We start from the raw sequence: 56,931 nt of genomic DNA, 5'->3' as shown, positions 1-56,931 counted from the left end.
CGCCGCGTCCCACGCTGGAGGCCGTGGCCGCCCGGGCCGGTGTCTCGCGGGCCACCGTCTCGCGTGTGGTCAACGGCGGGGACGGGGTGCGGGATGTTCTCGTGGAGCGGGTCCGCAAGGCCGTGGACGAACTCGGGTACGTGCCCAACCAGGCCGCCCGCTCCCTGGTGACCCGGCGGCACGACGCGATCGCGGTCGTCGTGGCCGAGCCCGAGACCCGGGTCTTCGCCGACCCGTTCTTCGCGCTCCAGCTGCGCGGCATCAGCAAGGAGCTGACGGCCCACGACAACCAGCTCGTCCTGCTGCTCACGGAGGGCCGGGACGATCACGCCCGGGTCGGCCGGTACCTGGCCGGCGGACATGTCGACGGGGCCCTCGTCTTCTCCCTGCACCTCCACGACCCGCTGCCGGAGCTGATCCAGCGGGCCGGTGTCCCCACCGTCTTCGGCGGCCGGCCCGGCTGGAGCGGCGACCGGCAGGGCGTGGTGTACGTCGACAGCGACAACCGCGGCGGCGCCCGCGACGCCGTCCGCCACCTGGCCGGCCTCGGCCGCACCCGGATCGCGCACATCACCGGCGCACTCGACCAGACCTCGGCGGCGGACCGGCTCGACGGCTACCGGGACGTCATGGTCGACGCCGACCCGCGGCTGATCGCCGAGGCCGACTTCACCCCGGCCGGGGGCGAGCGCGCGATGCGCGAGCTCCTCGACCGCTGCCCGGACGTGGACGCGGTGTTCGCCGCCAACGACCTCACGGCCTCCGGTGCCCTGCGCGTCCTGCGCGAGTCCGGCCGCCGTGTCCCCGACGACATCGCCGTGATCGGCTTCGACGACATGCTGCCCGTCGCGGAACAGACCGACCCGCCCCTCACGACGGTCCGTCAGGACATCGAGGAGATGGGCCGCCTGATGGCCCGCCTGCTGCTGCGTGAACTCGACCGCGGCACCTCGCACGCGGCCTCGGACGGGGCCGCCGGCGACACGCCCTCCAGCGTGGTCCTGCCGACGACGCTGGTCCGGCGCGCGTCCGCGTAGCCGGTCGGTGCCGTTCAGGGGGGAGGCCGCCCCGGCCGTTGTGCGGCAGCCGAGCCGGGAGGCGGGGTGGGCTGGGCAGGGCCTCACCACGCGGGGAGGCGGGGCGGCAGCCCGGGCAGGACCGCACCACGCTGGGAGGGGGCGGTCCAGGGCGGTGGGAACCGTGCCAGGACGAGGGTTGGTTGAGGTCCGGCCGGCACCGCGCCGGGAGGCGGGGCGGTCCAGGGCGGTGGGAACCGTGCCAGGACGAGGGCCGGCCCAGGTCCGGCCGGCACCGCGCCGGGAGGCGGGGCGGTCCAGGGCGGCTGGAACCGTGCCAGGACGAGGGTCGGCCCAGGCTCAGCCGGCACCGCGCCGGCAGGCGGAGCCGCCCCGGCCGGCCGGCACCACGCCAGGGCCCGGCGGGTCGGCCCCAGCGCACGCCGGTATCACGCCAGGAGTCGGCCTCAGGCCGCCTGTGGCTCGCTGCGGATCACCGCGAAGCGCGCCCCGTACGGGTCCGCGAGCTTGGCGAGGCGGCCGGCGCCCGGCAGGTCCGTGGCGGGCAGGCGGATCGTGCCGCCCCGCTCCTGGGCCCGGGCGACGAGGGCGTCCGGGTCGGTGACCTCGAAGTACGGCAGCCAGTACGCCTCCTCCTCGACCGGGTCGTCGGCCAGCGGCACCACGCCGCCGAACATGGCGTCCTCGGGCTCTCCGGCGGGGACGAAGGTGGTGTAGGCGCCGCCGGGGAACTCGACGCCGAAGGTCTCCAGGCCGAGCACGGAGTGGTAGAAGGCGGCCGAGGCGGGGACGTCCGCCGTGTACAGCTCCACCCAGCACAGCGAGCCGTGCTCCTGGACGACGTCCAGGCCCTTGTTACGCCCCGGCTGCCACAGGCCGAACGACACCCCCGCCCGGTCGGCGAGGATCGCCATGCGGCCCAGGTCCAGCACGTCCATGGGCTGCGTCAGCACCGAGCCGCGCGCCTGCCCGGCCGCCTTCGCCGTGGCGTCCGCGTCCGGGGCCTGGAAGTACACCGTCCAGGAGGGCGGGCCCTGCTCCGGCGTGGTCTGCATGCCACCGGCGGCGGTTCTTCCGCCGAGCTGGAAGAGACCGTACCCCCCGACCTCGGGGTCGCCCGGCTGGAACCGCCAGCCGAACAGGTCCCCGTAGAAGGCGGCGGCACCGTCGATGTCGGGTGTGCCGAGATCGATCCAGTTCGGAGCGCCGGTGACATATCGGGTGGTGAGCATGGCCGCCCTCCTCGCACAGGGTCCCGTCGTCTCTCTGCCGAGTCTCGCACCGCCCACTGACAGGCGCCGCCGGAGCACCTCCGGGGCGTGGTGCGCGACGTTCCCGCGCGCCGCCGTGCGTCGGCTCGTCGAAGAGGTGATGATCGGAGTGGCCGGGGGCATGAACGCGGTGTTGATCCCGCGTTGATCGAACGTTTTTCGCCGACCGCAACGCTTCTGGCCATGCACATCGACACCATCACCTCGCCCGAACTCGCCTGGCAGCAGGAAGCGTTGTGTGCGCAGACCGGGGCGGACTTCTTCTTCCCCGAACCGGGCAGTTCGGTGCGGGAGGCGAAGCGGATCTGCGGCCTGTGCCCGATCCGCGCGGCGTGCCTCGAGTACGCACTGGACAACGACGAGCGTTTTGGCGTCTGGGGCGGCCTGTCGGAGAAGGAACGGCTGGAGCTGCGGCGCAGGTCGAGCTAGGTCCTGTCGCACGCCGAGCCCCTTGGCGGGGTGTCCTGCCAAGGGGCTCGGGTGTGTGGCTGTCTACAGGGCTACAGGGTCAGGCGCCGGCCGCCCGGGCCGCCATGCGGGCCTTGCGTGCGGCCAGCTTCTCGTCGAACTTCGACGCCTCGGAGTCCAGGCCGCCCATGAACAGGCCGAGTTCCTCCTGCGCCTTGAGGCCCTCGGGGCCCAGGCCGTCGATCTCCATGATCTTCAGGAAGCGCAGCACGGGCTGGAGCACGTCGTCGTGGTGGATGCGCATGTTGTAGACCTCGCCGATCGCCATCTGCGCGGCGGCCCGCTCGAAGCCGGGGATGCCGTGACCGGGCATCCGGAAGTTCACGACCACGTCCCGCACCGCCTGCATCGTCAGGTCGGGCGCGAGCTCGAACGCCGCCTTGAGCAGGTTGCGGTAGAAGACCATGTGCAGGTTCTCGTCGGTCGCGATGCGGGCCAGCATGCGGTCGCAGACCGGGTCACCGGACTGGTGGCCGGTGTTGCGGTGCGAGATGCGGGTCGCCAGCTCCTGGAAGGCGACGTAGGCGACCGAGTGCAGCATCGAGTGCCGGTTGTCCGACTCGAAGCCCTCGCTCATGTGGGACATGCGGAACTGCTCCAGCTTGTCCGGGTCCACGGCGCGCGAGGTGAGCAGGTAGTCCCGCATCACGATGCCGTGCCGGCCCTCCTCCGCCGTCCAGCGGTGCACCCAGGTGCCCCAGGCGCCGTCACGGCCGAAGAGCGAGGCGATCTCGTGGTGGTAGCTGGGGAGGTTGTCCTCGGTCAGAAGATTGACGATGAGCGCGATGCGGCCGATCTCGGTGACCTGGGACTGCTCCTTCTCCCACGCCTCGCCGTCCTCGAAGAGGCCGGGGAAGTTGCGCCCGTCGCTCCACGGCACGTACTCGTGCGGCATCCAGTCCTTGGCGACCTGCAGATGCCGGTTGAGCTCCTTCTCGACCACTTCCTCCAGCGCGTACAGCAACTGAGCGTCGGTCCAGGCGCCGGCGGGGCTGCCGAGATGGGGAGTGGCAATCGTCATGGACTCTCCAGGGGACATACGTACGAGCGGTGAGCGGTAACTTACGGAATCGTAGGCTACGTTTCCGTAGGTTACGATGCCGTAGGTTAAGGGCGCTGTAAAGGCCGCTGATCAGCGGGTCGCTCGTGGGCCCGGCGACGTCCCCGGACCCGCAGGTCGAGGGCCGGAAGGGTGAGGAGTCGGGACGGTCAGGCGTACAGCTCCCGCAGCCGCACCGAGAGGCATGTCACACATCCCTCGAGCTTCTCGAACTCGCTGATGTCCACGACGACCGGTTCGTACCCGAGATCCGAGAACAGCTCCGCGGTCTTCGGCGCGCTCGCCGCCATCAGAAGTTTGTCACCGCCGAGCAGGACCACGTGCGCGCCGGCCTCCTCGGGCACCGGCAGGAAACGCGCGAACAGCGACGGCGTGTCCATCTTCGGGATGTGCCCGATGACCGTGCCGTCCGGCAGCGCCGTGACCGCCGACTTCAGGTGCAGCACCTTGCTCACCGGTACGGCGACGACCCGCGCGCCCAGCGGCTCGAACGCGGCGCGCAGCTGCTGGACCCCGGCGGCGTTGGTGCGCCCGCCCCGGCCCACGTACACGGTGTCGCCGATCTTCAGGACGTCGCCGCCCTCCAGGGTGCCCGGCTCCCAGATCCAGTTCACCGAGCAGCCCAGACCGGCCACGGCCTCCTCGACCCCGGCGGTCTCCGCACGCCGGGACTCGGCGCCCGGGCGCGCGATCAGCGCCACGTTCCGGTACATCACGACCGTGTCCTCGACGAACACCGAGTCCGGGCAGTCGTCGGCCGGATCCACCTCGATGGTGTCCCAGCCGTGCGCGCGCAGGGCCGTCACGTACGCATCCCACTGCTCGACCGCGAGGTCGGCGTCGACCCTCTCCCGCTCGATGTGCGTCACCAGCCCCTCGGCAAGACGTGGGCTGGGGCGGCGGACGAGGGCCTTCTTGCTGGGCACGAGCGTGACTCCGTATCGGATGGGACGTGTCGGGACCGCACCGACGGGGCCTCCGGGATCGACCGGAACGCGTCGGGCGTCAGCCGACCATGATGCAGGGCGATCCCACGAGAGGACACCCCCGGGCCCGGCCGGCTCCCGGGCCGGGAGCCGGCATCCACCGCTGCCCCGGGACTCACCCCACCGGCCTGGCTCCCCCCGGGGCGCTTCGCTGTGCCGGTGTCGTCGCACCGTCGGCCCGCTCCGGCCCGGCGGGGCGCAGGCACTCGATCAGGTAGTCGCCGGTGTCGGGGTCGCGGGTGACTCCATGGGTCTCGCTGCCGAAGCCGGGGAAGCGGCGGTCGAAGGACTCCAGGGCGCGGAGGTAGCCCAGGAGGGGGCCGTCCGGGGCTCCGACGCTCTCGCCCGGCATGAGTACGGGGATTCCGGGCGGCGTCACCGTGACCATCGCGGCGGCCACGCGTCCGGGCGCGTCGGCCAGCCGGATCCGTTCCGTCCCGCCGCGGATCAGGCGCTGGTAGCACAGCTGGGGCGGGGCGACCGGCTCCGGGAGCTGCTGGAAGGCGGTGTCGAGGAGCTCGACCAGGCGGACCTCGCGCAGCTGGTCGTGCATCTCCTGGCAGAGTTCGCGCAGAGTCCGCCCGGAGTAGCGCCGCGGGTGCTCGGCGACCAGCGCGGGCAGCACACGGTCGAGCGGCGCGTCACCGTCGTAGAGATCCTTGAAGTCCATCAGGGCGTCCAGCAGCGTGCCCCACTTGCCCTTGGTGATGCCCATGGAGAACAGCACGAGCGTGGTGTAGCTGTCGGTCTTCTCCACGACGATGCCGCGCGTGCCCAGATACGCGGTGAGCACCCGGGCGGGGATGCCCCAGTCGGCCATGTCGCCCCTCGCGTCGATCCCGGGGCAGGTCAGGGTGACCTTGATCGGGTCGAGCATGCAGTAGCCGTCGGTCAGCCCGGGAAAGCCGTGCCAGTCCGCGCCGGGCTCCAGATGCCAGCAGGACGGCTCGGTCCGCAGCAGGTCCGCCGGCGCCTCGTCGAAGGGCAGGCGTGTGCCGCTCTCCGGATCGGTCACCTCACCGGGCTGCCACACGCCGAAGAACCAGGACGGCCGGTCCCCGGCGGCCTCGATCCGCCGTCCGAGCCGCACCATCTCCTGGCGGAACCGGACCGCCTCGGTCACCGCCTCGTCGACCAGCCACTGTCCCTGCGGACCGTCCATCATCGCCGTGGCCACGTCCAGCGAGGCGATCATCGGGTAGAGCGGTGACGTGGTGCCGTGCATCATCAGCGCCTCGTTGAACCGATCGTGTTCCACCGGCGCCCGGGGTGCGGGCCTGACGTGCACCATGGCGCTCTGCGACAGCGCCGCCAGCAGCTTGTGGGTCGACTGCGTCGCGAAGACCGTGGGCCGGTCGGGGCCGGGGAAGGTCTCCTGGTCCACCGACATGCCGTAGCGCCCCGCGTAGAGGGGGTGGAAGCGGGCGTAGGCGAACCACGCCTCGTCGAAGTGCAGCCGTGGCGTGCCGGCGGCGAAGGCCCGGGCCGCCGCCACCGCGTCGTAACACAGGCCGTCGTACGTGGAGTTCGTGAACACCGCGTACTGGGCGCGCGACGACACCGCGTCCGCCGTCAGCGGGCTCGCGGCGATCCGCGCCGCCACCGAGTCCGCCGAGATCTCCGCCGGGGGCAGCGGGCCCGCGAGGCCGTAGCCGTTGCGGGTGGGGATCAGGTACACCGGCCGGGCACCGGAGACGACCAGGCCGTGCAGGACCGACTTGTGGCAGTTGCGGTCCACCAGGGCGATCTCGTCGCGGGTCACGCTGAAGTGGCCGACCAGACGGTTGCAGGTGGAGTCGCCGTGCAGCACGAAGTACGTGTGCTCGGAGCCGAAGACCCGTGCGGCGTTGCGCTCCGCCTCGCCGATCGGCCCGGTGTGCTCGAAGAGCGAGCCGAGCTCCTCGACCGAGATCGACAGGTCGCTGCGCAGCAGCCGCTCCCCGAAGTAGTCGTGGAACGCCCGGCCCACGGGCGACTTCAGGAAGGCGACACCCCCGGAGTGTGCCGGGGTGTGCCACGAGTACTCGTGGGCGTCGTCGAAGCGGCGCAGCGCCTTGAAGAACGGCGGGAGCAGAGCGTCCTGGTAGGCGCGAGCGGCGGTGGTGATCCGCCCCGCGATGAACGCCGGCGTGTCCTCCAGCGGCCACACGTAGCCCACGACCGACTGCGACACCCACAGCGGCAGGTCACGCAGCTCCTCGCCCGCCATGACCAGGAACACCGGCAGGTTCTGGAAGCGGCGCCCGATCCGGCGCAGTACCGCCGCACCGCCCGGTTCTTTCTCGGCCCCCGGCCCGGGCGGCAGATCCCAGGCGACCATCGCGGCGGCGAGCCCCGCCTCGGTCCTGAGCACCGCCTCGGCATCGGCGACGCCCACCACCCACCGCACCTGTAAGCCGCGCGCCCGGATCGCCTCGGCGATCCTCGCCAACTGCCCGGCGGCCACGCCCCCGTCCTCGGGATGCTCCGCGACCGCGACCAGGACCGTGCTGTCGGCCATGTGGTTCCCCTCCCTCGGCGGCCCGCGCCGCCCCCACCCCCAGTCTTCGCGGGCCCGCACGCGTGATCGGCCGGCCGAGCGCCAAACCACCCCATCGGTCCACGGCGCGGACCGCGGCTTGACGTGTCAACGCCCCGGATCGACCTCCGGAGTGACGCCCGCCGCACACTGCACCGCCCGCCTCAGGTGCTCCCCGGTGAACGAACCCTCCGCCTCCAGGAGCTGCCGCGGCGTGCCCTCGAAGACGATCTCGCCGCCGCCCCTGCCGCCGTCCGGGCCGAGGTCGATCACCCAATCGGCGCGGGCGACGACGTCCAGGTTGTGCTCGACGACGATGACCGTGTTGCCCGTGTCGACCAGCCGGTCCAGCAGGGCGACGAGTCCCTCCACGTCCGCCATGTGCAGGCCGGTCGTCGGTTCGTCGAGCACGTAGACCGCGCCCGTCCGGTGCAGCCGCGTGGCCAGCTTGATGCGCTGCCGCTCACCTCCGGAGAGCGTGGAGAGGGGCTGGCCGAGCGTCAGATACGTCAGCCCGACGTCCCGCAGGGCGCGCAGCCGGCGCCGTACGCCCGTGTCGTCGAAGAAGTCGAGCGCCTGCTCGGCCGTCATCTCCAGGACGTCGGCGATGGAACGGCCCCGCAGGGTGAGCCGCAGCACCTCGTCCCGGAAGCGCCGCCCCTCGCAGTCGTGGCAGGTCGTCGTCACCGGGTCCATGAAGGCGAGGTCGGTGTAGATGATGCCCCGGCCCTCACAGGTGCCGCAGGCGCCGGTCGAGTTGAAGCTGAAGAAGCCCGCCTCGGCCCCGGTCTCGCGGGCGAAGATCTTCCGTACCGTGTCCATGATCCCCAGATACGTCGCGGGAGTGGACCGGCCCGAGATCCCGATCGACGACTGGTCGACGACCACGGCCTCGTCGTGGGCGGCGGTGAACTCCGCGACCAGGGTGCTCTTTCCCGACCCGGCGACCCCGGTCACCGCCGTGAGCACACCGGCCGGGAACCGTACGGTGACGTCCCGCAGGTTGTGCCGGTCGGCGCCCTTGACCCACAGGTCGCCGACGGGCTCGCGCACCTCGCCCTTGACCGTCGTACGGGTACGCAGACAGCGGCCGGTGAGCGTGCCGGACGCGGCCAGCTCGTCCGGCGTGCCCTCGAACACCACCGTGCCGCCCCCGGTACCGGCCCCCGGCCCCATGTCCACCACATGGTCGGCCAGCGCGATCACGTCCGGGTCGTGCTCGACGACCAGCACGGTGTTGCCCTTGTCGCGCAGCCGCAGCAGCAGATCCCCGAGGCGGCCCACATCGCGCGGGTGCAGTCCGACGCTCGGCTCGTCGAAGATGTACGTCATCCCGGACAGGCTGGAGCCGAGGTGCCGCACCGTCTTCAGCCGCTGCCCCTCCCCGCCGCTGAGCGTCGCCGTCTCCCGGTCGAGGCTGAGGTAGCCGAGCCCGATGGTCTCGATCCGCTCCAGCGCGGCCACCGCCGCCCCCGCGACCACCCCGGCCACCGGGTCGTCGATCTCCTTCAGGACGGCGATGAGGTCGGTGACCTGCATCCGTGCGCAGTCGGCGATGGACCGGCCGTCGATCCGGGTCGCGAGCGCCGACGCGTTGAGCCGGGCACCCCGGCAGGCCGGGCAGGCGCCCTCCACCAGGAACTCCCGGACCAGGTCGCGGGTCTTCTGGCTCATGGCCGACAGGTCCCGCTTCAGGTACAGCCGCTCGAAGCGGTCGGCCAGCCCCTCGTACTCGGTGGTCCAGTTGCCGCCGGTGCCGTTGACGGTGACCTTGCTGCCGGGCCGCCCGCGCATCAGGAACTCCCGCTCGGCGGCCGTGAACCGCCCCACCGGCTTGTCCGGGTCCAGGTCGGCGCTGTTCGTGTACGTCTGCCCCTGCCAGGTCCCGGCGGCGAACGGCGGGAAGCGGACCGCCCCTCCGGCGAGGGAGCGGTCCGGGTCCACGATGCGGTCCCAGTCGGGCCGGACCGTACGGCCGAGGCCGTCGCAGTCCGGGCACATGCCCGACGGGTCGTTGAACGAGTACGCCGTCGCCGGCCCGGCGCTCGGGGTGCCGTGCCTCGAGAACAGCACCCGGATCACCGAGTAGACGTCCGTCATGGTGCCGACCGTCGACCGGGAGTGGCCGCCGACCGGCCGCTGGTCGACGACGATCGCGGGGGAGAGGTCCTCGAGACCGTCCGCGTGCGGCCGCTCGTACTTGGGCAGCCGATTGCGGACGAACCACGGATACGTCTCGTTCAGCTGGCGCTGCGACTCCACCGCGATCGTGTCGAACACGACGGACGACTTCCCCGACCCCGAAACGCCGGTGAACACGGTCAGCCGGCCTTTCGGGATGCGGAGGGTGACGTCCTTGAGGTTGTTCTCGCGTGCTCCGGTCAAGGTGATGACATCGTGCGTGAAGTCGGTCATGCCGCCGACGCTAGGCGGAATACCCGACAGCCTCTGGCGTGATTTCCTTCAGTTCTCCGTCCTCCAGCCGCAGCCAGCGGGTGATGCCGATCGACTCCAGGAACGGCAGGTCGTGACTGGCCACGATCAGCGCCCCCTCGTAGGACTCCAGGGCCGTGGTCAGCTGCCGCACGCTCGCCATGTCGAGGTTGTTGGTCGGCTCGTCGAGCATGAGGAGCTGCGGCGCGGGCTCCGCCAGCATCAGCGCGGCCAGCGCCGCCCTGAAGCGCTCGCCGCCGGACAGTGTCGCCGCCTTCTGGTCGGCCCGGGCGCCCCGGAACAGGAAGCGGGCCAGCCGCGCCCGGATCCGGTTGTTGGTGGCGTCCGGCGCGAACCGGGCCACGTTCTCGGCGACGGTCAGCTCCCCGTCGAGAACGTCGAGCCGCTGTGGCAGGAACCGCAGCGGCACATGTGTCCGCATGTCGCCCGACTCCGGATCCAGCTCGCCGGTGATCGTGCGCAGCAGCGTGGTCTTGCCCGAGCCGTTGCGCCCGATCAGCGCGACCCGCTCCGGACCGCGCAGATCGAAGCCGCCCTCCACACGGGCGCCGTACCGGAGCCCGAGATCCTGGAGGGTGAGGACGGTACGCCCCGGCGGCACGGCCGTGTACGGCAGGTCGACACGGATCTCGTCGTCGTCCCGTACGGCCTCCACCGCCTCGTCGAGCCGCTCCCTGGCCTCGGCGAGCCTCTCCTCGTGCATGATGCGGTGCTTGCCCGCGGACTCCTGCGCCGCGCGCTTGCGCGCCCCCATGACGATCTTCGGCTCGCGCTTCTGTTCGAACATCTTCTGTCCGTACCGCTTGCGGCGGGCCAGCTTGACCTGGGCGTCGGCCAGTTCACGCTTCTGTTTGCGGAAGTCGGACTCGGCCACGCGCACCATGCGCTCGGCCGCTTCCTGTTCGACCGCCAGGGCCTCCTCGTAGTCGGAGAAGTTGCCCCCGTACCAGGTGATCTCGCCGGAGCGCAGATCGGCGATCTGGTCCACGAGGTCCAGGAGTTCACGGTCGTGGCTGACGACCACCATCACACCCGGCCAGGACTGGACGGCCGCGTACAGCCGCCTGCGCGCGTACAGGTCGAGGTTGTTGGTCGGCTCGTCCAGCAGCAGTACGTCGGGCCGGCGCAGCAGCAGCGCGGCCAGTCGCAGCAGGACCGACTCGCCGCCCGAGACCTCGCCGATGGTGCGGTCCAAATCGACGTGTCCGAGCCCGAGTTCGCCCAGGGTGGCCAGGGCACGCTCCTCGACGTCCCAGTCGTCGCCGACGGTCTCGAAGTGCGCCTCGGCCACGTCGCCCGCCTCGATGGCGTGCAGCGCGGCCCGCTGTGCGGCGATGCCGAGCGTCTGGTCGACGCGCAGGGTGGTGTCGAGCGTGACGTTCTGCGGGAGGTAGCCGACCTCGCCGGCCACGCGGACCGTGCCGTCGGCCGGCGCGAGCTCACCGGCGATCAGCTTCAACAGGGTCGATTTCCCTGACCCGTTGACGCCGACCAGGCCGGTCCGGCCCGGGCCGAACGCGACGTCCAGGCCCTCGAAGACGGGGGAGCCGTCGGGCCAGGTGAAGGAGAGGGACGTGACAGTGATGGAAGTAGGCATGCGGGCCTCTTTCGCGGTTGCTTGATGCGGTCAGGGGCAAACGCGTATCGAGACACCTGCGACCAGGGAGGAGGGACTCCACGGGCATGAGAAAAGCCCTGTACCGGAGGACGGCTCTATCGCCGAGGTCGCACGCAGCGCACACACCACAGGTGTGTGACGCGGTGTCTCAGGACCTCAGACGAGCAACGTCCTTCTCCAATCGGCGGCAACAGGACGTTCTCCAACGTACGAGGGGTCCTCAGGCCTGTCAACGAATTAACGAGCGGCCCGAGCACCCCGAGGAGGCCCCGTGACCGACGGCCCGCTCTCGCTGCCGGCCCGGCTCTGCCTGCTGGCCTGGGACTCCGCGTGTCCGCCGGCCGCCGACGCCGGCCGCCTGGCCGGCCTGGTGCGGGCCGGTGCCCTCACCGAACTGGCCCAGCGCGGCCTGCTCACCGACGAGGACGGCATCGCCACGCCGGCCGGCCTCGACGCGCGCGCCGGTGACGCGGTCCTCGACGGGCTGCTGGAACTGGTCCACGAATCGTGCCCGCACTCCTGGCGGACGTGGGTGACACTGCGGGCCCGGGTGACCCTCGACGCCGTGCGGGAGCAGCTCGTGGCCGGGGGGTATCTGCGGGCGGAGAAGAAGCGGGTCCTCGGCGTGTTCCCCTCCGTCGACCACGCACTGGAGCGCGTCACCGCCGTGGAGGCGCTGCGGGAGGAGACGCGGCAGATCCTCCGGGGACCGTCGCCCGTCGCCGAGACCTCCTGGCGCGACGCGGCGCTCGTCGCCCTCGCCGCGGCGGCGGACCTGCTGCCCGAGCAGGACGTCCGCGCCCACGAGCAGCGCGTTGCGGAGCTGACCGAGCGCGCCGGGGCGACGGCGCCCGGGCTGCGGAAGATCGTGCGCGAGGTGCGTACGGCGGTGGCGGCGAAGTCGACGGCGTCCGCCCTGCCCTGACCACGCCCAGGCCGGATTCCTGCCGGCCACGGCCCCCGTCCCGCTGCTCGGGTTGCCGGCATGACGCAGGAGCGACCGAGCCGCGTCCTTTCCCGGGACCCCGCCGGTCCCGCCCAACGCCTGGGACGCCGTGAGCGCCCGGCTGCCCGAGGCGTGATCGAGAGCGGCTACGCCGAGGACGCCGCGGGGCGGCCGACGCGGCGGGCGTGCCGCTGTTCGTCAACGCCCGACGAGGTCAACACCCTGCTGGCGCAGTGGCGTCAGCTCAGCACGCGTCCCGCATCAGCTCCGCCAGGCCGTGGTCCAGATCCAGCTGGAGGTGCTCGAGACCGACGGGCACGAGCTCGCTCGTGGCCTCCAGGAACCGGCGCACCTCACTGGAGCGGACATGCACGACGGCGGTGCCCTCGGGCGCGTGGAACTCCAGCACGGTGCGGTCGTACCCGTACGGCCGCACCCGCACGTCCCCGTGTCCCTCGGCCTCCTTCAGGCCCGCGGCGAGCAGCTCGCGGGAGAAGGTCCAGCAGACCTCGACGCCCTCCAGCGTGGCCGGGGCGGGGAAGGTCATGCGGACGGCGAACGGGTCACGCCGGTCGTAGTGCAGCGTCGCGGGAATGCTCGGCATACGCGGCGCGGCGGCGACGAGACGGGCCTCCACGGGCTGCTCGATGACGATGGACAACGCCTTGCTCCCTTGTGACGGCTGGACGGACTTCCGGTCGGATTGCGGCCGGGCATTGGAAGAGACGCCGGATTCAGCCAATCCGTGCACACGAAGTGCGAGTGACCTCCGTCACCGTGTTCATGCACCAGAGTGACGTGACTCTCCTCATGTGCCACGGCGGGCACTTGTGGCGCTCACCGGAACACCCCCCGCGTCCGCGAGGCCGTCTGGACGGCGACCGGACCGTGGGCTAGCTTCCCCGGCCATGAGGCGCTTGGGGAGCACGCGACGGACGGGACGAACACGGCGCAGGGCGACCGCTGCGGCGGCCTGCGCGGCGGCACTGGCCGCCCTGACCGCCGTGCCGGCACAGGCGCACGAGCCGGAGCGCCGGGTGCCGCACTGGGAGCTGAAGGACACCGGCACCCCGGAGGTGCGATTCCGCGGCCTCGCAGCCGTCAGCCGGAACACCGCCTGGGTCGCCGGGACCGGCGGCACCGTCCTGCGCACCACCGACGGCGGGGCGACCTGGCGGAACGTCTCGCCCCCGGGCACGGCGGAGTTGCAGTTCCGGGACGTCGAGGCGTTCGACGCGCGCCGGGCCGTGGTCCTGGCCATCGGTGAGGGCGAGGCGTCCCGGGTGTTCCGGACCGACGACGGCGGGGCGACCTGGACGGAGTCCTTCCGCAACACCGACCCGAAGGCCTTCTACGACTGCCTCGCGTTCTTCGACTCCCGCCACGGCCTCGCGATGAGCGACCCGGTGGACGGGAGGTTCCGCATCCTGTCGACCGGTGACGGCGGCCGTACCTGGAAGGTGCTGCCGAACGCGGGCATGCCGGCCGCGCAGGAGGGCGAGGCCGGATTCGCGGCGAGCGGCCAGTGTCTGGTCACCTCCGGGCCGAAGGACGTCTGGCTCGCCACCGGCGGGGCCGCACGCGCGCGTGTGCTGCACTCCGCCGACCGAGGGCACACCTGGACGGCCACCGACACGGCCCTCCCGGCGGGCGACGCGGCCCGCGGCGTCTTCGCACTGGCCTTCCGCGACCGCGGCCACGGCCTCGCCGTCGGCGGCGACTTCCGCCCCGACCAGCCCTCCCCGCAGGCCGCCGCGCGCACCTCCGACGGCGGCCGCACCTGGCGCCCCGCCGCAACTTCCCCACCCGCCTACCGCTCCGGCGTCGCCTGGCTCCCGCACAGCCGCACCGCCGCCCTCGCCGTCGGCCCCACCGGCACCGACCTCACCGCGGACGGCGGCCGCACCTGGCGGACGGTCGACACCGGTTCCTACGACACCGTCGACTGCACCCCGCACCGAGGGTGCTGGGCCGCCGGTGAGAAGGGCCGGGTTGCCCGCCTGGAGCACTGAGCATGCGGACTGCCCTGATCGTTGGCAGTGTGGGTACTCGTTCACTGGTCGTGAGAGGAAGTGAGCGGTGATGCCACGCGGTTCGAGCTCCAAGCGGGAGCGTCAGTACGAGCACATCAAGGACAGTGCGCGGGACCGGGGCGAGAGCACCGGCCGCGCCAAGGAGATCGCCGCGCGGACGGTGAACAAGGAACGCGCCCGCTCCGGCGAGTCGAAGACCGCCGGCCGAACATCCACCCAGGACATGTCCTCCGGCAAGCGCGGCGGGCAGCGGTCGGGCCAGGGGTCCCAGGGCCCCACCTACGACCAGCTGTACCAGGAGGCCAGGCGCCGCGGCGTCGACGGCCGCTCCACCATGAACAAGAGCCAGTTGCGGCGCGCACTGGGCAAGTGAGGCGTACGCCTCAGAGGGTCTCCCGGTAGGCCTCCAGCCCGGGTGCCGTCTTCGTCGCGACGAACTCGGTGACGCGGTACGCGCACACGCCCGCGGTGACGAACGGGTCCCCGGCGGTGATCTCCTCGATCCGCGCACGGTCCCCCGCGACGGCGATGATCACCCCGCCGTCGCGGGGGTTCTTGCGTCCGGACGCGAGGAAGACGCCCCGCTCGTACTGCTCGTCGAGCCACGCCACATGCGCCTCCAGCACGGTGTCGACGGCGTCCAGCGGGGCGGTGTAGGTCAGCTCCAGCACGAACATGATCACGAGCCTACCCCCGGGCACCCGTGCGGCCGGCGGGAAGCCCGTAGGCTCAGGCCACCATGACGACCGTACGCATCCCCGAACACTGGCCCGCGACCGAGGAACAGGCCCGCGCCGTCCAGGACGAACTGCGCGAGCGCGTGATCCTCGACGAACCCGGACCGCCGCCCGGCACGGGCCGTGTGACGGGGGTCGACGTGGCCTACGACGACGAACGCGATGTCGTCGTCGCGGCGGCGGTCGTCCTGGACGCGTCGAGTCTCGAGGTCGTCGCGGAGGCCACGGCGGTGGGCCGCGTCTCCTTCCCCTATGTGCCCGGACTGCTCGCCTTCCGCGAGATCCCCACGGTCCTGGCCGCCCTCGACGCCCTGCCGCTCCCGCCCGGCCTGGTGGTCTGCGACGGCTACGGCCTCGCCCACCCCCGCCGCTTCGGCCTCGCCAGCCATCTCGGCGTCCTGACCGGCCTCCCCACGATCGGCGTCGCCAAGAACCCCTTCGCCTTCGCCTACGACGACCCGGACACCCCGCGAGGCAGCAGCTCCGCGCTGCTTGCCGGCTCCGAGGAAGTCGGCCGCGCCCTGCGCACCCGGGAGGCCGTCAAACCGGTCTTCGTCTCGGTAGGCCACCGCGTGACCCTCGCCGCCGCCTGCGCCCACACCCTCGCCCTGACCCCCGAGTACCGCCTCCCGGAAACCACCCGCAGAGCGGACGCCCTCTGCCGCAAGGCGCTGCGGGAGACCTACCCGGCCTGACCGGCCACCGCCGACCGAGGAGACCGGCCGGTGTGATCTGAGTACCGGCTCTGAGTACCTGTACGGATGCCCGGCCCCGGCCCCCGTCGGCAGGCTGGGGCGCATGACAACGCACCGCGCTCCCAAGCCTGTTGCCGGACCGACCCAGACGGTCGAGCGTGCCGTCACGATCGGGCTCGTCCTGGCCGTGCTGGCGGGGCTCGCCTGGATCGCCGGGATGATCTACACCATCGCCGAGTGGCCGATGTAGGACGGAGCCTCTCGGAGTCCCCTCAGCGAGTCGACGCGACGCGGAAGCGGATCCCCGCCGCGCGCAGCCGGTCGATCAGCGCGTCGCCCATCGCGACCGCCGTGGTGAGCTGACCCGCCCGCTTCGGCAGGTCGTCGAAGGCCAGGCACAGCGCCGACTCGGCGAGCATCTTCGCCGTCTCGTCGTACCCCGGATCGCCGCCCGAGACCTCCGTGTACACCCGCCTGCCGCCGCCCTCGCCCACGAAGCGCAGGGAGAACCAGCTCTTCGCCCGCTTCTCGGGGCTCGGCCCGTCCCCGGGCTTGAGCCGGTCCGACAACCAGCGCCGCGCGGGCGGCACCTGGGCCGCCGCGACCAGCGCGCCGACGGCCGCGACCCCGCCCACCGCGACGGGCAGGTGCCGGACGGCCGCGTACTGCCGGTAGCGGAAGTCGGGGCCGTACCGCTCGAGGGCCGCCGCCGACCGCCGCACGATCTGAGGGTCGATGGTCGGCATCGGCAGCGCCCAGGCGCCGACCTCCTTGGCGAACCGTGGCGTACCCGTCGGCGCGGAGACCCGCCGTCCCACCAGCCGCGGCTCGTGCCGCCGCCGGTCCCGCACGGCCGCCGCCATCTCCCGCTGCCGCGCGAACTGGTTCAGGGCCGAGTTGAACGTGCCGCCCGAGAAGGCCGCGTCGGCGGTCACGAAGCCGTCCACGGTCAGCGGCACGTCCTCGGGCAACTGCTGCACGGTGAAGTACACGCCCAGATCGTGCGGGATCGAGTCGAAGCCGGCGGCGTGCACCAGCCGGGCCCCGGTCTCACGCGCGCGTGCGTCGTGCCGGACGTACATCAGGTCCACGAACTCCGGCTCGCCCGCGAGGTCGAGGTAGTCGGTCCCGGCGTCCGCGCAGGCGGCCACGAGCTCCTCGCCGTACTTCACGTACGGGCCGACCGTCGTGGCCACCACGCGCGCCTGCTCGGCGAGGGACCGCAGCGAGGCCGGGTCGGAGACGTCCGCCCGCAGCACCCCCACCTCCGCGTCGTCCGGCAGCCGCTCGCGCAGCCGCTCCAGCTTCTCCGCGCTGCGTCCCGCGATCGCCCAGCGCAGCCCCTCCGGCGCGTGCGCGGCCAGATACTCGGCGGTGAGCACTCCGGCGAAACTGGTGGCTCCGAAGAGCACGATGTCGTACGGACGGTCCGTCCTGTTCAGCCTGCTCATGACACCCCTCGGTCGTGCAGCCCGTGCCGCTGTCGGTGGCCGAGGCTAGCGTGAGGAGTGCGGAGCCCGACGACGAGCCCGGAGGAACGACGATGGCCGTGCCCAGGAATGCCCTGAAGAAGTGGGAGAAAGTGCGCGAGTTCGCGCTGGGGCTGCCGGGTGCCGTCGAGGAGTTCCCCTGGGGCGAGTCCGTCGCGAAGGTCAACAAGAAGGTGTTCGTCTTCCTCGGCGTCCAGGACGGCAGCTACCCCCTGGGTGTGACGGTGAAGCTCAAGGACGAGACGGCTCACGCCCACGCCCTGGCCGGCCCCGGCGCCGAGCCCGCCGGTTACGGCCTGGGCAAGTCCGGCTGGGTGAGCATCCCCCTGGAGCGGCAGGGCGCCCCGGCCGCGGAGATGCTCTGCGACTGGGTGGAGGAGAGCTATCGGGTGATCGCGCCGAAACGGCTGATAGCGGAACTGGACGGGGACTGACTCCGTCAGGCAGATTACTAAGCGCTTGCTCTCTTCCGGTCTTGTGCCGATCGGAACGCGTTCTTAGCATCACTGGTGTTACATCGGTTGTGTCACAGCACTGGGGGCTGGATGACCACGGCAAGGACGCCAGGACACGGCCCGCTCACCGGCGTACGCGTCGTCGAGCTGGCCGGCATCGGGCCCGGCCCGTTCGCCGCCATGCTCCTGGCCGACCTCGGGGCCGACGTCGTGCGCGTGGACCGCCCCGGCGGCCCCGGACTCGCGATCGACCCGGCGTACGACGTCACCAACCGCAACAAGCGCTCGGTGGTCGTCGACCTGAAGTCCCCGGACGGCCCCGGCCGTGTGCTCGACCTCGCCGCACGCGCCGACATCCTGGTCGAGGGCTATCGCCCCGGTGTCGCCGAGCGCCTGGGCGTCGGCCCCGAGGCCTGCCATGCCCGCAACCCGCGCCTCGTCTACGGGCGGATGACCGGCTGGGGCCAGGACGGTCCGCTCGCCGGGCGCGCCGGGCACGACATCGCGTACATCGCCCCCACCGGCACGCTCGGCATGATCGGCCGGCCGGACGAGCCGCCGGCCGTCCCGGCCAACCTGCTCGGCGACTACGCGGGCGGCTCCCTGTACCTCGTCGTCGGCGTCCTGGCCGCCCTGAACCACGCGCGGGCGACCGGCACCGGCCAGGTCGTCGACGCCGCCATCGTCGACGGCACCGCCCACCTCGCCACGATGATCCACGGCATGCTCGCCGCCGGCGGCTGGCAGGACCGCCGCGGCGCCAACCTCCTGGACGGCGGCTGCCCGTACTACGGGACGTACGAGACGGCCGACGGCCTGCACATGGCCGTCGGCGCGCTGGAGCCGCAGTTCTACGAGGAGTTCCTGACCCTCCTCGGCATCGAGGACCAGGCCGCGGCCCGCAAGGACGTCAGCCGGTGGGGCGAATTGCGCGAACAGATCGCGGTCCGATTCAAGACCCGCACGAGGGACGAGTGGACGGCCGTCTTCGAGGGCTCCGACGCGTGCGTGGCGCCCGTCCTGTCGCTGCGCGAGGCCCCGCACCACCCGCATCTCGCCGCCCGCGGCACCTTCACCGACCACGGCGGCATCACCCAGCCCGCCCCGGCCCCCCGTTTCTCCGCGACCCCGACCTCCGTCCGCACCGGCCCGGCGCGGCCGGGCGCCGACACGGCGGACGTCGCCCGGGACTGGGACGTCCCCGGGCTCCTCCCCGCGTTCCGCAACCCTCAGTGAAAGGCCCCCTCGTGAGCACCGAAGCGTATGTGTACGACGCGATCCGCACCCCGCGCGGGCGCGGCAAGGCCAACGGCTCCCTGCACGGCACCAAGCCCATCGACCTGGTCGTGGGACTGATCCACGAGATCCGCGCCCGCTTCCCGGACCTCGACCCGGCCGCCGTCGACGACATCGTGCTCGGCGTCGTCGGCCCGGTCGGCGACCAGGGCTCCGACATCGCCCGGATCGCCGCCATCGCGGCGGGCCTGCCCGACACGGTGGCCGGTGTGCAGGAGAACCGCTTCTGTGCCTCGGGCCTGGAGGCCGTCAACCTGGCCGCCGCCAAGGTGCGTTCGGGCTGGGAGGACCTCGTCCTCGCGGGCGGCGTCGAGTCGATGTCCCGGGTGCCGATGGCCTCCGACGGCGGCGCCTGGTTCAACGACCCGATGACCAACCTCGAGGTCAACTTCGTGCCGCAGGGCATCGGCGCCGACCTCATCGCCACCATCGAGGGCTTCTCCCGGCGCGACGTCGACGAGTACGCGGCCCTCTCCCAGGAGCGGGCCGCCACCGCGATGAAGGACGGCCGCTTCGAGCGGTCCGTCGTCCCGGTCAAGGATCGCAGCGGCCTCGTCGTCCTCGACCACGACGAGTTCCCGCGCCCCGGCACCACCGCCGACTCCCTGGCCAAGCTCAAGCCGTCCTTCGCGGACATCGGCGAACTCGGCGGCTTCGACGCGGTCGCGCTCCAGCAGTACCACTGGGTGGAGAAGATCGACCACGTCCACCACGCGGGCAACTCCTCCGGCATCGTGGACGGCGCCTCACTCGTCGCGATCGGCTCCAAGGAGGTCGGCGAGCGCTACGGCCTCACGCCGCGTGCGCGGATCGTCTCCGCCGCCGTGTCCGGCTCCGAGCCCACGATCATGCTCACCGGCCCCGCCCCCGCCACCCGCAAGGCCCTCGCCAAGGCCGGACTGACCATCGACGACATCGACCTCGTCGAGATCAACGAGGCGTTCGCGGCGGTCGTGCTGCGCTTCGTGAAGGACATGGGCCTGTCCCTGGACAAGGTCAACGTCAACGGCGGCGCGATCGCCCTCGGCCACCCCCTCGGCGCGACCGGCGCGATGATCCTCGGCACGCTCGTCGACGAACTGGAGCGCCAGGACAAGCGCTACGGCCTCGCCACGCTGTGCGTGGGCGGCGGCATGGGCGTCGCCACGATCGTCGAGCGCATCTGACCACCTCCCAACGGATCACTACGGAGCACATCCCCATGAGCACTGAGTCCACCACCATCCGCTGGGAACAGGACCGCACCGGCCTCGTCACCCTCGTGATCGACGACCCGAACCAGTCCGCGAACACCATGAACCAGGCGTTCCGCGACTCGCTCGCCGCCGTCACCGACCGCCTGGAGGCCGAGAAGGACTCCATCCGGGGCGTCATCATCACCTCCGCCAAGAAGACCTTCTTCGCCGGCGGCGACCTGCGCGACCTGATCCGTGTCACGCCCGAGACGGCCCAGGAGCTGTTCGACGGCGGCATGGCGATCAAGCGGAACCTGCGCCGCATCGAGACCCTCGGCAAGCCGGTCGTCGCCGCGCTCAACGGCGCGGCCCTCGGCGGTGGTTACGAGATCGCCCTGGCCTGCCACCACCGCGTCGCGCTCGACGCGCCCGGCTCGAAGATCGGCTGCCCCGAGGTCACCCTCGGCCTGCTCCCCGGAGGCGGCGGCGTCGTCCGCACCGTCCGGCTGCTCGGCATCGCCGACGCCCTGCTGAAAGTCCTCCTCCAGGGCACCCAGTACAGCCCGCGCCGCGCCCAGGAGAACGGCCTCGTCGACGACATCGCCGAGACCCAGGAGGAACTGCTCGCCAAGGCCCGCGCCTTCATCGACGCCAACCCGGAGTCGCAGCAGCCTTGGGACAAGCCGGGCTACCGCATCCCGGGCGGCACGCCCGCCAACCCCAAGTTCGCCGCGAACCTGCCCGCCTTCCCGGCGAATCTGCGCAAGCAGACGGGCGGCGCCCCCTACCCGGCGCCGCGCAACATCCTCGCCGCGGCCGTCGAGGGCTCCCAGGTCGACTTCGAGACCGCCCAGGTCATCGAGGCCCGCTACTTCGTGGACCTCGCGGCCGGGCAGACCTCGAAGAACATGATCCAGGCCTTCTTCTTCGACCTCCAGGCCGTCAACTCCGGCGCCAACCGGCCCAAGGGCATCGAGCCCACGAAGGTCCGCAAGGTCGCCGTCCTCGGCGCCGGCATGATGGGCGCGGGCATCGCCTACTCCTGCGCCCGCGCCGGCATCGACGTCGTCCTGAAGGACGTCTCCCTGGAGTCGGCCCTCAAGGGCAAGGGCTACTCCGAGAAGCTGTGCGCCAAGGCCGTCTCCAGGGGCCGTACGACCCAGCAGAAGGCGGACGCGCTGCTCGCCCGCATCACGCCCACCGCGGAGGCGCAGGACCTGGCCGGCTGCGACGCCGTGATCGAGGCCGTCTTCGAGGACACGTCCCTCAAGCACAAGGTGTTCCAGGAGATCCAGAACGTCGTGGCGCCCGACGCGCTGCTGTGCTCCAACACCTCCACCCTCCCCATCACCGCACTCGCCGAGGGCGTCGAGCGCCAGAGCGACTTCATCGGGCTGCACTTCTTCTCGCCCGTCGACAAGATGCCGCTCGTCGAGATCATCAAGGGCGAGCGCACGGGCGAGGAGGCCCTGGCCCGCGCCTTCGACCTGGTCCGGCAGATCAACAAGACCCCGATCGTCGTCAACGACTCGCGCGGCTTCTTCACCTCCCGCGTCATCGGGCACTTCATCAACGAGGGCGTCGCCATGGTCGGCGAGGGCATCGAGCCCGCGTCGGTCGAGCAGGCCGCCGCCCAGGCCGGCTACCCGGCCAAGGTGCTGTCCCTGATGGACGAGCTGACGCTGACCCTGCCCCGCAAGATCCGGGGCGAGACGAAGCGCGCCGTGGAGGAGGCGGGCGGCACCTGGACGGCCCACCCGGCCGAGGCCGTGATCGACCGCATGGTCGACGAGTTCGGCCGTACGGGCCGCAGCGGCGGCGCCGGCTTCTACGACTACGGCGACGACGGCAAGCGCGCCGGGCTGTGGCCGGGACTGCGCGAGCACTACACCAAGCCCGGGTACCAGATCCCGTTCGAGGACATGAAGGAGCGCATGCTCTTCTCCGAGGCGCTGGACACCGTCCGGCTGCTGGAGGAGGGCGTGCTGACCTCGGTCGCCGACGCCAACATCGGCTCGATCTTCGGCATCGGCTTCCCGGGCTGGACCGGCGGCGTGCTCCAGTACATCAACGGCTACGACGGCGGCGCCGGGGGAGGCGTAGGCCTGCCCGGATTCGTGGCACGCGCGCGTGAACTCGCCGAGCGCTACGGCGACCGGTTCGCACCGCCCGCGCTGCTGGTGGACAAGGCGGAGAAGGGGGAGCGGTTCAGCGACTCAGCCCGCGGCTGACTCTTCCGGAGGCTCCGTGAGCCACTCGCCCAGCTCTTCCTTCAGCGACCGCTGAAAGGCCGTGAGGAGCGCCTGCACCACCAGAGGGTGCATGTGCGCCGACAGGGACCGCACGTCCCGGGCGTCACGCTCCGCCACCTCGCCCCGGAAGAGCTGGGAGAGTTCACGGGCCGCGGCGCGCGTGTGTTCGATGAGCACCGTGCGCGCCGCGAAGATCGCCTCCTGGGAGAGCGGCACGTCCAGCAGCCCTACGCCCAGCCGGAGCAGACCGAGGTCGGCCTCGTACCCGTCGTCCCCGGGCCGGACCACGCCCATCGCGATCAGCCGCTCGACGTCCTCGGCGCCGAGCGGCCGCCCGGCCCGCCGCTCCAGCTCCCGCCGGGTGACCGTCTCGACGGTGTCCGGCGCCCAGGAGGCCACCACGGCACGGTGGATGGCGAGGTCGTGCGCGCTCAGGTCCGGCGGAAGTTGCCGCAGATAGCGCTCTATGCCGGAGAGCGTCATGCCCTGCCGCTGCAACTCCTCGATCAGCGCCAGCCGGGCCAGGTGCTCCCGCCCGTAGTGCCCCACCCGCCGGGGGCCTAGCACCGGCGGCGGCAGCAGTCCCTTCGTGCCGTAGAAGCGGACCGTGCGCACCGTGACACCGGCCCGGGCGGCCAGCTCGTCGATCGTGAGGGTCGGCTCCTCGGCGTCGGTCGTCATGTGCAGCAGTATCGCTGTCTCACCAGTGCTGTGAAACCTCGGCCGCATCCCCGCATGACCATGAAGTGAACAGCCGGTGATCGCTGTGCCTGTTCCTGGTGGACCTTGTGAGAAGTGACGCTGTGTGACCCCCGTCACCGAATGCGAGCAGACCGGTGTGGGAAGGTGCAGCCTTGGTCCGCGCCGCGTCATAAGGGTGGTGCGGGCCATCGCACTGTACGGACCCCGGGCCCACGACGTCCGGGGTGATCCAGAGAGTGGAACCACCCGTGAGCAAGGACGCCGTCAACACGGCTGCGGCGACGCCGCGTACCGATGCGGCCCAGGTGCCCGCGGACGCGGGCGACGCCGGCTACAGCAAGGACCTCAAGCCCCGCCACGTCAACATGATCGCCATCGGTGGCGCGATCGGCACCGGACTCTTCCTGGGTGCCGGCGGGCGGCTGCACAACGCGGGCCCGGCGCTGGCGATCGCCTACCTGGTGTGCGGCGTCTTCGCCTTCTTCGTCGTGAAGGCCCTCGGCGAACTCGTGCTCTACCGCCCCTCCTCGGGCTCCTTCGTGTCGTACGCGCGGGAGTTCCTCGGGGAGAAGGGCGCCTACGTCGCCGGCTGGATGTACTTCCTGAACTGGTCGACCACCGGCATCGCCGACATCACCGCGATCGCGCTCTACACGCACTACTGGAGCCTGTTCACCGACATCCCGCAGTGGGTGCTCGCGCTGGTCGCGCTCGCGGTCGTGCTGGCCGTGAACCTGATCTCGGTGAAGATCTTCGGCGAGATGGAGTTCTGGTTCTCGATCATCAAGGTCGCCACGCTCGTCGGCTTCATGCTCATCGGCATCTTCCTGCTCGCCACGCAGCACAAGGTGGGCGGCCAGACGCCGGGCATGAGCGTGATCACGGAGAACGGCGGTGTCTTCCCGCACGGCATGATGCCCGTCGTCCTGGTCATGCAGGGCGTGATCTTCGCGTACGCCGCGCTGGAGCTGGTCGGTGTCGCCGCGGGTGAGACCGCCGAGCCGGAGAAGGTCGTCCCGCGCGCGGTGAACTCGATCATGTGGCGGGTCGGGCTCTTCTACGTCGGCTCGGTCGTCCTGCTGGCCCTGCTCCTGCCCGGCTCGGTCTACTCGGCCGACCAGAGCCCCTTCGTCACGGTCCTGTCGAAGATCGGCATCCCCGCGGCGGGCGACGTGATGAACCTGGTCGTCCTGACGGCCGCCATGTCCTCGCTGAACTCGGGCCTGTACTCCACGGGCCGCATCCTGCGCTCCATGGCGATGGCCGGTTCCGCGCCGAAGTTCACCGCCCGCATGAACCGCAGCCAGGTCCCCTACGGCGGCATCCTGCTCACCTGCGCGGTGTGCGTGCTCGGCGTCGGACTGAACTACCTCGTGCCGGCCCAGGCCTTCGAGATCGTGCTGAACGTCGCCTCCCTCGGCATCATCAGCACGTGGGTGATCATCATGATCTGCCACCTGGTCTTCGTCCGCCGTGCCAAGGCGGGCCTGGTCGACCGCCCCTCCTTCCGCCTCCCCGGCAGCCCGGTCACGGAGATCACCACGATCGTCTTCCTGCTGGCCTGCCTCGGCATGATGTGGAACGACCCCGAGGTCGGCCGCAAGACACTCCTGCTCGTCCCCGTGATCGCGGCCATGCTGGTCGCGGGCTGGTTCGGCATCCGCCGCAGGGTGTCCGCGACGGCCGACCAGGAGCTGTCCCAGCTCACGAAGTAGCAGGCCGGGGCCATGGTCAGTGGCCGCGTCTACGGTGGCGTCATGTCGGGGATCAGGTATGTCCGGGGTGACGCCACCGTTCCGTCGGTGAAGGGCGTCAAGATCATCGCCCATGTCTGCAACGACATCGGGGGCTGGGGCAAGGGCTTCGTCGTGTCGATATCGCGCCGCCGGCCCGAGCCGGAGCAGGCGTACCGGGCCTGGCAGCGGGGCCGCGCGGCGAACGACTTCGGGCTGGGCGCGGTGCGGTTCGTGCGGGTCGAGCCGTATGCGTGGGTGGCCGACATGATCGGCCGGCGCGCATCAGGACCGGCAGCAAGGGCGTCCCCGTCCGCTACGAGGCGATCGACACGGCCCTCGGCTCCCTCGTCGGCGAGGCCGCCGAGCTGGGCGCGTCCGTGCACATGCCGCGCATCGGCTGCGGCCTGGCGGGCGGGAAATGGTCCCGCGTCGAGCCGCTCGTCGAGGAGCGGCTGGTGCGACAGGGGATACGGGTGACGGTGTACGACCACGGGACTGAGGCGACGTTGCTCGGACCGGCTCAGCCCTTGCCCCCGCCCCCCGACAGGGGTCAGCCCTGCCCGTCGAAGCTCCGCAGCAGGCACCCGGTCAGACGTTCCGCGATCGACCCGTCGGGATCCAGTCGCGGGTTGAAGATCGCGACGTCGAGGCCCGCCGCTCCGCCGTCGGACAGTGCCGTGCGCAGAACGGTCTCCAGCTCCTGCCAGGTCAGGCCGCCCGGCAGCCGGTAGTCGACGGCGGGCATGGCCGTGTCGTCCAGCACGTCGGCATCGAGATGGATCCAGTACCCGGCGCCCGCGCCGTCGCCCGTCAGCAGCCCGACCGCGCGCCGGGCCGCCTCGGCCGCCCCCAGGGCGCGCACGGTGTCGAGATCCATCGCGTGCAGCGCGGACGGCAGCGGCTGCATGCCGTACCCCGCGGACTCCTCCGCGTCCCGGAACCCCAGGGCGACGACGTCCTCGTCCCGCACCAGGGGGCCCCGGCCCTCCAGGTCGGCCAGGACACGCGGGCCGTGCCCGGTGGCCAGGGCGAGTTCCATGGAGGCCGCCTCACCGGCCGGTTCCGCCGAGGGCTGGTAGAAGTCGGTGTGTCCGTCGAGGAAGAGCAGCCCGTGGCGGTCCCGGCGGCGCAGCGCGAGCAGATTGCCGAGCAGCACGCTGCAGTCGCCGCCCAGCACCACAGGGAAGCGGCCGTCGTCGAGGACACCCCCGACGGCATCGGCCAACGAAGCGGAGTACCCGGCGATACCGCCCGGGTTGAGCACGCCGCTGTCCGGATCCCGCTCCGGGTCGTACGCGGGCGGCTCCACCCGGCCCGCCCGCACCGCGCCGAGGCCTTCGGCCAGCCCGGCCCCGAGCAGCGCCTCCGGCAGTCCCTCGACCCCGGTCGGCCGCAGCCCCAGTACGGACGGTGCCTCGATGATCGCGATGTCCCGCACGCCCGGCTCCCTTCACCCGCCGGCCGACGCGCCGACCGGGCCCATACGCCGGACGCGCATGGGCCCACCGTAGACCGCCGTGCGGGAGGAGGCGCGTCAGCGCTTGTGCTCGCCGCTCCCGTGCCGCGCGTGCTCGTGAACCCCGTCGGTCGCGGCGATCTTCTTCCACGACCTCGGCTGCGACACCGTCCCGCCGGCCTTCGCGACGGACGCGGTCCGGGCCGCCGCCGACGTCGGCTTGGACGCCTCGAACAGCCACGTGTCGAACAGCGCGGCCAGGGGCTTCCCGGACACCTCCTCGGCGTAGCGCCGGAAGTCGGCGACCGACGCGTTGCCATGGGCGTACTTCCGCGGCCAGCCCTTGAGGATCGCGAAGAACGCCTCGTCACCGATCTCGTTGCGCAACGCCTGCACGGCCAGCGCGCCCCGGTCGTAGACCGCCGCGTCGAACTGGTTCTCCGGACCCGGGTCCCCGGGCCTCACCGTCCAGAACGAGTCGTCCGCCGGATGCGAGGCGTACACGTAGTCGGCGAGTTCCTGAGCGGTGCCCTCGCCCTCGTGCTCGGACCACAGCCACTGCGCGTACCGCGCGAACCCCTCGTTGATCCAGATGTCCTTCCAGCGCTTGAGGGACACGTCGTCCCCGTACCACTGGTGGGCGATCTCATGGACGACGAGGGACACGTTCGACCCGTTCGCGAACTGCCGCGGGCTGTAGTACGGCCGGGTCTGCGTCTCCAGCGCGTATCCCGTGGTGGTGTTCGGCACATAGCCGCCGAGCGCGTTGTAGGGGTACGGCCCGAAGTACCCGGCCAGCCAGTCCGCGATCTCCCCGGTCCGTTCGATGCTCGCCCGCGCCGCTCCGGCGTGGTCGCCCAGGTCCTTGCTGTAGGCGTTGAGGACCGGAATGCCGCTCTCGGTCGTGCCCGTCGTGATGTCGAACTTCCCGACCGCCAGCGTGGCGAGGTACGTGGCCTGCGGCTTGTTCGAGCGCCAGTTCCAACGGGTCCAGCCGAGGCGTGAACTCGTCGACTGGAGCGTGCCGTTGGAGATGGCCTGCGTGCCGTCCGGGACCAGTACGGACACGTCGTAGGTGGCCTTGTCGAGCGGGTGGTCGTTGCCCGGGAACCACCACGCCGCGGCCTCGGGCTCGTTCGCCGCGACACCGCCGTCCGGAGTGCGGTGCCAGCTGGTGAAACCGTAGGCCTGCTTCGACGACGGCACCCCGCGGTAGCGCACGACGACCGTGACGGACGTGCCCTTGGCCAGCGGCGTCTTCGGCGTGATCTCCAGCTCGTGCTCGCCCGAGGTCGTGAACGAGGCCTTCGCGCCATTGACGCGCACCTCGCCGACGTCCAGCAGGAAGTCCAGGTTGAACCTCGACAGCTCCTGCGTGGTGCGGGCCACGAGGGTCGCCGTGCCCTCCAGTTCGTCCGTGGCCGGCTGGTACTTCAGCCGGAGGTCGTAGTGGGAGACGTCGTATCCGCCGTTCCCGTAGGCCGGGTAGTAGGGGTCGCCGATACCCGGCGCGCCGGGGGAGTGGGGCGCGGCCGACGCCGGGATCGCCAGCAGGAGAACGGCCGCTGCCAGGGCTCCCGGCGCGATGATTCTGCGGTGCACGCAAGGCTCCAAGTCGTAGGTCCCGAATGCTGTCCGGAGCCTATTGACTCCCTGTGTCACTAGTCATGTCCATGGTCCCTGCTGTCACACGATCGCCATTCGGCCGACATGAGGCACCCGACCCTCGGGCCCCTCCCGGACACGCCGGTCCGTCAGCTGCCCTCTTCTGAACAGGAGTTCACCGATGTAGCGTCCGGCGCATGCCGAAACGCACGCGCTTCACGACCTGGAGACCGCTCGCGACGGCGGCCACCGCCGCCCTCTTGGCCACACTGCTCACCCCGGCCGCGGCACAGGCCGCCCCGCGCGGGAGCGAACCCGTCTACTCGTACGAGAAGGCCATCCGTGAGGCCGTCTGGGTGGACACCGGACTCGACGGCGACGGCGACGGAAAGGCCGACCGGGTCGCGGTCGACATCGTCCGCCCCCGCGAACCCGCCCGGCAGGGCCGCAGGATTCCCGTCATCATGGACGCCAGCCCGTACTACTCCTGCTGCGGGCGCGGCAACGAGAGCCAGCGCAAGACGTACGACGCGAACGGCGACGTCGTCCAGATGCCGCTGTACTACGACAACTACTTCGTGCCCCGCGGCTACGCCTTCGTCGGCGTCGACCTGGCCGGAACCAACCGCTCCGACGGCTGCGACGACGTCGGCGGCCGCTCCGACATCCAGTCAGCGAAGGCCGTCGTCGACTGGCTGAACGGCCGTGCCAAGGCCTACACGACCCGCACCGGCACCACCCGAGCCAAGGCCGCCTGGACCAACGGCCGCACCGGCATGATCGGCAAGAGCTGGGACGGCACCATCGCCAACGGCGTCGCCGCCACCGGCGTCAAGGGCCTCAAGACCATCGTCCCGATCAGTGCCATCTCCTCCTGGTACGACTACTACTTCCAGCAGGGGGCCCCGCTCTACGACTCCGGCCCCGAGTGGCTGTCCGACTACGTCAACAGCCCCGACGCCCGCGAGAAGTGCGGCGCCGTGCAGCAGAAGCTCGTCGACGGGGCCCCGCGCACCGGCGACTGGACCCCGCTGTGGACCGAGCGCGACTACGTGAAGGCCGCGAAGAAGGTCAGGGCCAGCGTCTTCCTGATCCACGGCACGCAGGACCTCAACGTACGCATGAAGCACGTCGGCCAGTGGTGGGACGCCCTCGCGAAGCACGGTGTCGAGCGCAAGATCTGGCTCTCCCAGACCGGCCACGTCGACCCCTTCGACTTCCGCCGCGCCACCTGGGTCGACACCCTGCACCGCTGGTTCGACCACGAACTCATGGGCTACGACAACGGCATCGACCGCGAGCCCATGGCCGACATCGAACGCCGTCCCGACCAGTGGAGCACCTCCACGGTCTGGCCGCCGGCCCGCACCCGGGCCACCACCCTGCGTCCCGACCGGGGAGCCCAGGCCGGCGTCGGCACCCTCGGCCTGGACCGCGGCCACGGCAGCGAGACCTTCACCGACGACCCGAAGCTGAGCGAGACCGACTGGGCCGCACAGATCGACAAGTCGACACCGGAGAAGGCCGGTTTCGTCACCGGACCGCTCACCCGCGAGCTGCGCCTGTCCGGCTCCTCCGAGGTCACCGTCACCGCGACGCCCTCCACCCCGACGGCCCATCTCTCCGCCGTCCTCGTGGACGTCGGCTCCGACACCATCCGCGACTACGCCGACGCCGGCGAGGGCATCACCACCCTCACGAACCGCACCTGCTGGGGCGCGAGCACCACCGGCGACAGCTCCTGCTTCAAGGAGGCGAAGGCCAAGACCGCCAACGTCGACTACACGGTCGTCAGCCGCGGCTGGGCCGACCTCGGCAACCACGCCTCGGACGGGAAGGGGTCCCCGCTCACCCCGGGCAAGCGGTACACGATCACCCTCGACCTGGCGGCGACCGACCATGTCGTCCCGAAGGGCCACCGCCTGGCGCTGATCGTCGCGGGCACCGACCAGGGCCTCATCGACCCTCCCGCCGACACGCCGAAGCTCTCGCTCGACCTCTCCCGCACCTCGGCCGACGTGCCGTTCGTCGGCGGACCCGCCGCCTTCGCCCGCGCCACCGCGGGTGCCGCGCTCACCACGCCCGTCGCCGCGCTCCTGGACGGCGTACGGGAACCGCGCACCACCCACCGCGTCCCGGAGGGAACCCAGTGAACCGCGTCCGCGCCCTGACCCTGACCGCCGCCCTCGCCGCATCCCTGGTCGCCGTCCCCGCCCAGGCGGCCACGGCCACCGACTCCCCGCCGCGCACCGGCTTCGAGCGGACCGACGGTGCCCGGTGGACCACCCAGCCCGAGGAGCAGGAGTTCCTCAAGGCCGTCGACCGGTCGAGCAGCCGGGTCTCCATGACCCGCTTCGGTACGACGAAGCAGGACCGACCGCTCCAGCTCGTGCGGATCGGCACCAGCCCGAGCCCTAACAAGGTGCTCCTCGTCTGCAGCCAGCACGGCGACGAACCCTCCGGCCGCGAAGCCTGCCTGACCACCGTCCGAGACCTCGCGTACGCCCGCGACAGTCGCACCCGGCGCTTCCTGGACCGCACCACCGTCCTCGTCGTGCCCACCGCCAACCCCGACGGCCGGGCCGCGAACACGCGCGGCAACAGCGACGGCGTCGACATCAACCGCGACCACCTCGCCCTCAAGACCGCCGAGGGCCGCGCCCTGGCCGCGCTCATCCGCGACCAGCGCCCCGACATCATCTACGACCTTCACGAATACGGTGCAACACCCCAGTACTACGACAAAGCCCTCTTCGACCTGTGGCCGCGCAACCTCAACACCCACGACGCGGTCCACGACGAGGCGAAGACCCTCTCCGAGGCCTACGTCCGCCCCGCGGCGCAGCGGGCCGGCCACTCGACCGGCACCTATGGCATCTGGACCGACCCCGAAACAGGCGAACCGGTTAAACAGGTCGCCGGAGACGGGCAGGAGCGCATTTTGCGCAATATGTCCGGTGTAAAGCATGCGATCGGACTGCTCATCGAGAGCCGTGTGGACCCGCTCACCGAAGCGGAGAAGGCGGACGAGGCGCTGAACAACCGGCGCCGGGTCACCTCCCAGCTCGACGCGCTCAAGGGCCTGTTCGGATACACCGATCAGCGCCGGGGTCGCATCGAGGCGACGACGGCCAAGGCCCGGCTCGCCGGCTACCTGGCCACCGGCCCGGTCTACGTCGGCGGCGCCGACAACGACACGCCCGAACCCGCCGAGGTGATCCAGAACCCGCCCTGCGGCTACCGGCTCACCGCCGCACAGTACGCCGAGGTCGGCGACGAACTCGCGCTGCACGGTGTGCGCGTACGACGGGACGCCGAGGGCGTGCTCGTGCCGCTGCGCCAGCCCCTGCGGGCGCTCGTCCCGCTGCTGCTCGACGGGCGAGCCACGTACCACCTGACAGAGACCGAGTCCGAAACGCAATGTTGAGAGGGGTGTAATTGCGCCACACGTGGTAGGGGCGTTACGGAGGATTTACCTTCCTCCTACGTTCAATGAAAGGTGCCGCCTGTGACACACGACCGACCAAGTGAGAACGATCCCCATGGGGGAGGCGCGCTGCCGGGTTCGGAAGCCGGTCTCCCCGGTCAGGAGAGGCCCCAGACCGACCGGGTCGTCTTCGGTGTCACGGCGGCGCTCACGCTCGCCTTCGTGATCTGGGGTGCCACGGCGACCGACTCGCTCGAATCCGTCTCCACCAGCATGCTCGGCGGGCTGATGCACAACGGCGGCTGGGCGTTCATGCTCGCCGCCTCCGGCTTCGTCGTGTTCGCCCTCTGGCTCGCGATCAGCCGTTACGGCCGTATCCACCTCGGTGCGGAGGGTGAGGAGCCCGAGTTCCGCACGGTGTCCTGGGTCGCGATGATGTTCAGCGCGGGCATGGGCATCGGCCTGATGTTCTACGGCGTGAGCGAGCCGCTGTCGCACTACTCGACGGCCCCGCCCGGCACCGACCCGGCCGACTCCGGTGAACGCATGGAGACGGCCATGGCCACCACCCTGTTCCACTGGACGCTCCATCCCTGGGCGATCTACGCCGTGGTGGGCCTCGCCATCGCCTACAGCACCTTCCGCAGGCGGCGCCGCCAGACCATCAGCGCCGTCTTCACCCCGCTCATCGGCAAGAAGCACGCGAACGGCGCCGCCGGCCGGGTCATCGACATCCTCGCGATCGTCGCGACCATCTTCGGCTCCGCCGCCTCGCTGGGGCTCGGCGCCCTCCAGATCGGCTCCGGTGTCCAGGAGCTGAAGTGGATGGACAAGGTGAGCACCGGGCTGCTCGTCACGATCATCGCGGTGCTGACCCTGGCCTTCGTCGCTTCCGCGATCTCCGGTGTGGAGAAGGGCATTCAGTGGCTGTCCAACACCAACATGGTGCTGGCGCTGATCCTCGCCCTGTTCGTGTTCGTGGCGGGCCCGACCATCATCGTCCTCGACCTGCTGCCGACGTCCGTCTTCGCCTACCTCGGCGACCTGCCCCAGCTGGCCGGCCGTACGGAGGCCAGTGGCGGGGAGGGTGTCGCGGACTGGCTGGGCAGCTGGACCGTCTTCTACTGGGCGTGGTGGATCTCCTGGACGCCGTTCGTCGGCATGTTCATCGCCCGGATCAGCCGGGGCCGGACCATCCGGCAGTTCATCGGCGGCGTCATCCTCGTGCCCAGCACGGTCAGCCTGATCTGGTTCGCGATCTTCGGCGGCTCGGCGATGAAGATGCAGGAGGAGGGCAGGCTCGGCAAGGAGGCGACCCCCGAGGGCCAGCTCTTCGACGTGCTGCAGCAGTTCCCCATCGCCACCGCCACCAGCCTGCTGGTGATGGTCCTCGTCGGCATCTTCTTCGTCTCGGGTGCCGACGCGGCGTCGATCGTCATGGGCACGCTCTCGCAGAAGGGCGCGCTCGAACCCGGCCGTCTGGTGGTGGTGTTCTGGGGCGTCGTCACCGGTGCGGTGGCCGCGATCATGCTGCTCGTCGGCAGCGGCTCGGGCGACGCGCTGACAGGTCTGCAGAACCTCACCATCCTCGCGGCGGCGCCGTTCGTCGTCGTGATGACCTTCATGTGCGTCGCCCTCATGCGCGACCTGCGCCGCGACCCGGTGGTCGTGCGTGAGCAGATGGGTTCCGAGGCCGTCGAGATGGCCGTCATGGAAGGCCACACGAAGTACGACGGCGACTTCGAGTTCCGAGTCGGCCCGGGCCGAGGCCCGGACGTCGAGGGCGATCCCATCGGCAAGCACTGATCCCGGCGACCGCCCTGCCGGATGCCCCCGACCGGGGCGTCGGAGCCCGACAGCTCCGATGCCTTCGGCCGGGGGCATCCGGCTTTGGCGGCCCGGGCGTTCTCGGCCGGGGTGCTCGGCCGTGCGGCGACCCGCGACCTCAGCCGCGCGGCCACCCGCCCCTCAGGCGCACACCAGCCGCGCCGCCTCCTCCGCGCACCCCCACGCCACCGTGACCCCCGCGCCGCCGTGGCCGTAGTTGTGCACCAGGAGCCGGCCGTCCGGCAGGGCGTCGCGGTCCAGGCGGACCGCGGGGCGGGTGGGGCGCAGTCCGACCCGGTGTTCCAGGACGCGTGCGCCGGCGATCTCCGGCCGTAGCGCCGCGCAGCGGCGGACGATCGCCCCGGCCGTCGAGGGGTCGGGCTCCGGCGACCACGCGTCCTCCTCCGCCGTACCGCCGAGGACGAGCCCGCCCGGCTGCGGAAACAGATACGCGTACTCCCCGGCCGCGTCGGTGGTGACGAGAAAGGTGTCGATCCCGGGGTTCTCCACGACCACCAACTGCCCCCGCACGGGCCGCACGGACGGATCCGGCACCAGCTCCCGCGCGGCCAGCCCCGTGCAGTTGACCACGACCGGCGCGTCGGCCTCCGCGAACGAGGAGACCGTACGAGCCTCGACCACCCCGCCCGCCGCCACGAACCGCTCCCGCAGCCACGGCAGATGAGCCGGCATGTCGATCAGCGGAAGCCGTGCCCGGACGCCCGTCCCCGCGTACTCCCCGGCCGTGGCCGGCCGCAGCTCCGGCACCCGCCCCGCCAGCCACCCGTCGACCTCGTCGAGGCGGGTTTCGCCCAGTACCCCTTCGACCATGCGTACGCCGGTCGGTTCGGGCCGTGCCGCCAGCTCCTCGTAGATCTCCAGCGACCGCAGCGCCCACTCACGCGCGAGCACGAGGGGCTCGATCCGGTAGGGCCACCACAGCGCCCCCGCGACCGCGGAGGTGGTCGCCTCCACGGCATCCCGCGTCCACACCCGCACCCGCCGCCCGCGTTCGGCCAGCACCACCGCGGTCGTCAGCCCGACGACCCCGCCACCGACCACCAGGATCTCGTCACTTCGCTCGCCCGCCATGCCGGGACCGTAGCGGAATGTGTCATGCCGTGCTCACATCACGCGCAGTATGGGGATACTCACAGCATGTGTGCCGAATACGCGACCTTCGGCCTGGCACCCGCGATGCGGGCCGGCGGAGTTCTCCACGACGGTGGTTACCAGGTCCACCGGGACTTCGTGGACTTCATCGTCGACGGACGCCCGCTGCTGTTCCGGCTCTCCGACCTCGACGCCGTCTCCCCGCTCGCCTCCGACATCCCGCCCGCCATCTTCACCGCGCAGGTCCGCAGCCTGCTCCTGGAGAGCCCGGCACCCCTGCCCGGCGGCCGCTACGTCGTCTACGGCTGCCCCGAGTGCGAGGACCTGGCCTGCGGAGCCGTCACCGCGGTCATCCGGCGGGACGGCGAGGACTTCATCTGGCGGGACTTCGCCTGGCAGACCGACGAACACGCCGACCTCGACCTCAACGGCTACCACGGCATCGGCCCGTTCCGCTTCCGCGGCGCCGAGTACCGGACGGCCCTGAGCGCCCTGCTGAACGGCTCCGCCCCCGACACCCGGCGCCGCGTCCTGCTGATCGGCGCCCGTGTCGCCGTCCTGGCCAAGCTCGCCGCGGCGTTACGCACCATCGGCGTCGGCGCCGACATCGCCCACGACACCGACGGAGTGCCCGCCGACGAACTGCGCGGCTACGGCGCCGTCGCCTTCGGCCAGGCGACCGGCGAGCGGGACCGTGCCGCCGTCCGCCGCGCCTTCGAGCAGGCCGAGGTCCCCGTCGTCTACGTCGACGGCCTCGCCCCGATCGTCCCCCTGCTCGTCGCCCAGATCGAACACGCCCTGGACCGCGGCCCGGTGGCACAGCACCGCCTCACCGGCCTGACCGCCGCCGACGGCGGGGCGGACATCGAAGTCACCTCCGCCTGCCGGGTCACTCTCACCGCGTACCGCCTCGACCGGCTCTCCCGCACCCACACCCATGAGATCTTCGACGGCGTCCTCGAACCCGGCCGTCACCGCGTCGCCCTCGACGCCAGGGCGGTGAAGGGCCGGTCCTACGTCGTGGCGCGCACCTCCGGAAGTGTCCTGGTGACGGCGGTGACCCACTGAGCGGCCCATTAAAATCAGCGACCTGATGACTGCCACCCTTGTCGCCAAGAACCTCGCCGCCGGCCACGGCGACCGCTCCCTGTTCACCGGGCTCGACCTCGTCGTCGCGCCCGGCGATGTGATCGGCCTGGTCGGAGCCAACGGCGCCGGCAAGTCCACCCTGCTCAGGATGCTCGCCGGACTCACCGCACCCGAGCAGGGCGAACTGCGCCTGTCCCCGCCGACCGCCACCGTCGGCCACCTCCCGCAGGAGCCGGACCGCCGCCCCGGCGAGACCGTACGGGCGTTCCTGGCCCGCCGCACCGGCGTCGCCGAGGCCCAGCGGGCCATGGACGAGGCGACCCAGGCCCTGGTCGACGCGGCCCCCGGCGCCGACGACGCCTACGCCACGAGCCTGGAGCGCTGGCTCGGGCTCGGCGGCGCCGACCTCGACGAACGCGCCGAGGAGGTCGCCGACTCACTGGGCCTCGCGATCGACCTGGACCAGCCGATGACGTCCCTGTCCGGCGGTCAGGCGGCCCGCGCCGGTCTCGCCTCCCTGCTGCTCTCCCGCTACGACGTCTTCCTCCTCGACGAGCCGACCAACGACCTCGACCTGGACGGCCTGGAGCGCCTCGAACGCTTCGTGAGCGGCCTGCGCGCCGGCACGGTGGTCGTCAGCCACGACCGCGAGTTCCTCACCCGCACCGTCACCAAGGTCCTCGAACTCGACCTCGCCCAGGGGCAGATCAACCTCTACGGCGGCGGCTACGACGCCTACCTCGAGGAGCGGGACGTGGCCCGCCGGCACGCCCGCGACGAGTTCGAGGAGTACGCCGACAAGAAGGCGGCCCTCCAGGACCGCGCCCAGACACAGCGGTCCTGGATGGACAAGGGCGTGAAGAACGCGCGCCGCAAGGCGGGCAACGACAACGACAAGATCGGCCGCAAGTTCCGCAGTGAGGCCAGCGAGAAGCAGGCCGCGAAGGCCCGGCAGACCCAGCGCATGATCGAGCGGCTGGACGTCGTCGAGGAGCCGCGCAAGGAGTGGGAACTGCGGATGGAGATCGCGTCGGCCCCGCGCTCGGGCGCCGTCGTCGCGACCCTGCGGGACGCCGAGGTGCGCCGCGGCGACTTCGTCCTCGGCCCGGTGTCCCTCCAGATCGACTGGGCGGACCGGGTGGCGGTGACCGGCGCGAACGGCGCCGGCAAGTCCACGCTGCTCGCCGCCCTGCTCGGCCGCGTCCCGCTCGACGCCGGTCACGCCGCGCTCGGCTCCGGTGTGCTGCTCGGCGAGGTCGACCAGGCCCGCCAGTTGTTCCACGGCCAGGAGACTCTGCTCGACGCCTTCCGCGCGGCCGTCCCGGACACCGAACCGGTCGAGGTCCGCACCCTCCTGGCCAAGTTCGGCCTCAAGTCGGAGCACGTCCTGCGCCCTGCGGCGACCCTCTCCCCGGGCGAGCGCACGAGGGCCGCCCTGGCGCTGCTCCAGGGCCGGGGCGTCAACCTCCTGGTCCTCGACGAGCCGACCAACCACCTCGACCTGCCCGCCATCGAGCAGCTGGAGTCGGCCCTCGACGCCTACGAGGGCACGCTCCTGCTGGTCACGCACGACCGCCGCATGCTGGACGCCGTCCATGTGACGCGCCGCCTGGAGGTCGCGGACGGCAAGGTGACCGAGCGCTGAAGAGGTCCGGAAGGGGGGCGAAGCACCTCTTCACAGGGGCGTGGGACCGTTTCGATCCGCGGCTCCGGCGCGCGGGCGCGACCAGCCACAACGGTCCCACAGCTCCCCACGGCCTCCCCGGCGAAGCCGTCAGCGACGACCGTTCTTCGGGTCGGCCAGGCCCGCGCGGCGCAACGCGTCGGCCATCGCGCTGTTGGCGGGCGGCGGCGCCTGACGCGAACCACCGCCACCACCACGGCCGCCGCCACCGCCACGCCCGCCCTGCCGCTGCTGCGGCGGACGCCCGCCCCGCTGCCGACGCTCGCCGGAGCCGCCGCCCTGGCCCTCCTGCTGGGCCGCCTCGTCGTCCAGCCGCAGCGTCAGCGAGATCCGCTTGCGCGGGATGTCGACGTCGAGGACCTTCACCTTGACGATGTCCCCGGGCTTCACCACGTCCCGCGGGTCCTTGACGAACGTCTTCGACATCGCCGAGACGTGCACCAGGCCGTCCTGGTGCACGCCGACGTCCACGAACGCCCCGAAGGCGGCGACGTTCGTCACGACGCCCTCCAGGACCATCCCGGCCGACAGGTCGGAGATCTTCTCCACGCCCTCCTGGAAGGCGGCCGTCTTGAAGCCCGGACGCGGGTCGCGGCCAGGCTTCTCCAGCTCCTTCAGGATGTCGGTGACGGTCGGCAGACCGAACGTCTCGTCCACGAAGTCCTGCGGCTTCAGCGAGCGCAGCGCACCGGTGTTGCCGATGAGCGCGGCGACCTCCTGGCCGCTGGTCTTCACCATGCGCCGCACGACCGGGTAGGCCTCCGGGTGCACGCTGGACGAGTCCAGCGGGTCGTCACCGCCGCGGATCCGCAGGAAGCCCGCACACTGCTCGTACGCCTTGGGGCCGAGCCGCGCCACCTTCTTCAGCCCGCCCCGGGACGTGAACGGCCCGTTGGCGTCCCGGTGCGCCACGATGTTCTCCGCGAGCCCGGAGGTGATGCCCGAGACCCGGGCGAGCAGCGGGGCCGACGCCGTGTTGACGTCCACGCCCACGCCGTTCACACAGTCCTCCACCACCGCGTCCAGCGAACGCGACAGCTTCAGCTCGGACAGGTCGTGCTGGTACTGGCCGACACCGATCGACTTCGGGTCGATCTTCACCAGCTCGGCCAGGGGGTCCTGCAGCCGGCGCGCGATCGACACGGCGCCGCGCAGCGACACGTCCATGTCGGGCAGCTCCTGCGAGGCGAACGCGGACGCCGAGTACACGGACGCGCCGGCCTCGGACACCATCACCTTCGTGAGCTTCAGCTCCGGGTGCTTGGTGATCAGCTCCCCGGCGAGCTTGTCGGTCTCGCGGGACGCCGTGCCGTTGCCGATGGCGACCAGCTCGACCGCGTGCTCCTTCGCGAGCCGGGCCAGCTTGGCGACGGCCTCGTCCCACCGGTTGGCCGGGACGTGCGGGTGGATGACGTCCGTGGCGACGACCTTGCCGGTGGCGTCCACCACGGCGACCTTCACACCCGTACGGAAGCCGGGGTCCAGCCCGAGCGTCGCGCGCGTGCCCGCCGGGGCCGCGAGCAGCAGGTCGCGCAGGTTCGCCGCGAAGACCCGCACGGCCTCGTCCTCGGCGGCCGTGCGCAGCCGCAGCCGCAGGTCGATTCCGAGGTGCACGAGGACGCGGGTGCGCCACGCCCAGCGGACCGTGTCCTTCAGCCACTTGTCCCCGGGGCGGCCCCGGTCGGCGATCCCGAACCGGTTCGCGATGATCCCCTCGTAGGACGACGGGCCGTCCGTGGCCTCCTCGGGCTCCAGGGCCAGTTCGAGGACGTCCTCCTTCTCGCCGCGCAGCATGGCCAGCACGCGGTGCGAGGGGAGCTCGGTGAACGGCTCGGCGAAGTCGAAGTAGTCGGCGAACTTCGCCCCCGCCTCCTCCTTGCCGTCCCGCACCTTGGCGGCCAGTCGCCCGCGCACCCACATGCGCTCGCGCAGCTCGCCGATCAGGTCGGCGTCCTCCGAGAACCGCTCGGTGAGGATCGCCCGGGCGCCGTCGAGGGCGGCCTGGGGATCGGCCACGCCCTTGTCGGCGTCGACGAACGCGGCCGCCGCGGCGAGGGGCTCGACGCCCGGATCACCGAGCAGCCCCTCCGCCAGCGGCTCGAGACCCGCCTCGCGGGCGATCTGCGCCTTGGTGCGCCGCTTGGGCTTGTACGGGAGGTAGATGTCCTCCAGGCGCGCCTTCGTCTCGGCGCCCCGGATCCGTGCCTCCAGCTCCTCGGTGAGCTTGCCCTGCTCGCGCACCGATTCCAGGATCGCCGCCCGCCGCTCCTCCAGCTCCCGCAGATAGCGCAGCCGCTCCTCGACGGTGCGCAGCTGCGCGTCGTCGAGCATCTCGGTCGCTTCCTTGCGGTAGCGAGCGATGAAGGGCACCGTAGAACCGCCGTCGAGCAGTTCCACGGCGGCCCTGACCTGCCGCTCCCGTACGCCGAGCTCCTCGGCGATCCTGCCTTCGATGGACCCTACGTTGATGGACCCGTTGGACCCGGGTGTCGTCACGATCCCGTACCGCCTTCTCCACTGAGGTTGCGCGGCAATTGTGGCAGGTGACACCGACACTCGGGGGCCAGGGCGGTACCCCCGGCAGGTCGCCGGCGGCCCCCCCCGGTCAGGCCCTGCGGCTGCGGGTGGCGGACGAGGCCCCGCCGAAGAGCCGGGCCAGGGCCCGGAAGGGCAGGGTCACGACGGTGGCGATGGCGCCGCCGATCTGGCGCAGCACGTCTGCGATAGCACGGAACACGGTGATTCCCCTTTCCTCTCCCGACCGCACTGATCGGGAGAGACCGGGTACCTCATCGACGCCTCACCATGCGTCACAGCAGGACACCCATGCAGGGGCAGGGGTGCGGGCAGCCCTCAGCCCTTGCCGATCAGATCCGCCGGAAAGGCCCCGGCCACGAACGCGGCCTGCGCGAAACCGGCGCCCAGCTCGGTCAGCCGGGCCACGCCCTCCGGGCCCAGGTGCTCGTACGGCGCCCGGTCGAGCCGGTCCGTCTCCCGCTCGATCTCCTCGCGCAGGGCGACACCCCGCTCGGAGAGTTCCCCGGCCGTGTCCAGCAGCCCGCGCTCGCGCAGCCGGTCCGTCGCCGCGTCCCAGTCCTCCTGGCTCCAGCCCCGAGTGGTGAACACCCACTTCGGCGCCATGCCCTTGCCCGTCGCCGTGTGGGTCACCATCGCCTCGAGGCCGTCCAGCCCCGCGGACATCAGCGCGGCCAGGTGCCCGTCGCCCCGGTGCTCGCGCAGCAGGGTCGCCGCGTGCCAGTACGCGAGGTGCGGCTCCTCGGGGACGGGCAGGTCGGCATGGGCGGCGTACAGCGGCCGCGCGCCGCGCGAACAGGCCTCGGTGGCGCGCAGCGCGAGCCGCGCTGCCTCGGCCATCTCCGCCGACGCCAGGGCCTCTTCGCCCAGCAGACGGCGCAGGGTCGCGTCGACCGCACGGAAGCGTGCCGCCAGCACCTGGCCCGGTGCGGCGCTCTCCCACACCGCCGGCACATGCCGGGCCACGAGCTCGTACTTGTAGTTGTAGAAGGCCGCCGTCACCGCGCCGGGCCCGACCGGTCCGAGGGCGGCGGCCCGCACGGCGAAGTTCACGGCGTGCGGATGGGTGATCCCGGCAGCGCCCACTTCCCGTCCCAGGTCCGGCGAGAAGTAGTGCGTCGCGTGCAGGGAGTTGAGCACGTTCTGGCAGCGGCGGCCGGCGAGCGGCTCAAGGGCGGCAGTCGTCATGCCCGGCAGGTTACCAACCGCTTGGTATGCCCTCCACGGCCGCACTTCCCCTCCCACGTCTCATGGCAGGAAAGGTGGGAAACTCGTCATTGCGGCCACACTCCGCGCCCGCGAAGAATCAAGGCCATGGCCCAGCGCACCGTTCTCGCCGTCCTCTTCGACGGCGTGCAGAGTCTCGACGTCACGGGGCCCGTGGAGGTCTTCGCGGGCGCGGAGCTGCTCTCCCCGGGGACGTACCGCATCGGCACGGCCTCCCCGGACGGCGCGCCCGTGCGGACCACCAGCGGTCTGACCCTCGTGCCCGACGAGTCCCTGGACGGCGCGTCCGACCCGCACACCCTTCTCGTCCCCGGCGGTCCGGGCTCCCTGAACCCCGACCCGCGCCTGGTCGACTGGGTGCGCGAGCACGGGCCGCGTGCCGTGCGTCTGGTCTCCGTGTGCACCGGTGCGGCCGTGCTCGCCGAGGCCGGTCTCCTGGACGGCCGCCGCGCCACGACCCACTGGGCGTACTGCGACCGGCTGGCCCGCGACCACCCGGCCGTCGAGATCGACCCCGACCCCGTCTACGTACGCGACGGGCACATCGCCACCTCGGCCGGAGTCACCGCCGGCATCGATCTCGCCCTGGCCCTGGTCGAGGAGGACCTGGGCCGGGACGCCGCCCTGGCCATCGCCCGCCACCTGGTGGTCTTCCTGCGCCGCCCGGGAAACCAGGCCCAGTTCAGCGCCCAGCTCGAAGCCCAGACCGCTCACCGCGAGCCCCTCCGGGACGTCCAGCGGTTCATCACCGAACGCCCGGCCGCCGACCTCTGCGTGGAGGCACTCGCCGCCCGCGCCCGCCTGTCGCCCCGCCACTTCGCCCGCGCCTTCCGGGACGAGACCGGTATGACGCCCGGGCGGTACGTGGACCGGGTCCGTCTCGAACACGCCCGCCGTCTCCTGGAGGACACCACCGACGGCATCGAGGAGATCTCCCGCACCAGCGGCTACGGCACCCCCGAGGCCATGCGCCGAGCCTTCGTCAAAGCCCTCGGGACACCCCCGGCCGAGTACCGCCGCCGCTTCCGCCCCGCGACCACGCCCTGAGTCCCGTCACATCGACTCGATCGCCTGGAACCGCCGAAAGGAACCCCGTATGCAGATCGCCATCGTCCTCTACGACCGCTTCACCGCCCTCGACGCCGTCGGCCCCTACGAGACCCTCGGCCGCCTCCCGGACGCGGAGACCGTGTTCGTCGCCGAGCGGACCGGCCCCGTACGGAACGAGACGGGGAACCTCGCGCTCACCGCCGACCGGGCCCTGGCCGACGTGCCGAACCCCGACATCATCGTCGTCCCCGGCGGCCCGGGCCAGGAGTCGCTGATGGCGCACGAGCCGCTCCTGGACTGGCTGCGCGCCGCCGATGCCGGCAGCACCTGGACGACGTCCGTGTGCACCGGCTCCCTGCTGCTCGCCGCGGCCGGACTCCTCCGGGGCCGCCGCGCGACCTCCCACTGGCTGACCCTGGAGGAACTGAAGCGCTTCGGCGCCGAGCCCACGGGGGAGCGGGTCGTCACCGACGGCAAGTACGTCACCGCGGCCGGAGTCTCCTCCGGCATCGACATGGGACTGACCCTCCTCGGCCGGATCGCGGGCGACGACCACGCCCGGATGGTCCAGCTCGCCACCGAGTACGACCCACAGCCGCCCTACGACGCCGGATCGCCCGAGAAGGCCCCCGCGCACGTCGTCGAACTGCTCCGGTCGCACGCCGACGTCATGCTGACGTAGGCACGCTCCAGCCGAACCGCGGCTGCCTGCGCTCCAGGAACGCGGCGACGCCCTCCGCGGTGTCGCCGCTCGCGCGCGCCTGCCCGGCCCAGTGCGCGTCCCGGTCCGTACCGCCGTTCGCGAACTCCTTCGCCGCCGCCTGTGTCAGCTGCGAACGGGACACCAGGATCCGGGTGAACTCGACGACCCGCTTGCCGAGTTCGCCCGCGGGCAGCACCTCGTCGGCCAGACCGGTGCGCAGCGCCCGCTCCGTGTCGATCAGCTCGCCGGAGAACAGCAGGTACTTGGCGGTGGCCGGACCCACCAGGGACACCAGCCGCATGGTCGAGGTCGCCGGGTAGACGATGCCGAGCTTCGCGGGCGTCACGCCGAACAGCGCGCCCTCCTCGGCGAACCGCAGATCACAGGCCGCCGCCAGCTGAGCCCCGCCGCCCACACAGTGCCCGCGTACCGCGGCCAGCGTCGGCTTCGGGAACGCGGCGAGCGCCTCCTCGGCCCGCACGGCAAGACCCTGGGCCTCCTCCGGCGAGCCCCGGAGCGTCGAGATGTCGGCCCCGGCGCAGAACGTCCCGCCCTCGCCGGTGAGCACCAGCGCCCGCACGGCCGGATCGCCGGCCAGCCCCTCCAGCAGCGGCGGCAGCGAGCGCCACATCGCGGCCGTCATGGCGTTGCGCTTCTCCGGATGGCGGATGACGACCGTCGCGACCGAGTCGGTCACGCTGTACAACAACTGCGGCTCCATGCGCCGGATGCTATCCGGAAGGCAAACCCGTACAACCCGAATAGTTCGCCGAGATGGCACAACAGGGACAGGACCAGTCCCACAACTGACCGTGTCATACGCCAACGGTCAGAAGTGCTCGATACTTGCTGACTTCTGTTCAGGCATGGGGTGCGGAGCGCATCGTTACCAACACTCGAGACGTGGCGACAATCGAGCGCGAGGGTGGCGACCGGACGATGGACGACGAGGGGCGTGGGTCCGGCCCACGTCCACAGGGCGGCGCGGTGCCCCTCGGGCCCGCGGACCCGCTGCCGTACGAGGGGGTCTGGCGGTTCACCGCGCCGGCCATCGACGCCTCGGTCCCGCAGGCGCGGCACGCCGTACGGGACCTGCTGATGCGTCAGGGCGTGCCGGTCTCGGACGACCTGGCCCAGGGGCTGCTGCTGATCGTCTCCGAGCTGGTGACGAACGCCGTGAAGCACGCGGCCGTGCTGTCGCCGACGGTCGCCGTCGAGGTGGCCGTCGGGGCGGAATGGCTGCGTGTGTCCGTGGAGGACAACCACCCGTACCGGCCCACCGCCCTGGAGGCCGACCACGGCCGGACCGGCGGCCGCGGGCTGCTCCTGGTGCGCGAGATCACCCGGGAGGCGGGCGGCAGGTGTGAGGTCGAATACACCGCGAGCGGCGGCAAGGTGATCTGGGCCGCCCTGCCGCTCAAGCCCGCACACTTCTCCTAGGTTCCGCCGCCCGGGCCGTCGTCACCAGCCGGCCGAGTCTCCGGTCAGCTCCCTGATCGCCGGCCGGGCCGCGTCCAGGACGGTCATGAACCAGGACGAGAAGGTGTCCTTGGCATGCCGCTCGGACAGCTCGGGCGGGGTCACGAACGCCGTCGACGCCACCTCCTCCGGATCCGGCCGCAGCACGGCCTGCACCATGCCGACGAAGAGGTGGTTGTACTCCTGCTCCACCAGACCGGACTCCGGGTCCGGGTGGTTGTAGCGGACCGTGCCCGCCTCGGCCAGCAGGGACGGGGAGGCGCCGAGTTCCTCGAAGGTCCGCCGCGCCGCCGCCGCGAAGGGCGCCTCGCCGGGGTAGGGGTGGCCGCAGCAGGTGTTGGACCACACACCGGGGGAGTGGTACTTGCCCAGCGCGCGCTGCTGGAGCAGCAGCCGGCCGTACTCGTCGAAGAGGAACACGGAGAACGCGCGGTGCAGCTGTCCGGGTGGCTGGTGGGCGGCGAGCTTCTCCGCGGTGCCGATCGTCACGCCGTCCTCGTCGACCAGTTCCAGCAAAATCGCGTCTGCGGTGCCGTTCGACGGGTTGTGCGTCGCGGTGGCAGGTGTGATCGGCATACCCATCCTTCACATCGGTCTTCGCGCCCCAAGTCTGCCGTACGAATCCGGCACTCCCGGCACTTCGCGGCGTGCCCGCATGTCCCCGCGCGGCAGTGCGGAGTGCGGACGGCGCCGCTCGACGCCCGAAGAGGGACCCAGGAGCAGATCGTGCCCGGCGCGATGGGCCGAAAATCGTCCCCGCCGGTGCGGGGAGGGGCAGGGCGTGGGCGTGCGCCGTAGCGCTGCGTCCCCCGGCGCACTCAGATCGGAATGCGCCCCACCAGCCCCGGACACCTCATCAGCCACGCGTCAGTGACAGAGGTGCGCCTCGTGCTCCGCGTGCCCGGTCGGCTCCAGCTGGAAGGTGCAGTGCTCCACGTCGAAGTGGTCACCGAGGCAGCCCTGCAACTCGTGGAGCATCTTCTCGTGGCCTATGGCGTTCAGCGCCTCCGAGCTGACGACCACATGCGCCGAGAGCACCGGCATGCCCGAGGTGATCGTCCAGGCGTGCAGGTCATGAACGTCCTCCACCCCGTCGGTCGCCAGGATGTGGGCCCGTACCTCCGCCATGTCGACACCCTTGGGCGCAGCCTCCAGCAGGACGTCGAGCGTCTCGCGCAGCAGCCTCCAGGTGCGCGGCGCGATCATCAGGGCGATGACGAGCGAGGCGATCGGGTCGGCGGCCTGCCAGCCGGTGAGCATGATCACAGCGGCTGAGACGATCACCGTGACCGAGCCCAGCGCGTCTGCCGCCACCTCCAGGAACGCGCCGCGCACGTTCAGGCTCTCCTTCTGGCCGCGCATCAGCAGCGCAAGCGACACCAGATTCCCGACCAGGCCGATCACACCGAACACGAGGGCGAGCCGGCCCTCGGTGTCCGCCGGCGTGATGAAGCGCTGGACCGACTCGTACACGACGTAGCCGCCGGCTCCGAGCAGCAGCAGACAGTTGGCCAGGGCGGCGAGGATCTCGGCGCGGGCGTAGCCGAAGGTGGCCCGGTCGCTCGGCGGGCGGTTCGCGAAGTGGATCGCGAGCAGCGCCATGCCCAGGCCCAGCGCGTCCGTCGCCATGTGCGCCGAGTCCGCGACGAGCGCGAGCGAGTCGGCGAGGGTGCCACCGACGATCTGGACGACCACGATGCCGAGCGTGATCGCCAGCGCGCCCCGCAGCCTGCCGCGGTACGCCGAGGTCGCCGTACCGCCGGCCGCCGCGCCGTGCGCGTGCCCGTGATCGTGCCCAGCCCCCATGAAAGCCGCCTCCTGTGTCTGCCCGATGTCTGTCCGCTCGTGCCCGGGCACCCCAGTGAACTACGGGGAGGGGGTATGTGCAACGCGGCACTGAACACCGTTGTCATGTGCCCTGACCTGCGGAAACGATGCGCAGGTCAGGGCACCCTCAGCGCGTCAGGAGCCGTGGTGCAGCTGCCAGCCGCGCCACGCCGACTCGGTCATCTCGCGCACCCCGCGCCGCGCGGTCCAGCCGAGTTCCTCGGCCGCCCGAGTCGCCGAGGCCACCGCCCGCGGGGCGTCCCCGGGGCGGCGCTCCTCGACGAGCGGGGGCCGCCGGTCGCCGGTGACCTCGCCGATGACCGTGACGAGCTCACGCACCGAGACACCCTCGCCGCGGCCGATGTTGACCGTCAGATCGCCCGAGACGTCCCCGCCGGTGAGCCGCCGGGCCGCCGCGAGATGCGCCTCGGCCAGGTCGGCGACGTGAATGTAGTCGCGAATGCAGGTCCCGTCCGGGGTCGGGTAGTCGTCGCCGAAGATCCTCGGCGCCTCGTCGCGCGTCAGCCGGTCGAAGACCATCGGGACGATGTTGAAGACACCCGTGTCCGCCAGCTCCGGTGCCGCCGCGCCCGCCACGTTGAAGTAGCGCAGACATACGGTGGAGATCCCGTGTGCCCGTCCCGCCGCCCGCACCAGCCACTCACCGGTGAGCTTGGTCTCGCCGTACGGGTTCACCGGCGCGCAGGGCGTGTCCTCCGTGATGAGGTCCACACCCGGGTCGCCGTACACGGCCGCCGACGAGGAGAACACGAAGCGCTCGACGCCGGCCCCGGCGACCGCGTCCAGCAGGGTCGCCAGGCCCCCGACGTTCTCCCGGTAGTACCGCGTCGGCTGGGCGACGGACTCGGCGACCTGCTTGCGCGCCGCGAGATGCACCACACCCGTCACACCGTGCTCGGCGAACACTCGTTTCAGCAGCTCACCGTCGAGCGACGACCCCTCCACGAGCGGGACGTCGCCGGGCAGCCGCGCGGGCACCCCGGCCGAGAGGTCGTCCAGCGCGATGACGCGCTCCCCGGCCTCGGTCATGGCCCGCGCCACATGTGCTCCGATGTAGCCGGCCCCGCCTGTGATCAGCCAAGTCATGGTCGCCCACCCTATGCCGCCACGACCGGGCACCACGCAATGTCCCCGATGTCCCGTCTGGGGGGCGCGGTTTGTGGGGCGGGCCCCGGATCCACGATGATGATCGCGGCAAAGGCTTGTGCGAACCACGTTGATCGATCTGCCGAACAGGCGGTGAACGTGGCCTTCCCGGTATCCGATAGCCTCTGCCGACATGCCGCCCGGGAGCCACCGGAGCGGGCGCCCCCACCCAGCACAGCACTGGCGCGGCCGCGTCGGTACCAGGGAGTGAATTCGGTTGTCGACCGCCATCCTCACCGGTCAGCCGGTGCCCGGATCGTCCATCGAGGCCGATCTGCGGTCCCTCGGTTTCGACGTGCGGAGCGCGGCCGACACCGCCGAGGCCGAGACCCTGCTCGCCGCGGTGCCCGGCGAGGAACGGGTCGCCCTGGTCGACGCCCGGTTCGTGGGGCATGTGCACGCACTGCGGCTCGGCCTCACCGACCCCCGCTTCCCGCTCACCGGGATCCCCGGCGCCGTCACCGCCCAGCCCGCCGGCCGCCAGGCCCTCACCCGGGCGATGGCCCGCGAGAACTCCGCGGTCGGCGGCACCACCCTGGTAGACAGCCTCGCCGACCGCATCCTCACCGCCCTGGACACCGACGGCACCGAGGTGCACCGCCCCGAGCTGGGCAGCCTCGTCGCCGCCGTCCCCGCCGACTCGCAGGCCCGCAACGAGGCACGGCAGGCCCTGACGGCCGTCGACGACGAGGCCGTACGCCTGAAGTCGGCCGTGAAGTCCCGCGACGGCTTCTTCACCACCTACTGCATCAGCCCGTACTCCCGCTACATCGCCCGCTGGTGCGCCCGCCGCGGCCTGACCCCGAACCAGGTCACCACCGCCTCGCTCATCACCGCCCTCATAGCGGCGGCCTGCGCGGCCACCGGCACCCGCGGCGGCTTCGTGGCGGCCGGCGTCCTGCTGATCGCGTCCTTCGTGCTGGACTGCGTCGACGGCCAGATCGCCCGCTACTCCCTGCAGTACTCCACGCTCGGCGCCTGGCTCGATGCCACCTTCGACCGGGCCAAGGAGTACGCCTACTACGCCGGCCTCGCCCTCGGAGCCGCCCGCGGCGGAGGCCATGACGATGTATGGGCCCTCGCGCTCGGCGCCATGGTCCTGCAGACCTGCCGGCACGTCGTGGACTTCTCCTTCAACGAGGCCAACCACGACGCCACCGCCAACACCAGCCCCACCGCCGCCCTCTCCGGCAAGCTCGACAGCGTCGGCTGGACGGTCTGGGTGCGCCGCATGATCGTCCTGCCCATCGGCGAGCGCTGGGCGATGATCGCGGTCCTCACGGCGGCCACGACTCCTCGCATCACCTTCTACGCGCTGCTCATCGGCTGCGCCTTCGCGGCGACCTACACCACGGCGGGCCGGGTGCTGCGCTCCCTGACCCGCAAGGCCCGGCGGACCGACCGGGCGGCGCAGGCGCTGGCCGACCTCGCGGACAGCGGGCCGCTCGCCCAGGGCCTCGCGGAGGCGCTCAAGAAGCCCGCCCGCGGGCTGCCGGGCTTCACGGCCCCCGTCGTCGCCCTCCTCGGCGGCCTCGCCGTCGTCCTCACGGCCGCCCTGACCGGCTTCGGCGGACCGTGGGCGATCGTCGCCGCCGTCGTCTACGCCCTGACCTCGGGCCTCGCCGTGGCCCGCCCCCTCAAGGGCGCTCTCGACTGGCTGGTCCCGCCGCTCTTTCGCGCCGCGGAATACGGCACGGTCCTCGTCCTCGCGGCCAAGGCGGACGTGAACGGAGCCCTTCCTGCGGCTTTCGGGCTGGTGGCCGCGGTCGCCTACCATCACTACGACACGGTGTACCGCATCCGCGGCAACGCCGGAGCGCCCCCGGCCTGGCTGGTGCGTTCCATCGGGGGGCACGAAGGACGGACGCTGCTCGTCACCGTCCTCGCCGCGCTGCTCACCGCCTCGCAGTTCGCTGTCGCGCTCACGGTCCTCGCCGTGGGCGTGGCCCTGGTGGTGCTCCTGGAGAGCATCCGCTTCTGGGTGGCTGCCCACAAGGGTGGCGCGCCCGCCGTACACGATGAAGGAGAACCCGCATGATCGGCCTCGTGCTGGCGGCCGGCGCCGGACGGCGTCTGCGCCCCTACACCGACAGCCTTCCCAAGGCTCTGGTGCCGGTGGGTCCTGCGGGCATAGAGGGCGAACCGACGGTTCTCGACCTGACCCTCGCCAACTTCGCCGAGGTCGGCCTCACCGAGGTCGGCATCATCGTCGGCTACCGCAAGGAGGCCGTGTACGCGCGCAAGGAGGCGCTGGAGCAGAAGTACGGCGTCAAGCTCACCCTCATCGACAACGACAAGGCCGAGGAGTGGAACAACGCCTACTCCCTGTGGTGCGGGCGTGACGCCCTCAAGGACGGGGTGATCCTCGCCAACGGCGACACCGTCCACCCGGTCTCCGTCGAGAAGACGCTGCTCGCCGCCCGCGGCGACGGCAAGAAGATCATCCTCGCCCTGGACACGGTCAAGGACCTGGCCGACGAGGAGATGAAGGTCGTCGTCGACCCCGAGAAGGGCATGACGAAGATCACCAAGCTGATGGACCCCGCCGAGGCCACCGGCGAGTACATCGGCGTCACCCTCATCGAGGGCGACGCGGCCCCCGAGCTGGCCGACGCGCTCAAGACCGTGTGGGAGACCGACCCGCAGCAGTTCTACGAGCACGGCTACCAGGAGCTCGTGAACCGCGGCTTCCGTATCGACGTGGCGCCGATCGGCGACGTCAAGTGGGTGGAGATCGACAACCACGACGATCTCGCCCGCGGACGGGAGATCGCGTGCCAGTACTGACCCGGCTCATCCCCTCCCCGCTCGTCGTGGACATCCGCCCGGGTGCCCTCGACGACCTGGCCTGCGTCCTCGCCGACGAGCGCATCTCGCACTCCGGCCGCCTCGCCGTCGCCGTCAGCGGCGGCTCCGGCGCCAGGCTGCGCGAGCGCATCTCGCCGAGCATGCCCGGCGCCACCTGGTACGAGGTCGGCGGCGGCACCCTCGACGACGCGGTCCGGCTGGCGAGCGACATAAAGGCCGGCCACTTCGACGCGGTCGTGGGGCTCGGCGGCGGCAAGATCATCGACTGCGCCAAGTTCGCCGCGGCGCGCGTCGGCCTGCCGCTGGTCGCCGTCCCCACGAACCTCGCGCACGACGGCCTGTGCTCGCCGGTCGCCACCCTCGACAACGACGCGGGCCGCGGCTCGTACGGCGTGCCGAACCCGATCGCGGTCGTCATCGACCTGGACGTCATCCGTGAGGCCCCGGTACGTTTCGTCCGCGCCGGCATCGGTGACGCCGTCTCCAACATCTCGGCGATCGCCGACTGGGAGCTGGCCAACCGCGTCAAGGGCGAGCGCATCGACGGCCTCGCCGCGGCCATGGCCCGCCAGGCGGGCGAGGCCGTGCTCCGGCACCCCGGCGGCATCGGCGACAACGACTTCCTCCAGGTGCTCGCCGAGGCGCTGGTCCTCAGCGGCATCGCCATGTCGGTGTCGGGCGACTCACGGCCGTCCTCCGGGGCGTGCCACGAGATCAACCACGCCTTCGACCTGCTCTACCCGAAGCGGGCCGCCGCCCACGGCGAGCAGTGCGGACTGGGCGCGGCCTTCGCGATGTGGCTGCGCGGAGCCCACGAGGAGTCGGCGTACATGGCCCAGGTGCTGCGCCGGCACGGGCTGCCCGTGCTGCCGGACGAGATCGGCTTCACGACGGACGAGTTCGTCAAGGCCGTCGAGTTCGCCCCGGAGACCCGGCCCGGCCGCTACACCATCCTCGAACACCTCGACCTGAACACCGAACAGATCAAGGACATCTACGCCGACTATGTCAAGGCCATCGGTAGCTGAACTACGCCCCGTCGTTCACCCCGCGGGGGTGAAGGACCGGCGCAGCGGTGAGCACTGGATGGGACGCCTCTACATGCGTGAGGTGTCCCTTCGGGTCGACCGTTACCTGGTCAACACCAGGGTCACGCCCAACCAGCTCACCTACCTGATGACCGTCTTCGGTGTGCTCGCGGCCCCGGCCCTGCTGGTGCCGGGGATCGCGGGCGCGGTGCTCGGCGTCGTCATGGTCCAGATGTATCTCCTGCTGGACTGCGTCGACGGCGAGATCGCGCGCTGGAAGAAGCAGTACTCGCTCAACGGCGTCTACCTCGACCGGGTGGGCGCCTACCTCACCGACGCCGCGGTGCTCGTCGGCTTCGGCCTGCGCGCCGCCGACCTGTGGGGCAGCGGCCGGATCGACTGGCTGTGGGCCTTCCTCGGCACCCTGGCCGCCCTCGGCGCCATCCTGATCAAGGCCGAGACCGACCTCGTCGGCGTCGCCCGGCACCAGGCCGGAAAGCCGCCGGTCCAGGAGACCGCCTCCGAGATGCGCTCCTCCGGCATGGCGCTGGCCCGCAAGGCCGCCGGCGCCCTGAAGTTCCACCGGCTGATCCTCGGCATCGAGGCGTCCCTGCTGATCCTGGTCCTGGCGATCGTCGACCAGGCCCGCGGCGACCTCTTCTTCTCCCGGCTCGGCGTGGCGGTGCTGGCCGGCATCGCGCTGGTGCAGACCCTGCTGCACCTCGTGTCCATCCTCGCTTCGAGCAGGCTGAAGTGAGCGGCATGAAGGTCGGCGCGGTCATCATCACCATGGGCAACCGCCCCGACGAACTGCGCGCCCTCCTCGACTCGGTCGCCAAGCAGGACGGCGACCCGGTCGAGGTGGTCGTCGTCGGCAACGGCTCGCCCGTCCCGGACGTCCCCGAGGGCGTCCGCACCATCGAGCTGCCCGAGAACCTCGGCATCCCCGGCGGCCGCAACGTCGGCATCGAGGCCTTCGGCCCGGCCGGCCGGGACGTCGACATCCTGCTGTTCCTGGACGACGACGGACTGCTCGCGAGCCACGACACCGCCGCGCTGTGCCGGAAGGCCTTCGAGGCCGACCCGAAGCTCGGCATCGTGAGTTTTCGCATAGCCGACCCGGAGACCGGCGTCACCCAGCGCCGCCACGTGCCCCGGCTGCGCGCCGCCGACCCGATGCGCTCCTCGCGCGTCACCACGTTCCTCGGCGGAGCCAACGCCGTCCGCACCCGGGTCTTCGCCGACGTCGGCGGGCTTCCGGACGAGTTCTTCTACGCCCACGAGGAAACCGACCTGGCATGGCGGGCCCTCGACGCGGGCTGGATGATCGACTACCGGTCCGACATGGTGCTGTACCACCCGACGACCGCGCCCTCGCGGCACGCGGTCTACCACCGCATGGTCGCCCGCAACCGCGTCTGGCTGGCCCGCAGAAACCTCCCCGCGCCGCTCGTCCCGGTCTATCTCGGCGTGTGGCTGCTGCTCACCCTCGTACGCCGCCCCAGCCGCCTCGCCCTGCGGGCCTGGTTCGGCGGATTCCGCGAAGGCTGGACGACCCCGTGCGGACCCCGCCGGCCCATGAAGTGGCGTACGGTGTGGCGGCTGACCCGACTGGGCCGGCCCCCCGTCATCTGACAAGCTCGTATCCGGGAGTATCCGGGAGCACCCGGGCCGTACCCTGGCCCCCGGCTCATGCAGGCCCGCACAGGCCACGCATCTCGAAGACGAAAGTTTCCACTAGTGAGTGAGACAACGCACGATGCCCCGGTCGCGGTGAGCGCGTCCGCGGCGCCCGACGAGGGACTCTCGGCGAGGGAGCTCGCCGAGAAGCACGGGCTGAGCGTCAGCGGCGCCCGGCCGTCCCTCATCGAGTACGTCCGTCAGCTCTGGGACCGGCGGCACTTCATCCTCGCCTTCTCCCGCGCGAAGCTGACCGCCCAGTACAGCCAGGCCAAGCTCGGCCAGCTGTGGCAGGTGGCCACACCGCTGCTGAACGCGGCCGTGTACTTCTTCATCTTCGGCCTGCTCCTGGAGGCCGACCGGGGCATGTCCCGCGAGGTCTACATCCCGTTCCTGGTGACGGGCGTGTTCGTGTTCACCTTCACGCAGAGCTCGGTGATGGCGGGCGTGCGCGCGATCTCCGGCAACCTCGGCCTGGTCCGCGCCCTGCACTTCCCGCGGGCCTCGCTGCCGATCTCGTTCGCGCTGCAGCAGCTCCAGCAGCTGCTGTTCTCGATGATCGTGCTGTTCGCCATCACGATCGGCTTCGGCCACTACCCCGACCTGTCCTGGCTGCTGATCGTGCCGGTGCTCCTCCTGCAGTTCTGCTTCAACACCGGCCTCGCGCTGATCATGGCCCGGGCGGGTGCCAAGACCCCGGACCTCGCGCAGCTGATGCCGTTCGTGATGCGGACGTGGATGTACGCGTCCGGGGTGATGTTCTCCATCCCGATCTTCCTCGAGTCGAAGCCGGCCTGGATCTCGAACGTCCTGCAGTGGAACCCGGCCGCGATCTACATGGATCTGATGCGCTTCTCCCTCATCGACGACTACGGCTCCAAGTACCTCCCCGACCATGTGTGGGCGGCCGCGGGCGGCTGGGCCGTGCTCTTCGCCCTCGGCGGCTTCGTGTACTTCTGGAAGGCGGAGGAGAGGTACGGCCGTGGCTGAGCAGATGCAGGACGCGAGGATCCCCACCGTCGTCGCGGACGACCTCCACATCGTCTACCGCGTCAACGGCGCCAAGTCCGGAAAGGGCAGCGCCACCGCCGCCCTCAGCCGCATCCTGAAGCGGGGCTCCGACGACGCGGCGCGGGGCGTGCGCAAGGTGCACGCCGTACGCGGCGTCTCCTTCGTGGCGTACCGCGGCGAGGCCATCGGCCTGATCGGCTCCAACGGCTCCGGCAAGTCGACCCTGCTGCGTGCCATCGCCGGTCTGCTGCCCGCCGAGCAGGGCAAGGTCTACACCGACGGCCAGCCCTCGCTGCTCGGCGTCAACGCGGCCCTGATGAACGACCTCACCGGCGAGCGGAACGTCATATTGGGCGGGCTCGCCATGGGCATGTCCCGCGAGGAGATCAAGGACCGCTACCAGCAGATCGTCGACTTCTCCGGCATCAACGAGAAGGGCGACTTCATCACCCTGCCCATGCGCACCTACTCCTCCGGCATGGCGGCCCGGCTCCGCTTCTCCATCGCCGCGGCCAAGGACCACGACGTCCTGATGATCGACGAGGCCCTGGCCACCGGCGACCGCAAGTTCCAGAAGCGCTCCGAGGACCGCATCCGGGAGCTGCGCAAGGAAGCCGGCACCGTGTTTCTGGTCAGTCACAACAACAAGTCGATCCGCGACACCTGCGACCGCGTCCTGTGGCTGGAGCGCGGTGAGCTGCGGATGGACGGCCCGACCGACGAGGTGCTCAAGGAGTACGAGAAGTTCACCGGTAAGTAGCCCGGATCGGCCAGGGCCCCGCCGCAACTGTTCCGGCGGGGCCCCGCGTCTGCAAAGGAAACGTCAACTCCGGTCCATCTCAGGAAGCTTGGGGCCAATCGGTGTGTTCTCGTGATGTGCGGGACACCCTGGCGGACCGCGACACGTTGTACAACGTAAGCTGTACAGGTCCCGAAACACGGCAATCAGGGCGATAATGCGCGACACCGCCCGTCGGGCAGTCGTGCGGACGGCTGGGCGGCGTGTCCGAAATAGTGTGTATTGGGTCGGCAGTGTAGAACGGGAGATGTGACGGCAATGGCTACGGATACTCCCCAGCTCCACGCAGCACGTGCCGTCCCCGCGCCGGGTAGCCGGCGGTGACGGGAACCGGCACGGCGCGCGCGCTCGACCCGGAGCGCGGCACCCTCGACAAGGCCGCGGGCGAGAACTTCCCCGTGGCCCCCTTCTTCCTGCCCCGGGTCTGGCGCGCCGACCTCATGGCCGTCTACGGCTTCGCCCGCCTGGTCGACGACATCGGCGACGGCGATCTGGCCCCCGGTGGTGCCGACGCCCGGCTGCTCGGCGTGTCCCCGCAGGACGCCGAGGACCGGCTGGTCCTGCTGGACGCCTTCGAGGCCGACCTGCGCAGGGTCTTCGAGTCGACCCCGCGCCACCCCCTGCTGCGCCGCCTCCAGCCGACCGTCCGCCGCTGTTCGCTGACCCCGGAGCCGTTCCTCGGCCTGATCGCCGCCAACCGCCAGGACCAGCTGGTCACCCGGTACGAGACCTACGACGACCTCCTCGCCTACTGCGAGCTCTCCGCCAACCCCGTCGGCCGTCTCGTCCTCTCCGTCACCGGCACCTCGACGCCCGAGCGGATCCGCCGCTCCGACATGATCTGCACGGCCCTGCAGATCGTCGAGCACCTCCAGGACGTGGCCGAGGACCTCGGCCGCGACCGTATCTACCTGCCCGCCGCAGACATGAAGCGTTTTCACGTCCAGGAGGCGGACCTCGCCACGAAATCTGCCGGAGCGTCGGTCCGTGCGCTGATTGCGTATGAAGCGCAAAGGGCCCGGGATCTCCTGAATGAAGGCGCCCCCCTGGTGGGTAGCGTCCACGGCAGGTTGAAGCTGCTGCTCGCAGGGTTCGTGGCAGGGGGAAGGGCGGCCGTCCACGCGATCGCCGCCGCCGAATACGACGTACTTCCCGGCCCGCCCGAGCCCGGCAAGGTCCGGTTGCTGCGTGAGGTGGGCGTGACTCTGCGAGGAGAGGGGTGATCCGGACCGTGGAGTCGGAACCACACGCGTCCCCACCGGTACTCGCCGCCTACAGCTACTGCGAGGCCGTCACCGGGCGGCAGGCCCGTAACTTCGCCTACGGCATCCGGCTGCTGCCGACGCCTCAGCGCCGTGCGATGTCGGCGCTGTACGCGTTCTCGCGGCGGGTCGACGACATCGGCGACGGCGCGCTCGCCCACGATGTCAAGGTCGCCAGGATGGAGGAGACCCGGGCGCTGCTCACCCGGATCCGTGAGGACGAGGTCGACGAGGACGACATTGACCCCGTCGCCGTCGCGCTCACCCACGCGGCCGGGGCCTTCCCGATCCCGCTGGGCGGCCTGGACGAGCTCATCGACGGCGTCCTGATGGACGTCCGCGGCGAGACGTACGAGACCTGGGACGACCTGAAGGTCTACTGCCGCTGTGTCGCGGGCGCCATCGGGCGCCTCTCGCTCGGTGTGTTCGGCACGGAGCCGGGGGCGCGCGGCGTTGACCGCGCGCCCGAGTATGCCGACACGCTCGGTCTCGCGCTGCAGCTCACCAACATCCTCAGAGACGTGCGCGAGGACGCCGTGGGCGGGCGTACGTATCTGCCGGCCGACGACCTCGCCAAGTTCGGCTGCTCGGCCGGCTTCAGCGGGCATCGGCCACCGGAGGGCTCCGACTTCGCGGGCCTCGTGCACTTCGAAGTGCGACGGGCCCGCGCTCTGTTCGCCGAGGGCTACCGGCTGCTCCCCATGCTCGACCGGCGCAGCGGCGCCTGTGTCGCCGCCATGGCCGGCATCTACCGCCGCCTCCTCGACCGCATCGAGCGCGACCCGGAGGCCGTGCTGCGCGGCCGCGTCTCCCTCCCCGGCCGGGAGAAGGCCTACGTCGCCGTACGCGGCCTGTCCGGCCTGGACGCCCGGCATGTGACGCGACGGGCCGTCAGGAGGCGTGCGTGACGAGCGAACGGGGCCAGGAGGAGACCACCGACGACGAGGCACACACCTGCCGCGCGGGGCCGACGGGGTCGCCCGCGCGCGCTCGGCACACCTGCCGGGGGACCCGCGGCGGGCCGGACACCATCTGCGCCGTCACGGCGCGCGGTCCGCATGCCTGCAGGGAGGCCCGCTACGGGTCGGGCAGCTTCGGCGTCACGGCGTGTGCCCCGGTTGTCTGCAGGGAGGCCGGCTTCGGGTTGGACAGCATTCGCGTCGCGGCGTGCGGCCTGTTTGTCTGCAGGGAGGCCGGCTTCGGGTTGGGCAGCTTCGGCGTCACG

Annotated in this window: 50 protein-coding genes and 1 pseudogene (1 of these 51 running past the window's edge); 31 read left to right on the top strand and 20 right to left on the bottom strand. The window is 71.5% G+C overall.

Going from position 1 to position 56,931, the window contains the following annotated elements:
* Positions 1-1,037, top strand: the 3' portion of a protein-coding gene (locus ACZ58V_RS10175; protein WP_468184351.1) for a LacI family DNA-binding transcriptional regulator. Its footprint begins 13 nt before the window's first position; 1,037 of the gene's 1,050 nt are visible here — the last part of the coding sequence; its start codon lies off the left edge, out of view; its stop codon occupies positions 1,035-1,037.
* Between the two features lie 446 nt (positions 1,038-1,483).
* Here ACZ58V_RS10175 and ACZ58V_RS10170 read toward each other — a convergent pair whose 3' ends face one another.
* Complete coding sequence (locus ACZ58V_RS10170) at positions 1,484-2,269, bottom strand: VOC family protein (RefSeq protein WP_468184353.1); 786 nt, start codon at positions 2,267-2,269, stop codon at positions 1,484-1,486.
* Positions 2,270-2,491: 222 nt separating this feature from the next.
* Between ACZ58V_RS10170 and ACZ58V_RS10165 the strand changes: the two genes are divergently transcribed.
* Complete coding sequence (locus ACZ58V_RS10165) at positions 2,492-2,737, top strand: WhiB family transcriptional regulator (protein WP_184590142.1); 246 nt, start codon at positions 2,492-2,494, stop codon at positions 2,735-2,737.
* 79 nt (positions 2,738-2,816) lie between these two features.
* Here the strand turns inward: ACZ58V_RS10165 and ACZ58V_RS10160 are convergent, their stop codons facing one another.
* From ACZ58V_RS10160 to ACZ58V_RS10140, 5 genes are all read right to left on the bottom strand, one after another.
* Positions 2,817-3,797: an acyl-ACP desaturase gene (locus tag ACZ58V_RS10160; protein ID WP_468184358.1), complete on the bottom strand. Its 981-nt coding sequence runs from the start codon at positions 3,795-3,797 to the stop codon at positions 2,817-2,819.
* Positions 3,798-3,985: 188 nt separating this feature from the next.
* On the bottom strand, positions 3,986-4,762 hold the full coding sequence (ddaH, locus tag ACZ58V_RS10155) for a dimethylargininase (RefSeq protein ID WP_471289410.1): 777 nt from the start codon (positions 4,760-4,762) through the stop codon (positions 3,986-3,988).
* Between the two features lie 175 nt (positions 4,763-4,937).
* Entirely contained in the window at positions 4,938-7,322 is a 2,385-nt protein-coding gene (locus tag ACZ58V_RS10150) for an Orn/Lys/Arg family decarboxylase (protein ID WP_471289409.1), read from the bottom strand.
* Between the two features lie 126 nt (positions 7,323-7,448).
* Complete coding sequence (locus ACZ58V_RS10145; protein WP_471289407.1) at positions 7,449-9,755, bottom strand: ATP-binding cassette domain-containing protein; 2,307 nt, start codon at positions 9,753-9,755, stop codon at positions 7,449-7,451.
* Between the two features lie 10 nt (positions 9,756-9,765).
* Positions 9,766-11,391 (bottom strand): ABC-F family ATP-binding cassette domain-containing protein, encoded by a 1,626-nt coding sequence (locus ACZ58V_RS10140; protein WP_471289404.1) that lies wholly within the window; start codon positions 11,389-11,391, stop codon positions 9,766-9,768.
* A 292-nt stretch (positions 11,392-11,683) separates the two neighbouring features.
* On the opposite strand from ACZ58V_RS10140, the gene ACZ58V_RS10135 reads away from it, so the two are divergent.
* Positions 11,684-12,337: a GOLPH3/VPS74 family protein gene (locus ACZ58V_RS10135; RefSeq protein WP_468184369.1), complete on the top strand. Its 654-nt coding sequence runs from the start codon at positions 11,684-11,686 to the stop codon at positions 12,335-12,337.
* 265 nt (positions 12,338-12,602) lie between these two features.
* On the opposite strand, the gene ssgD is transcribed toward ACZ58V_RS10135, so the two are convergent.
* Positions 12,603-13,019, bottom strand: a complete 417-nt coding sequence (ssgD, locus tag ACZ58V_RS10130; RefSeq protein ID WP_184588159.1) for a spore wall synthesis regulator SsgD — start codon at positions 13,017-13,019, stop codon at positions 12,603-12,605.
* 247 nt (positions 13,020-13,266) lie between these two features.
* Here ssgD and ACZ58V_RS10125 point away from each other — a divergent pair, with 247 nt between their 5' ends.
* Positions 13,267-14,370, top strand: a complete 1,104-nt coding sequence (locus ACZ58V_RS10125) for a WD40/YVTN/BNR-like repeat-containing protein (RefSeq protein ID WP_471289401.1) — start codon at positions 13,267-13,269, stop codon at positions 14,368-14,370.
* 70 nt (positions 14,371-14,440) lie between these two features.
* Positions 14,441-14,764 (top strand): plasmid stabilization protein, encoded by a 324-nt coding sequence (locus ACZ58V_RS10120; protein WP_468184374.1) that lies wholly within the window; start codon positions 14,441-14,443, stop codon positions 14,762-14,764.
* A gap of 10 nt (positions 14,765-14,774) precedes the next feature.
* Here the strand turns inward: ACZ58V_RS10120 and ACZ58V_RS10115 are convergent, their stop codons facing one another.
* Complete coding sequence (locus ACZ58V_RS10115) at positions 14,775-15,068, bottom strand: YciI family protein (protein WP_471289400.1); 294 nt, start codon at positions 15,066-15,068, stop codon at positions 14,775-14,777.
* Positions 15,069-15,130: 62 nt separating this feature from the next.
* On the opposite strand from ACZ58V_RS10115, the gene ACZ58V_RS10110 reads away from it, so the two are divergent.
* Together ACZ58V_RS10110 and mmpA are read left to right on the top strand one after the other, a co-directional pair.
* Positions 15,131-15,823, top strand: coding sequence for an endonuclease V (locus ACZ58V_RS10110; RefSeq protein WP_468184380.1), 693 nt, complete (start codon positions 15,131-15,133; stop codon positions 15,821-15,823).
* 103 nt (positions 15,824-15,926) lie between these two features.
* The gene (gene mmpA / locus ACZ58V_RS10105; protein WP_184588153.1) at positions 15,927-16,073 is read left to right on the top strand and encodes a morphogenic membrane protein MmpA; all 147 of its coding nucleotides are present in this window, start codon (positions 15,927-15,929) and stop codon (positions 16,071-16,073) included.
* Between the two features lie 22 nt (positions 16,074-16,095).
* Here mmpA and ACZ58V_RS10100 read toward each other — a convergent pair whose 3' ends face one another.
* The gene (locus ACZ58V_RS10100) at positions 16,096-17,274 is read right to left on the bottom strand and encodes a saccharopine dehydrogenase family protein (RefSeq protein ID WP_471289398.1); all 1,179 of its coding nucleotides are present in this window, start codon (positions 17,272-17,274) and stop codon (positions 16,096-16,098) included.
* Positions 17,275-17,366: 92 nt separating this feature from the next.
* On the opposite strand from ACZ58V_RS10100, the gene ACZ58V_RS10095 reads away from it, so the two are divergent.
* The 4 genes from ACZ58V_RS10095 to ACZ58V_RS10080 all read left to right on the top strand — a co-directional run bounded on the left by ACZ58V_RS10095 (position 17,367) and on the right by ACZ58V_RS10080 (position 22,470).
* On the top strand, positions 17,367-17,747 hold the full coding sequence (locus tag ACZ58V_RS10095) for an MmcQ/YjbR family DNA-binding protein (RefSeq protein ID WP_468184385.1): 381 nt from the start codon (positions 17,367-17,369) through the stop codon (positions 17,745-17,747).
* A 111-nt stretch (positions 17,748-17,858) separates the two neighbouring features.
* Positions 17,859-19,004 (top strand): CaiB/BaiF CoA transferase family protein, encoded by a 1,146-nt coding sequence (locus ACZ58V_RS10090; RefSeq protein ID WP_471289396.1) that lies wholly within the window; start codon positions 17,859-17,861, stop codon positions 19,002-19,004.
* 11 nt (positions 19,005-19,015) lie between these two features.
* Complete coding sequence (locus tag ACZ58V_RS10085) at positions 19,016-20,230, top strand: acetyl-CoA C-acetyltransferase (RefSeq protein ID WP_189588182.1); 1,215 nt, start codon at positions 19,016-19,018, stop codon at positions 20,228-20,230.
* A gap of 35 nt (positions 20,231-20,265) precedes the next feature.
* Positions 20,266-22,470, top strand: a complete 2,205-nt coding sequence (locus ACZ58V_RS10080; RefSeq protein ID WP_471289394.1) for a 3-hydroxyacyl-CoA dehydrogenase NAD-binding domain-containing protein — start codon at positions 20,266-20,268, stop codon at positions 22,468-22,470.
* Here the strand turns inward: ACZ58V_RS10080 and ACZ58V_RS10075 are convergent.
* Entirely contained in the window at positions 22,456-23,172 is a 717-nt protein-coding gene (locus ACZ58V_RS10075; protein ID WP_471289392.1) for a MerR family transcriptional regulator, read from the bottom strand. The genes ACZ58V_RS10080 and ACZ58V_RS10075 overlap by 15 nt on opposite strands.
* 269 nt (positions 23,173-23,441) lie before the next feature.
* Between ACZ58V_RS10075 and ACZ58V_RS10070 the strand changes: the two genes are divergently transcribed.
* A complete protein-coding gene (locus tag ACZ58V_RS10070; RefSeq protein ID WP_468184395.1) occupies positions 23,442-24,908 on the top strand; it encodes an amino acid permease in 1,467 nt (488 codons plus the stop codon).
* Positions 24,909-24,950: 42 nt separating this feature from the next.
* Positions 24,951-25,423: pseudogene (locus ACZ58V_RS10065) on the top strand (macro domain-containing protein); the annotation flags it as partial.
* Between the two features lie 56 nt (positions 25,424-25,479).
* On the opposite strand, the gene ACZ58V_RS10060 reads toward ACZ58V_RS10065, so the two are convergent.
* Positions 25,480-26,367, bottom strand: coding sequence for an arginase family protein (locus ACZ58V_RS10060; protein WP_471289391.1), 888 nt, complete (start codon positions 26,365-26,367; stop codon positions 25,480-25,482).
* Between the two features lie 96 nt (positions 26,368-26,463).
* A complete protein-coding gene (locus ACZ58V_RS10055; RefSeq protein ID WP_471289389.1) occupies positions 26,464-27,987 on the bottom strand; it encodes a M1 family metallopeptidase in 1,524 nt (507 codons plus the stop codon).
* Positions 27,988-28,187: 200 nt separating this feature from the next.
* Here ACZ58V_RS10055 and ACZ58V_RS10050 point away from each other — a divergent pair, with 200 nt between their 5' ends.
* The 3 genes from ACZ58V_RS10050 to ACZ58V_RS10040 all read left to right on the top strand — a co-directional run bounded on the left by ACZ58V_RS10050 (position 28,188) and on the right by ACZ58V_RS10040 (position 33,223).
* The gene (locus ACZ58V_RS10050) at positions 28,188-30,143 is read left to right on the top strand and encodes a Xaa-Pro dipeptidyl-peptidase (RefSeq protein ID WP_471289386.1); all 1,956 of its coding nucleotides are present in this window, start codon (positions 28,188-28,190) and stop codon (positions 30,141-30,143) included.
* Positions 30,140-31,417 carry a M14 family metallopeptidase gene (locus ACZ58V_RS10045; protein WP_468184406.1) on the top strand — a complete coding sequence of 426 codons (1,278 nt, stop codon included), beginning with the start codon at positions 30,140-30,142 and terminating at the stop codon, positions 31,415-31,417. Before ACZ58V_RS10050 ends, ACZ58V_RS10045 begins: the two co-directional genes overlap by 4 nt.
* A gap of 81 nt (positions 31,418-31,498) precedes the next feature.
* On the top strand, positions 31,499-33,223 hold the full coding sequence (locus ACZ58V_RS10040; protein WP_468184408.1) for a BCCT family transporter: 1,725 nt from the start codon (positions 31,499-31,501) through the stop codon (positions 33,221-33,223).
* A gap of 162 nt (positions 33,224-33,385) precedes the next feature.
* Here ACZ58V_RS10040 and ACZ58V_RS10035 read toward each other — a convergent pair whose 3' ends face one another.
* Positions 33,386-34,336: an FAD-dependent oxidoreductase gene (locus ACZ58V_RS10035; RefSeq protein ID WP_468184411.1), complete on the bottom strand. Its 951-nt coding sequence runs from the start codon at positions 34,334-34,336 to the stop codon at positions 33,386-33,388.
* A gap of 66 nt (positions 34,337-34,402) precedes the next feature.
* Here ACZ58V_RS10035 and ACZ58V_RS10030 point away from each other — a divergent pair, with 66 nt between their 5' ends.
* Positions 34,403-35,425, top strand: a complete 1,023-nt coding sequence (locus ACZ58V_RS10030) for an oxidoreductase (protein ID WP_471289385.1) — start codon at positions 34,403-34,405, stop codon at positions 35,423-35,425.
* A gap of 25 nt (positions 35,426-35,450) precedes the next feature.
* Complete coding sequence (locus ACZ58V_RS10025) at positions 35,451-37,091, top strand: ABC-F family ATP-binding cassette domain-containing protein (protein WP_468184416.1); 1,641 nt, start codon at positions 35,451-35,453, stop codon at positions 37,089-37,091.
* 129 nt (positions 37,092-37,220) lie between these two features.
* Here the strand turns inward: ACZ58V_RS10025 and ACZ58V_RS10020 are convergent, their stop codons facing one another.
* The 3 genes from ACZ58V_RS10020 to ACZ58V_RS10010 all read right to left on the bottom strand — a co-directional run bounded on the left by ACZ58V_RS10020 (position 37,221) and on the right by ACZ58V_RS10010 (position 40,853).
* Positions 37,221-39,626: a Tex family protein gene (locus ACZ58V_RS10020; protein ID WP_468184418.1), complete on the bottom strand. Its 2,406-nt coding sequence runs from the start codon at positions 39,624-39,626 to the stop codon at positions 37,221-37,223.
* A gap of 109 nt (positions 39,627-39,735) precedes the next feature.
* The gene (locus tag ACZ58V_RS10015) at positions 39,736-39,867 is read right to left on the bottom strand and encodes an LPFR motif small protein (protein WP_276327110.1); all 132 of its coding nucleotides are present in this window, start codon (positions 39,865-39,867) and stop codon (positions 39,736-39,738) included.
* Positions 39,868-39,983: 116 nt separating this feature from the next.
* The gene (locus ACZ58V_RS10010) at positions 39,984-40,853 is read right to left on the bottom strand and encodes an SCO6745 family protein (protein ID WP_471289382.1); all 870 of its coding nucleotides are present in this window, start codon (positions 40,851-40,853) and stop codon (positions 39,984-39,986) included.
* A 126-nt stretch (positions 40,854-40,979) separates the two neighbouring features.
* On the opposite strand from ACZ58V_RS10010, the gene ACZ58V_RS10005 reads away from it, so the two are divergent.
* Both ACZ58V_RS10005 and ACZ58V_RS10000 read left to right on the top strand, forming a co-directional pair.
* Entirely contained in the window at positions 40,980-41,939 is a 960-nt protein-coding gene (locus ACZ58V_RS10005; protein ID WP_471289381.1) for a GlxA family transcriptional regulator, read from the top strand.
* Positions 41,940-41,988: 49 nt separating this feature from the next.
* The gene (locus ACZ58V_RS10000) at positions 41,989-42,624 is read left to right on the top strand and encodes a DJ-1/PfpI family protein (RefSeq protein ID WP_471289379.1); all 636 of its coding nucleotides are present in this window, start codon (positions 41,989-41,991) and stop codon (positions 42,622-42,624) included.
* Here the strand turns inward: ACZ58V_RS10000 and ACZ58V_RS09995 are convergent.
* Positions 42,611-43,366, bottom strand: a complete 756-nt coding sequence (locus ACZ58V_RS09995) for an enoyl-CoA hydratase/isomerase family protein (protein WP_468184429.1) — start codon at positions 43,364-43,366, stop codon at positions 42,611-42,613. The genes ACZ58V_RS10000 and ACZ58V_RS09995 overlap by 14 nt on opposite strands.
* Before the next feature lie 218 nt (positions 43,367-43,584).
* On the opposite strand from ACZ58V_RS09995, the gene ACZ58V_RS09990 reads away from it, so the two are divergent.
* Positions 43,585-44,085 (top strand): ATP-binding protein, encoded by a 501-nt coding sequence (locus ACZ58V_RS09990; RefSeq protein WP_468186107.1) that lies wholly within the window; start codon positions 43,585-43,587, stop codon positions 44,083-44,085.
* Between the two features lie 21 nt (positions 44,086-44,106).
* Here the strand turns inward: ACZ58V_RS09990 and idi are convergent, their stop codons facing one another.
* The 3 genes from idi to galE form a co-directional block, all read right to left on the bottom strand.
* Positions 44,107-44,700, bottom strand: a complete 594-nt coding sequence (gene idi / locus ACZ58V_RS09985) for an isopentenyl-diphosphate Delta-isomerase (protein ID WP_468184432.1) — start codon at positions 44,698-44,700, stop codon at positions 44,107-44,109.
* Positions 44,701-44,991: 291 nt separating this feature from the next.
* Complete coding sequence (locus tag ACZ58V_RS09980; RefSeq protein ID WP_471289377.1) at positions 44,992-45,930, bottom strand: cation diffusion facilitator family transporter; 939 nt, start codon at positions 45,928-45,930, stop codon at positions 44,992-44,994.
* Positions 45,931-46,086: 156 nt separating this feature from the next.
* Positions 46,087-47,058, bottom strand: a complete 972-nt coding sequence (gene galE, locus ACZ58V_RS09975; protein WP_468184436.1) for a UDP-glucose 4-epimerase GalE — start codon at positions 47,056-47,058, stop codon at positions 46,087-46,089.
* A 277-nt stretch (positions 47,059-47,335) separates the two neighbouring features.
* Here galE and ACZ58V_RS09970 point away from each other — a divergent pair, with 277 nt between their 5' ends.
* The 10 genes from ACZ58V_RS09970 to ACZ58V_RS09925 all read left to right on the top strand — a co-directional run.
* On the top strand, positions 47,336-49,156 hold the full coding sequence (locus ACZ58V_RS09970; protein WP_468184439.1) for a DUF5941 domain-containing protein: 1,821 nt from the start codon (positions 47,336-47,338) through the stop codon (positions 49,154-49,156).
* Positions 49,153-49,905: a phosphocholine cytidylyltransferase family protein gene (locus ACZ58V_RS09965; protein ID WP_468184441.1), complete on the top strand. Its 753-nt coding sequence runs from the start codon at positions 49,153-49,155 to the stop codon at positions 49,903-49,905. The genes ACZ58V_RS09970 and ACZ58V_RS09965 overlap by 4 nt, the downstream gene beginning before the upstream one ends.
* Positions 49,893-50,954: an iron-containing alcohol dehydrogenase family protein gene (locus tag ACZ58V_RS09960; RefSeq protein WP_468184444.1), complete on the top strand. Its 1,062-nt coding sequence runs from the start codon at positions 49,893-49,895 to the stop codon at positions 50,952-50,954. The genes ACZ58V_RS09965 and ACZ58V_RS09960 overlap by 13 nt, the downstream gene beginning before the upstream one ends.
* A complete protein-coding gene (locus ACZ58V_RS09955; protein WP_189726014.1) occupies positions 50,932-51,711 on the top strand; it encodes a CDP-alcohol phosphatidyltransferase family protein in 780 nt (259 codons plus the stop codon). The genes ACZ58V_RS09960 and ACZ58V_RS09955 overlap by 23 nt, the downstream gene beginning before the upstream one ends.
* Positions 51,712-51,716: 5 nt before the next feature.
* Positions 51,717-52,589: a glycosyltransferase family 2 protein gene (locus tag ACZ58V_RS09950; RefSeq protein WP_468186110.1), complete on the top strand. Its 873-nt coding sequence runs from the start codon at positions 51,717-51,719 to the stop codon at positions 52,587-52,589.
* Positions 52,590-52,694: 105 nt separating this feature from the next.
* Complete coding sequence (locus tag ACZ58V_RS09945; RefSeq protein ID WP_468184446.1) at positions 52,695-53,624, top strand: ABC transporter permease; 930 nt, start codon at positions 52,695-52,697, stop codon at positions 53,622-53,624.
* A 4-nt stretch (positions 53,625-53,628) separates the two neighbouring features.
* A complete protein-coding gene (locus tag ACZ58V_RS09940) occupies positions 53,629-54,405 on the top strand; it encodes an ABC transporter ATP-binding protein (RefSeq protein WP_468186113.1) in 777 nt (258 codons plus the stop codon).
* 359 nt (positions 54,406-54,764) lie between these two features.
* Positions 54,765-55,667 (top strand): squalene synthase HpnC, encoded by a 903-nt coding sequence (gene hpnC, locus ACZ58V_RS09935; RefSeq protein WP_468184449.1) that lies wholly within the window; start codon positions 54,765-54,767, stop codon positions 55,665-55,667.
* Positions 55,664-56,614 carry a presqualene diphosphate synthase HpnD gene (gene hpnD, locus ACZ58V_RS09930; protein WP_468184451.1) on the top strand — a complete coding sequence of 317 codons (951 nt, stop codon included), beginning with the start codon at positions 55,664-55,666 and terminating at the stop codon, positions 56,612-56,614. The genes hpnC and hpnD overlap by 4 nt, the downstream gene beginning before the upstream one ends.
* Positions 56,611-56,931 (top strand): hypothetical protein (locus ACZ58V_RS09925; RefSeq protein WP_471289372.1); only part of this gene is annotated, 321 nt, incomplete at its 3' end. The genes hpnD and ACZ58V_RS09925, both read left to right, overlap by 4 nt.

This window comes from Streptomyces sp. NPDC040589 (assembly GCF_055594445.1).
The sequence above is the reverse complement of the archived record's forward strand: the minus strand, read 5'-3'. Positions and strand labels throughout refer to the sequence as shown.

Coding starts and splice junctions, on each gene's coding strand:
- ACZ58V_RS10170 (WP_468184353.1), bottom strand. CDS start 2,269: ATGCTCACCACCCGATATGTCACCGGCGCTCCGAACTGGATCGATCTC.
- ACZ58V_RS10165 (WP_184590142.1), top strand. CDS start 2,492: ATGCACATCGACACCATCACCTCGCCCGAACTCGCCTGGCAGCAGGAA.
- ACZ58V_RS10160 (WP_468184358.1), bottom strand. CDS start 3,797: ATGACGATTGCCACTCCCCATCTCGGCAGCCCCGCCGGCGCCTGGACC.
- ACZ58V_RS10150 (WP_471289409.1), bottom strand. CDS start 7,322: ATGGCCGACAGCACGGTCCTGGTCGCGGTCGCGGAGCATCCCGAGGAC.
- ACZ58V_RS10145 (WP_471289407.1), bottom strand. CDS start 9,755: ATGACCGACTTCACGCACGATGTCATCACCTTGACCGGAGCACGCGAG.
- ACZ58V_RS10140 (WP_471289404.1), bottom strand. CDS start 11,391: ATGCCTACTTCCATCACTGTCACGTCCCTCTCCTTCACCTGGCCCGAC.
- ACZ58V_RS10125 (WP_471289401.1), top strand. CDS start 13,267: ATGAGGCGCTTGGGGAGCACGCGACGGACGGGACGAACACGGCGCAGG.
- ACZ58V_RS10120 (WP_468184374.1), top strand. CDS start 14,441: ATGCCACGCGGTTCGAGCTCCAAGCGGGAGCGTCAGTACGAGCACATC.
- ACZ58V_RS10115 (WP_471289400.1), bottom strand. CDS start 15,068: ATGTTCGTGCTGGAGCTGACCTACACCGCCCCGCTGGACGCCGTCGAC.
- ACZ58V_RS10110 (WP_468184380.1), top strand. CDS start 15,131: ATGACGACCGTACGCATCCCCGAACACTGGCCCGCGACCGAGGAACAG.
- mmpA (WP_184588153.1), top strand. CDS start 15,927: ATGACAACGCACCGCGCTCCCAAGCCTGTTGCCGGACCGACCCAGACG.
- ACZ58V_RS10100 (WP_471289398.1), bottom strand. CDS start 17,274: ATGAGCAGGCTGAACAGGACGGACCGTCCGTACGACATCGTGCTCTTC.
- ACZ58V_RS10095 (WP_468184385.1), top strand. CDS start 17,367: ATGGCCGTGCCCAGGAATGCCCTGAAGAAGTGGGAGAAAGTGCGCGAG.
- ACZ58V_RS10090 (WP_471289396.1), top strand. CDS start 17,859: ATGACCACGGCAAGGACGCCAGGACACGGCCCGCTCACCGGCGTACGC.
- ACZ58V_RS10080 (WP_471289394.1), top strand. CDS start 20,266: ATGAGCACTGAGTCCACCACCATCCGCTGGGAACAGGACCGCACCGGC.
- ACZ58V_RS10075 (WP_471289392.1), bottom strand. CDS start 23,172: ATGACGACCGACGCCGAGGAGCCGACCCTCACGATCGACGAGCTGGCC.
- ACZ58V_RS10050 (WP_471289386.1), top strand. CDS start 28,188: ATGCCGAAACGCACGCGCTTCACGACCTGGAGACCGCTCGCGACGGCG.
- ACZ58V_RS10035 (WP_468184411.1), bottom strand. CDS start 34,336: ATGGCGGGCGAGCGAAGTGACGAGATCCTGGTGGTCGGTGGCGGGGTC.
- ACZ58V_RS10030 (WP_471289385.1), top strand. CDS start 34,403: ATGTGTGCCGAATACGCGACCTTCGGCCTGGCACCCGCGATGCGGGCC.
- ACZ58V_RS10025 (WP_468184416.1), top strand. CDS start 35,451: ATGACTGCCACCCTTGTCGCCAAGAACCTCGCCGCCGGCCACGGCGAC.
- ACZ58V_RS10010 (WP_471289382.1), bottom strand. CDS start 40,853: ATGACGACTGCCGCCCTTGAGCCGCTCGCCGGCCGCCGCTGCCAGAAC.
- ACZ58V_RS10005 (WP_471289381.1), top strand. CDS start 40,980: ATGGCCCAGCGCACCGTTCTCGCCGTCCTCTTCGACGGCGTGCAGAGT.
- ACZ58V_RS10000 (WP_471289379.1), top strand. CDS start 41,989: ATGCAGATCGCCATCGTCCTCTACGACCGCTTCACCGCCCTCGACGCC.
- ACZ58V_RS09995 (WP_468184429.1), bottom strand. CDS start 43,366: ATGGAGCCGCAGTTGTTGTACAGCGTGACCGACTCGGTCGCGACGGTC.
- ACZ58V_RS09990 (WP_468186107.1), top strand. CDS start 43,585: ATGGACGACGAGGGGCGTGGGTCCGGCCCACGTCCACAGGGCGGCGCG.
- idi (WP_468184432.1), bottom strand. CDS start 44,700: ATGCCGATCACACCTGCCACCGCGACGCACAACCCGTCGAACGGCACC.
- ACZ58V_RS09980 (WP_471289377.1), bottom strand. CDS start 45,930: ATGGGGGCTGGGCACGATCACGGGCACGCGCACGGCGCGGCGGCCGGC.
- galE (WP_468184436.1), bottom strand. CDS start 47,058: ATGACTTGGCTGATCACAGGCGGGGCCGGCTACATCGGAGCACATGTG.
- ACZ58V_RS09965 (WP_468184441.1), top strand. CDS start 49,153: ATGATCGGCCTCGTGCTGGCGGCCGGCGCCGGACGGCGTCTGCGCCCC.
- ACZ58V_RS09955 (WP_189726014.1), top strand. CDS start 50,932: ATGTCAAGGCCATCGGTAGCTGAACTACGCCCCGTCGTTCACCCCGCG.
- ACZ58V_RS09950 (WP_468186110.1), top strand. CDS start 51,717: ATGAAGGTCGGCGCGGTCATCATCACCATGGGCAACCGCCCCGACGAA.
- ACZ58V_RS09940 (WP_468186113.1), top strand. CDS start 53,629: ATGCAGGACGCGAGGATCCCCACCGTCGTCGCGGACGACCTCCACATC.